The sequence below is a fragment of the Chryseobacterium camelliae genome (assembly GCF_002770595.1).
GTDB classification, from domain to species: Bacteria; Bacteroidota; Bacteroidia; order Flavobacteriales; family Weeksellaceae; genus Chryseobacterium; species Chryseobacterium camelliae.
The window spans coordinates 1,614,802-1,672,472 of the sequence record NZ_CP022986.1; the positions used below are offsets into that span (position 1 = coordinate 1,614,802).

The 57,671-nt window shown below is 38.4% G+C and carries 46 protein-coding genes, 2 tRNA genes, 1 pseudogene and 1 riboswitch (2 of these 50 only partly in view); of the genes and pseudogenes, 13 read left to right on the top strand and 36 right to left on the bottom strand.

Going from position 1 to position 57,671, the window contains the following annotated elements; all coding sequences use genetic code 11:
- From CGB83_RS07400 to CGB83_RS07530, 28 genes and pseudogenes are all read right to left on the bottom strand, one after another.
- Positions 1-117, bottom strand: partial view of an EamA family transporter gene (locus CGB83_RS07400; RefSeq protein ID WP_027374786.1) — the 5' portion only. Its footprint begins 300 nt before the window's first position; only the first 117 of its 417 coding nucleotides appear in the window; it begins with the start codon at positions 115-117; the stop codon falls past the left edge of the window.
- Positions 118-120: 3 nt separating this feature from the next.
- Positions 121-693 carry a phosphatase PAP2 family protein gene (locus tag CGB83_RS07405; protein ID WP_034722844.1) on the bottom strand — a complete coding sequence of 191 codons (573 nt, stop codon included), beginning with the start codon at positions 691-693 and terminating at the stop codon, positions 121-123.
- A 16-nt stretch (positions 694-709) separates the two neighbouring features.
- A complete protein-coding gene (locus tag CGB83_RS07410; RefSeq protein ID WP_042723208.1) occupies positions 710-1,408 on the bottom strand; it encodes a phosphatase PAP2 family protein in 699 nt (232 codons plus the stop codon).
- A 3-nt stretch (positions 1,409-1,411) separates the two neighbouring features.
- Positions 1,412-4,525, bottom strand: a complete 3,114-nt coding sequence (locus CGB83_RS07415; protein WP_027374784.1) for an efflux RND transporter permease subunit — start codon at positions 4,523-4,525, stop codon at positions 1,412-1,414.
- Positions 4,522-5,442, bottom strand: coding sequence for an efflux RND transporter periplasmic adaptor subunit (locus CGB83_RS07420; protein ID WP_157761370.1), 921 nt, complete (start codon positions 5,440-5,442; stop codon positions 4,522-4,524). Before CGB83_RS07420 ends, CGB83_RS07415 begins: the two co-directional genes overlap by 4 nt.
- A 7-nt stretch (positions 5,443-5,449) precedes the next feature.
- The gene (locus CGB83_RS07425) at positions 5,450-6,736 is read right to left on the bottom strand and encodes a TolC family protein (RefSeq protein WP_027374782.1); all 1,287 of its coding nucleotides are present in this window, start codon (positions 6,734-6,736) and stop codon (positions 5,450-5,452) included.
- Between the two features lie 53 nt (positions 6,737-6,789).
- Positions 6,790-7,215: a PepSY-like domain-containing protein gene (locus CGB83_RS07430; RefSeq protein WP_050009682.1), complete on the bottom strand. Its 426-nt coding sequence runs from the start codon at positions 7,213-7,215 to the stop codon at positions 6,790-6,792.
- Between the two features lie 63 nt (positions 7,216-7,278).
- Complete coding sequence (locus CGB83_RS07435; RefSeq protein WP_042723207.1) at positions 7,279-8,031, bottom strand: COG4705 family protein; 753 nt, start codon at positions 8,029-8,031, stop codon at positions 7,279-7,281.
- Positions 8,032-8,086: 55 nt separating this feature from the next.
- The gene (locus tag CGB83_RS20535; RefSeq protein ID WP_250645029.1) at positions 8,087-8,578 is read right to left on the bottom strand and encodes a sulfatase-like hydrolase/transferase; all 492 of its coding nucleotides are present in this window, start codon (positions 8,576-8,578) and stop codon (positions 8,087-8,089) included.
- Positions 8,550-9,911, bottom strand: coding sequence for an LTA synthase family protein (locus CGB83_RS20540; protein ID WP_250645030.1), 1,362 nt, complete (start codon positions 9,909-9,911; stop codon positions 8,550-8,552). The genes CGB83_RS20535 and CGB83_RS20540 overlap by 29 nt, the downstream gene beginning before the upstream one ends.
- Positions 9,912-10,109: 198 nt before the next feature.
- Positions 10,110-11,387, bottom strand: coding sequence for a sensor histidine kinase (locus CGB83_RS07445; protein WP_042723206.1), 1,278 nt, complete (start codon positions 11,385-11,387; stop codon positions 10,110-10,112).
- Positions 11,375-12,049 carry a response regulator transcription factor gene (locus tag CGB83_RS07450; protein ID WP_027374778.1) on the bottom strand — a complete coding sequence of 225 codons (675 nt, stop codon included), beginning with the start codon at positions 12,047-12,049 and terminating at the stop codon, positions 11,375-11,377. The genes CGB83_RS07445 and CGB83_RS07450 overlap by 13 nt, the downstream gene beginning before the upstream one ends.
- A gap of 95 nt (positions 12,050-12,144) precedes the next feature.
- Entirely contained in the window at positions 12,145-12,495 is a 351-nt protein-coding gene (locus CGB83_RS07455; RefSeq protein WP_157761371.1) for a DUF190 domain-containing protein, read from the bottom strand.
- Between the two features lie 10 nt (positions 12,496-12,505).
- Complete coding sequence (locus CGB83_RS07460) at positions 12,506-13,810, bottom strand: voltage-gated chloride channel family protein (protein ID WP_027374776.1); 1,305 nt, start codon at positions 13,808-13,810, stop codon at positions 12,506-12,508.
- 32 nt (positions 13,811-13,842) lie between these two features.
- Positions 13,843-13,908, bottom strand: a riboswitch (Fluoride riboswitch).
- A 20-nt stretch (positions 13,909-13,928) separates the two neighbouring features.
- Positions 13,929-14,393, bottom strand: coding sequence for a hypothetical protein (locus CGB83_RS07465; protein WP_100075239.1), 465 nt, complete (start codon positions 14,391-14,393; stop codon positions 13,929-13,931).
- Positions 14,394-14,422: 29 nt separating this feature from the next.
- Positions 14,423-15,388, bottom strand: a complete 966-nt coding sequence (locus tag CGB83_RS07470; protein ID WP_027374774.1) for a YncE family protein — start codon at positions 15,386-15,388, stop codon at positions 14,423-14,425.
- 61 nt (positions 15,389-15,449) lie between these two features.
- Positions 15,450-16,436 (bottom strand): YeiH family protein, encoded by a 987-nt coding sequence (locus tag CGB83_RS07475; RefSeq protein WP_027374773.1) that lies wholly within the window; start codon positions 16,434-16,436, stop codon positions 15,450-15,452.
- A gap of 75 nt (positions 16,437-16,511) precedes the next feature.
- The gene (locus tag CGB83_RS07480; protein ID WP_042723205.1) at positions 16,512-17,405 is read right to left on the bottom strand and encodes a LysR family transcriptional regulator; all 894 of its coding nucleotides are present in this window, start codon (positions 17,403-17,405) and stop codon (positions 16,512-16,514) included.
- An 8-nt stretch (positions 17,406-17,413) separates the two neighbouring features.
- Positions 17,414-18,037, bottom strand: a complete 624-nt coding sequence (locus CGB83_RS07485) for a class I SAM-dependent methyltransferase (RefSeq protein WP_027374771.1) — start codon at positions 18,035-18,037, stop codon at positions 17,414-17,416.
- Between the two features lie 6 nt (positions 18,038-18,043).
- A complete protein-coding gene (locus CGB83_RS07490) occupies positions 18,044-18,742 on the bottom strand; it encodes a VIT1/CCC1 transporter family protein (protein WP_027374770.1) in 699 nt (232 codons plus the stop codon).
- 5 nt (positions 18,743-18,747) lie between these two features.
- Positions 18,748-19,221: a DUF305 domain-containing protein gene (locus tag CGB83_RS07495; protein WP_051585158.1), complete on the bottom strand. Its 474-nt coding sequence runs from the start codon at positions 19,219-19,221 to the stop codon at positions 18,748-18,750.
- Between the two features lie 128 nt (positions 19,222-19,349).
- The gene (locus CGB83_RS07500; RefSeq protein ID WP_027374768.1) at positions 19,350-21,638 is read right to left on the bottom strand and encodes a multicopper oxidase domain-containing protein; all 2,289 of its coding nucleotides are present in this window, start codon (positions 21,636-21,638) and stop codon (positions 19,350-19,352) included.
- A 14-nt stretch (positions 21,639-21,652) separates the two neighbouring features.
- Complete coding sequence (locus CGB83_RS07505) at positions 21,653-22,108, bottom strand: heme-binding domain-containing protein (protein WP_027374767.1); 456 nt, start codon at positions 22,106-22,108, stop codon at positions 21,653-21,655.
- Between the two features lies 1 nt (position 22,109).
- Positions 22,110-22,763, bottom strand: coding sequence for a DUF3347 domain-containing protein (locus tag CGB83_RS07510; protein ID WP_027374766.1), 654 nt, complete (start codon positions 22,761-22,763; stop codon positions 22,110-22,112).
- Positions 22,764-22,769: 6 nt separating this feature from the next.
- On the bottom strand, positions 22,770-24,890 hold the full coding sequence (locus CGB83_RS07515) for a heavy metal translocating P-type ATPase (RefSeq protein ID WP_027374765.1): 2,121 nt from the start codon (positions 24,888-24,890) through the stop codon (positions 22,770-22,772).
- Between the two features lie 17 nt (positions 24,891-24,907).
- Positions 24,908-25,786 carry a DUF3347 domain-containing protein gene (locus CGB83_RS07520; protein WP_027374764.1) on the bottom strand — a complete coding sequence of 293 codons (879 nt, stop codon included), beginning with the start codon at positions 25,784-25,786 and terminating at the stop codon, positions 24,908-24,910.
- Between the two features lie 137 nt (positions 25,787-25,923).
- Positions 25,924-26,316: a hypothetical protein gene (locus CGB83_RS20135; protein WP_034722840.1), complete on the bottom strand. Its 393-nt coding sequence runs from the start codon at positions 26,314-26,316 to the stop codon at positions 25,924-25,926.
- A 130-nt stretch (positions 26,317-26,446) separates the two neighbouring features.
- Positions 26,447-26,836, bottom strand: a pseudogene (locus CGB83_RS07530) (arsenic resistance protein); the annotation flags it as partial.
- Between the two features lie 1,166 nt (positions 26,837-28,002).
- On the opposite strand from CGB83_RS07530, the gene CGB83_RS07535 reads away from it, so the two are divergent.
- The 7 genes from CGB83_RS07535 (at position 28,003) to CGB83_RS07565 (ending at position 33,928) form a co-directional block, all read left to right on the top strand.
- A complete protein-coding gene (locus CGB83_RS07535) occupies positions 28,003-28,659 on the top strand; it encodes a FadR/GntR family transcriptional regulator (RefSeq protein ID WP_100075240.1) in 657 nt (218 codons plus the stop codon).
- Positions 28,660-28,710: 51 nt separating this feature from the next.
- Positions 28,711-29,943 (top strand): MFS transporter, encoded by a 1,233-nt coding sequence (locus CGB83_RS07540; RefSeq protein WP_100075241.1) that lies wholly within the window; start codon positions 28,711-28,713, stop codon positions 29,941-29,943.
- Positions 29,944-29,994: 51 nt separating this feature from the next.
- Positions 29,995-30,387: a nuclear transport factor 2 family protein gene (locus CGB83_RS07545; protein WP_100075242.1), complete on the top strand. Its 393-nt coding sequence runs from the start codon at positions 29,995-29,997 to the stop codon at positions 30,385-30,387.
- Between the two features lie 90 nt (positions 30,388-30,477).
- On the top strand, positions 30,478-30,879 hold the full coding sequence (locus tag CGB83_RS07550; protein ID WP_100075243.1) for a VOC family protein: 402 nt from the start codon (positions 30,478-30,480) through the stop codon (positions 30,877-30,879).
- Between the two features lie 72 nt (positions 30,880-30,951).
- A complete protein-coding gene (locus CGB83_RS07555) occupies positions 30,952-31,950 on the top strand; it encodes an OmpA family protein (protein WP_100075244.1) in 999 nt (332 codons plus the stop codon).
- Positions 31,951-32,190: 240 nt separating this feature from the next.
- The gene (locus CGB83_RS07560; RefSeq protein ID WP_100075245.1) at positions 32,191-33,261 is read left to right on the top strand and encodes a sensor histidine kinase; all 1,071 of its coding nucleotides are present in this window, start codon (positions 32,191-32,193) and stop codon (positions 33,259-33,261) included.
- Positions 33,239-33,928, top strand: a complete 690-nt coding sequence (locus CGB83_RS07565) for a LytR/AlgR family response regulator transcription factor (protein WP_100075246.1) — start codon at positions 33,239-33,241, stop codon at positions 33,926-33,928. The genes CGB83_RS07560 and CGB83_RS07565 overlap by 23 nt, the downstream gene beginning before the upstream one ends.
- Before the next feature lie 63 nt (positions 33,929-33,991).
- Here the strand turns inward: CGB83_RS07565 and CGB83_RS07570 are convergent, their stop codons facing one another.
- Positions 33,992-34,528: a P-loop NTPase family protein gene (locus tag CGB83_RS07570; RefSeq protein WP_100075247.1), complete on the bottom strand. Its 537-nt coding sequence runs from the start codon at positions 34,526-34,528 to the stop codon at positions 33,992-33,994.
- A gap of 324 nt (positions 34,529-34,852) precedes the next feature.
- On the opposite strand from CGB83_RS07570, the gene CGB83_RS07575 reads away from it, so the two are divergent.
- The gene (locus CGB83_RS07575; protein ID WP_100075248.1) at positions 34,853-35,857 is read left to right on the top strand and encodes an SDR family oxidoreductase; all 1,005 of its coding nucleotides are present in this window, start codon (positions 34,853-34,855) and stop codon (positions 35,855-35,857) included.
- Between the two features lie 488 nt (positions 35,858-36,345).
- Here the strand turns inward: CGB83_RS07575 and CGB83_RS07580 are convergent, their stop codons facing one another.
- From CGB83_RS07580 to CGB83_RS07585, 3 genes are read right to left on the bottom strand one after another with little or no spacing between them, the layout of a single operon-like run.
- The gene (locus CGB83_RS07580; RefSeq protein WP_100075249.1) at positions 36,346-46,500 is read right to left on the bottom strand and encodes a SpvB/TcaC N-terminal domain-containing protein; all 10,155 of its coding nucleotides are present in this window, start codon (positions 46,498-46,500) and stop codon (positions 36,346-36,348) included.
- A 12-nt stretch (positions 46,501-46,512) separates the two neighbouring features.
- Complete coding sequence (locus CGB83_RS20140; RefSeq protein ID WP_157761372.1) at positions 46,513-46,683, bottom strand: hypothetical protein; 171 nt, start codon at positions 46,681-46,683, stop codon at positions 46,513-46,515.
- A gap of 9 nt (positions 46,684-46,692) precedes the next feature.
- Positions 46,693-48,048: a T9SS type A sorting domain-containing protein gene (locus CGB83_RS07585; RefSeq protein WP_157761373.1), complete on the bottom strand. Its 1,356-nt coding sequence runs from the start codon at positions 48,046-48,048 to the stop codon at positions 46,693-46,695.
- Between the two features lie 475 nt (positions 48,049-48,523).
- Between CGB83_RS07585 and CGB83_RS07590 the strand changes: the two genes are divergently transcribed.
- From CGB83_RS07590 to CGB83_RS07615, 5 genes are all read left to right on the top strand, one after another.
- A tRNA-Pro gene (locus CGB83_RS07590) sits at positions 48,524-48,598 on the top strand.
- A gap of 18 nt (positions 48,599-48,616) precedes the next feature.
- Positions 48,617-48,690: transfer RNA gene (locus CGB83_RS07595), tRNA-Arg, on the top strand.
- Between the two features lie 243 nt (positions 48,691-48,933).
- Positions 48,934-50,022, top strand: a complete 1,089-nt coding sequence (locus CGB83_RS07600; protein WP_100075251.1) for a helix-turn-helix domain-containing protein — start codon at positions 48,934-48,936, stop codon at positions 50,020-50,022.
- A gap of 118 nt (positions 50,023-50,140) precedes the next feature.
- On the top strand, positions 50,141-51,799 hold the full coding sequence (locus CGB83_RS07605; RefSeq protein ID WP_100075252.1) for a serine hydrolase domain-containing protein: 1,659 nt from the start codon (positions 50,141-50,143) through the stop codon (positions 51,797-51,799).
- Positions 51,800-52,549: 750 nt separating this feature from the next.
- The gene (locus tag CGB83_RS07615) at positions 52,550-53,710 is read left to right on the top strand and encodes a M23 family metallopeptidase (RefSeq protein ID WP_100075253.1); all 1,161 of its coding nucleotides are present in this window, start codon (positions 52,550-52,552) and stop codon (positions 53,708-53,710) included.
- Between the two features lie 89 nt (positions 53,711-53,799).
- Here the strand turns inward: CGB83_RS07615 and CGB83_RS07620 are convergent, their stop codons facing one another.
- From CGB83_RS07620 to CGB83_RS07635, 4 genes are all read right to left on the bottom strand, one after another.
- Entirely contained in the window at positions 53,800-54,642 is an 843-nt protein-coding gene (locus CGB83_RS07620) for an SH3 domain-containing protein (RefSeq protein ID WP_100075254.1), read from the bottom strand.
- A gap of 19 nt (positions 54,643-54,661) precedes the next feature.
- A complete protein-coding gene (gene prmA, locus CGB83_RS07625) occupies positions 54,662-55,489 on the bottom strand; it encodes a 50S ribosomal protein L11 methyltransferase (RefSeq protein ID WP_100075255.1) in 828 nt (275 codons plus the stop codon).
- A 201-nt stretch (positions 55,490-55,690) separates the two neighbouring features.
- A complete protein-coding gene (locus tag CGB83_RS07630) occupies positions 55,691-56,404 on the bottom strand; it encodes a 3-ketoacyl-ACP reductase (protein WP_100075256.1) in 714 nt (237 codons plus the stop codon).
- Between the two features lie 246 nt (positions 56,405-56,650).
- Positions 56,651-57,671: the 3' portion of a calcineurin-like phosphoesterase C-terminal domain-containing protein gene (locus CGB83_RS07635; protein WP_228420130.1), read on the bottom strand. 563 nt of this gene lie beyond the right edge of the window; 1,021 of the gene's 1,584 nt are visible here — the last part of the coding sequence; the start codon falls outside the window, past its right edge; its stop codon occupies positions 56,651-56,653.

Sequence of the window (57,671 nt, forward strand, 5' to 3'; positions counted from 1 at the left end):
AATAACAGTTCGGATAGCAGTCGCAAGGTTAGAGTTAACACCTGTAATACCGATTTTTGCAAATATTGCTGTAAGCGATGCAAACAAGGCAGAAAGCAATGCATATATCCACCACATAATTTAATTTTTTAAAAAGGTCGGTTTAAAGCTTCTATATATCCAAAAGAATAATGTTCCATTCAAGAGCCCAAGCATTATGGGCACAACAACATCTGTGGGATAATGGACTCCAAGATATATTCTGCTATAGGAAACAAAAAATGCCCACGGAAATAATATATAAGGCATCCAACTTATATTTTTATAAGTCGCTTTGCTAAGGTAAGTCGCAAGCGAAAAAACATTTAATGTGTGAGCAGATACAAAACCATATTGCCCTCCTGTATAACCATTAACGTAATGCAAAAGATTTTGCAATCCTTCTGTATGACTGGGTCTTAAGCGTTCAAATAGTGGACGAATAATAGATGCTGCCAATTGGTCGCTTAACGTAATTAATGGGAGAATAAGGAAAATAATCCACCAGCTTTGCTTTTTATATTTTAAAATCAATATAATTAAAATAGCAAGATAAAACGGAATCCAGCTCAACTTTTCGCTGGCAAACCACATTATCTGATCCATAAAATCTGTGTGATGACCGTTGATCCACAGTAATATTTGTTTATCTTTTTCTAATATCCAATCAATCATTCTCTTTATATTTTAGTTAGTCTTTATAATCAGAAACTCTTTTAGGTTTGCCCCACTTGTACCGATGTGTCCAATAGGCTATTTTAGTAGAAAGAATGCCAATACCTGCCGCAACCAATACATCACTTATGTAATGCTTGTTATTTGCCATTCTTAATGCACCAACTCCTGATGCTAAACCGTATGAAACATAGGGTACCCATTTATACCGATAACCATATTCTTCAGATAATAAAGTTGCAGCTGCAAATGCCTGGGCAGTATGACCGGAAGGAAAAGAATTGTAAGCACTTCCATCGGGTCTTAAGGTTTTTGTTGTGTTTTTCAGAAGTTCAACCGATGCAAACATAATCAGTTCGCTTTTTAGTAAAATGACCGAGCGATTAGCAATATCTGTTTTGGGTTTCATTCCGATGGCTTCAAATCCATAAGTTAGTGCTATGGGTGAAAATTGAAGGTAGTCATCCAATCTTGTTCTGAATTTTGGTATAGCTTCATTTCGTTCTTCAACAAATTCATTTTTTACAGATTCGCGACCGCTGCCATTAAATGCTATCCCTGTTAGGATAAGTCCTGATGGAATGATAAGTTGTTTAGGTTGAAAGCGAAGTGGTTTGTACGAGTAAATACTATCCATTTTCTGGGCATCTACATTTGCTGTAAATAAAATGGAGCATATCAATGTAAAACATAATCTTGACAAAATATTTTTCATAAATCAGTCTCTTTTATTTGTTCTGTATATTAATCTGATAAAACTTGGGAAAACAAAAAGCAATAAAGGGATTCCTGCCACAAAACCACCAATTACGGCGATTGCCAATGGCTGTTGCATCTGAGCTCCAAGACCAATTCCTAAAGCGAGCGGCATTAATGCCAGGATGGCACCGATAGCCGTCATTAGTTTTGGTCGGATGCGTAAAGCAATCGCATATTGAATGGACTGGTCAACACTGGCACCCGATTTTAAGTTGGCGAAAAACTGGTTTACCGTGAAAATGGCATTCTCTGCAATGATGCCTACAATCATAATAATGCCAGTATAACTTCCCACATTCAAAGGGATACCCGTAACATACAACGCCATCAGGCAGCCTGAAATTCCTAATACAGAAACCAGTAGAATCGATAATGAAATGAGCCAGTGACGGAACAAAAACAGCAATACGGCAAAGACCAATAAAGATGCTGTAATCAGGATTAACAGTAATTCTTTGAAAGAAGACTGCTGTTCTGAATAAGCTCCTCCATACTCTATGGTATATCCTTGGGGCAACGATAGTTCTTTTGCAAATGTTTGCTGTATTTCTTGAATGGTACTACCAAGATCCCTGTTGTTCAATCTTGCGGTGAGTACTACATTGGATTTCAGGTTTTCCCGGCGCAGTTCAGTTTCACCATCAATCATTCGTACTTCACAGAAAAATGATAATGGTTTAGTCGTACCATCGGGAAGAAATATCAGGTCATTTTTTATCTTTTCCAGGCTGTTGTCCTTAAAATCAGTAAACCGCATCAATATTCTCCGCATTTGTTCTCCATCCTGAATACTGCCGGACTGTACGTCACCTGCCATCGCCAGCTGAGCAGGGTTTAGCGTTGGCCCATTGGCATTAATCCCTAACGGAACCCCACCCGTATATGCCGTAAGCTGCGTTTGAAAATCGGTAAGTGATATATTAAACTGTGCCAGCTTTTCCACATTGGGAGTAAATACCATTGAGGGGCCTGCCTGTACCAGACCATTCTCTATATCTGCAATGCCATTGATATGAGTAAGGATATTTCCTGCCTGAGCGGCTAATTGTTCCAGCTTCTTCTGGTCATCACCAAAGATTTTAATTTCTACAGGGCTTGGCGTACTCATCAGGTCACCTAGTAAATCAGAAATTCTTTGCCCGAACGATACGTGCAATGAAGGTTGCGTGGCTTCGATTTTCTTTCTTAGGTCATCAATCACATCCACCGTTGTATGCTGATGATTGGGTTTTAGCTGAATAGAATAATCGCCGAAATTTTGTGGAACGGTTCTGAATGCCATTCGCATCCCTGTTCTTCGGCTGTAGGTTTCTATTTCTGGGTGATGAATAAGTAGTTGCTCTACTTCACGCAGCATACGGTCGGTTTCTTCAAGGCTGGTACCACTTGGTGAGTAATAATCCATCACAATGGTACCTTCATCCAGGTCGGGAAGAAATCCTGTTTCCAGTTTGCCTGAAACCAGCCACGCACCGCCAGCCAATACAAGCACAAAAACAATAGCATAAACGGGGCGATGAAATAAATTGGTCAGCCATTTTAATTGATGGGTATTGACACTATGCGGGTGTTGCGTTTTTGAAGAATGTTTAAACCCAATAGCCAGGTGCAATACTGGCAACACAAACCAGGTAACAAGGAAGGAGCAAACCAATACAATCTGCATTGTATCTGATAACTCTTTGAAGAAACTGCCTGCCAAACCGCTCATCATCCGGAACGGAATAAAAATAACAATGGTTGATAAGGAAGAACCCACCATCGCCGGAAACAGATCTTTGATGGCTTGTTTTACAATGCTGTAATTATCTTTCTCGGGATGTTCTTCGTGGGTGCGGTAAATCTGTTCAATGATAACAATCGCATCGTCTATAATTAGACCAATGGCAGCGGCGATTCCTCCAAGCGACATTACATTGATGGTAAGTCCCGATGAGTATAAAAACAGCAGCGATGTAGCTATCGTAACTGGGATGGTAAGCAACACCACCAAGCTTGCACGCCAGGAACGAAGGAATACAATCATTACTAAAATAGCAAGGAGTAAACCTTCGTATATCGTCTTTACCACGCTGTGTATACTATCTCCCACAAAAGCAGACTGATCGTAATAGGTTTTCAGTTCCACACCCGGAGGTAATATTTTTCTGATTTCATCCGCTTTAGCTTGCACATTTTTTGAAAAGTCCAGCAGGTTGATGCCTTGCTGTTTTACAAGGTCTATTAATACAGCATCGTTTCCATTCGCATTGACAATCACAAACTCTTGCTGTTGTTGCAATTCAATTGCAGCAATGTCTTTCAGCTTGATAATCCTGTTGCTGTCGGACCTGACGATGACGTTCTCCAACGCTTCGATATCATTGACACGTGTTTCGGTAAGGCTGAGATACAATCTTCTAAAATCAGAGAGGTTGCCGTTCGATTCTATAAAATTTGTATTGTTGAATACCGTAATTAAAGTACTGGGGGTAATACCCAAGGAAGACATTTTAACTGCATCTGGCTTTACCACATATTCTTTCACTTTGCCTCCTCTAACAATGGCGTTTGAAATACCAGGTACTTGTGAAAATAGCGGCCGTACATGCAAGTTAGCATAGTCTTTCAACGTAACCAGATCAGTACTCTTACTTTCAAGGGTATAGCCATATACAGGAAAAAGCGATTGGTTCATTGCTTCGGCAGAAATAACAACACCCGGCGGAAGCATAGCTTTGATTTCGTTGATACGGCTTTCTATCTGTGTCTTGGCGGCATAGATATCCACATCCCAGTTGAAATAAACCTCAATTACAGAACTCCCTCTGCTGGTACTGCTTTTCACAGTCGTTACTCCCTTTACCCTTTTTACCGCACTTTCTATAGGTTTGGTTACGGTTATCATCATCCTGTCAATAGGCTGCTGCCCGTTATCTACAATCAGGTTGATCTTGGGGAAGGTAACTTCCGGGAAAAGCGCTGTTTGCATCTTTGTATAAGAATAAACACCAGCAACCAACAATATCAACGCGATAAAAATGATGGGTTTTGAAAACTGGCGGAAATAGTTCTGATACTCCATATTGTTCATCGTTTTTTTATTTTGACTAAAGCCGTATCCGACAATCCGTAGTTTCCTTCGGTCAGTATCCTATCAGTTGAAGAAAAAGCAGGTGAAATAATTTCTACATTATCTTTGTTTCTCATTCCGATCATAACCGGTAATTTTATGGCTGTAGTATCGTTTGCCAGTTTCATCACCCAAAAGTGTTGCAGTAAAGCATCGCTTAAAACGGCTGTTTTTGGTAACACCTGTGCGTGCTGTCTGCTGTTGGTAGTAAGCAATACAGAAGCGACCAATCCTTCGGGCAGGAATATGTTTTTTGAGGGTTTTAGCAAGTATGCCTGTGTTTGATCAATTGCATTTAGCGTAGTAAGCGGCTTTACAATAGTGGCATTTAACTTAGAACCATCGGGTAAAACCAGCAAACAGTTCCTGTTTCTTTCTGCGGAATTATGAAACTCATAAGGCATATTGAGTTGAAAGGCAAGATCATTATTCTGTACAATTGTGCATAAAGGATTTCCTTCCATCACATATTCCCCGATTTGTTGACGGTCTATTATAGTAACCATACCTGAAGTGGGCGCTTTGATGCTTATTTTTCCAAAATTGTTTAACATATTATCACCACTCAAACCATCATTACCAATGGCAGACCTTTCTTTGGTTTCTATTTCAAAGAGTACCTGTCCTTTTTGGACAGCATCTCCATATTTGGTATACACGTGTGTAATAAATCCCGCAATAGGCGCAATAACCTGACTGCGTTTTAAGTAAACTGATGTAGCGGTGAGTTTTGTCTGTTCTTCCATCGGTCTGGTAGCTATTGTTGTATAATCTACTGTAGCAACGGGTTTTATGTCGGCTGGATTTTGCTCCGCTGTATGATGACAGGATGTAATAATTAATCCTGAGAACAATAGGATTAGAGTGGTATATTTCATTGTTTTTCTATTTATTCCAGTAGTTGTAAGCATTGATCAGTAACTGACGGTTGGTCTGCATCGTGATGAAATCTTTTTCCAAACCAATAGCGTTCTTTATCGTATTGACATAATTGATAACAGAAATTTGCCCTCTTATCAGTTCCTGTTTATAGTATCCTAACAGCTTATCATATTCTTTTACCTGGGTTTCGGTCAGCCTGATTCTTTCTTCGATAGCATTTATTTGCTGTAAGAAATTGTTTTTCCGTACCGAATTTTGATTAAGGAAATTTTCTTTATACGCTTGCGTAGTTTGAAGTAAAAAGTTTGTTCTGGTACGATTAATCGCTTTCTGCCTGCCATCAAATAAGGTCATCGTAAAGGAAACCCCTGCACTGATACCGATACGCCTGTAAATGAGCGAAGCATCTGTTGTATTAAACCCACCGTTTGCAAACAAATTCCATTGTGGTTTATATTTAAGTTCAAATATTTTTTGCTGTGCAACAAGTCTGGAGCTATCTAGATTGTATTTTTCGGTAAATGAAGATTCCGTATTATCATTGTTTAAAAACAAATCTAAAGGTGTTATTTTCTTTGATGAATTACTATCTGGTATACCTGCAAGTACATTCATATCCAATATATTCTTGCTGTAAGATGCCTGCATTGTTTGCTGCGCAATAAGTTGAGTTTGAAGTTCTATATCGAGCAATGACAGGTCTGAAAGCTTGATTACGCTACTGTTTACCAACTTCGTTGTGAGCTCTTTCTGATCTTTTAGAATGTTGATGTATTTCGTTAAGAAATCAATCTGGTGCATATCCTGCAGACAAAGGATGTACTGGTCGGTAATTATTTTTTCCAATTCAAAATTGGTCAGGCGTATATTATTTTGGTTTATTTTTATGCCAATACCGGCTTCATCTGCAATAGCAGAAAACCTGGACTTCATAAATAATGGTTGGTTTACTTGTACCAATCCTTGGTATAAGCCTCCATTCGTAAGCCCTGCATCCTGACCATAATAGCTATCAGCATTTCCCGGGCTTAACTGAAGCGAAGTTTTACCATTATTATTGGCTACAACCGGTGCCATAAGATAATTGGCTACGATACCTACCTGTGGTTTGGTATACACGGACTTTAGCCTTTCTAATTCGAGACGTGCAGCTTCTGATTGAAACTGGTTGTCCTTTATTAGCGGGCTATTGCTTTTCGCAGTTTGTATATAGTAATCAAGGGTTTGCTGAGCATAACTCATTGCAGGAAATAGGAATGCTATACCTAACAGAAATCTAAGAACAATCATTATCAGGATACATTTTTATTCAAGTTTAAAAGATTTGAAAAAAGCAGTTCTGGCTACTGAGCAACCTTTATAAAGTGGCCTTTAGAATCGAAAATCAGGTCTTTTTTGCCTACCTCGGCTTCATAGGTAAGATTACCTTTAGCATCAGTAATTTTTGCGGACTCCGCTATTTTCTTACTGGGATAGTTTTGATGGATATACGCTCTGGCTTTTTCAGGAAGCATATTAACGGGAATAGCCTTTTCAGTTTCCAAAATATTGCCTGAAGGGTTGATGAGAACAGAATAGTCTTTATGGTCTTGTATAAAGCCTGCTTCAAAATTGTCTTTTTCCTTTTCCCACCTAATGGTTTTGATAGTTGGAAACTCTTTTTGCAATGCCGATTTTACAACGGCAGGAACTTCCTTTTCTGAAACTTTTTGCGCATAAGTAAAGCTTATGCTTGCAGTAGCTGCCAATAGAAATGCTAACTTTTTCATTGTACTATTTTTTAAAATTTTATAGTACAAAGCTCATAAGTGATTTAGCAATATTTCTGAATTTTAGACGGTAGAAGATTTTTTTCTGAAAGAATTCAGATGAGAAAATATTACCATCATCGATAATAAAATCAGAGACACGATAGAAGCATTTGCTGTTCCGAGATTTAATCCTCCATTTGAAAGGGGTTTGGTAAGAAAATCTCCAAAAGTGGCTCCGAAGGGACGGGTAAAAATGAAGGCGATCCAAAACAATAATACGTGATTGAGCCTTGTAAAATAATGCAGCAGGACAACTACTATAATAATGCAGCCTGTAATCAATGCTCCATTTAAATAACTCAACCCGAGATTATCACTTAAAAAATCTCCGAAAGCAGTTCCTAAACTGTTAGAAAACAATATTGCAATCCAGTATAAAACTTCTTTTCTTTTTTGGAAAATTGGATACACCTCAAGATTATGATACGATTTGTACCAAATAAAGAGCGTGAGAAAAAGAAAAGTTATAAGCATTACGCTTCCTAAAAAATATCCTGCGCCCAAGGTTCGGTCAGTAAAATCAGAAATTTCTGTACCCAATGTGGTTGTGGCAATGATGACCATCCAAAATACAACCGGAATATACTTTTTTAAGGTTAGCTGTATCGACAATATAATGGTGAAAAATATAGCAGTAATTAGCATGCCGGTTCCGTATCCTAATTGCAAAGTCATAGATATAAAATCACCCAAAGTTTCTCCCAAAGTGGTAGCGACAATTTTCATCAGCCAGAAAAGAACCGTTACAGACGCAACTTTATTTAAAGTTTTCATTTTTCCTGTAAAGCTCGCACAGGATTTAGCAGATTTTCTGAATTTTTAGAAGAATTTATTTTTGAATTTCTTTCATTTTCCCTTCTTTAAACCTTTCGCTTGCAGTTTGATAGTAGGAAATGGTTTCATTAGTAAGTTCACTATTTTTAAATTGATCCTCTCTCATCTCCCCGGATTTTTGATCAAAGTTATATTGAACTGTTTTTTTACGGTCGTTAATTTGGGTAAAAATATCTCCTTTTAGCAAACCAAGTGTACGATAATTACCTATGAAAGCACGTTCTTCCCCAATCTTCGTTTGGTTAATATCTTTACCATATAAAGCAGTATTGTAATCCCACCCTAAATAACCGAATAGTGTTGGCATTAAATCAATTTGAGACATCAATCTATCAATTTTCTCAGGCTTTTGATTTAAATTATAAATAATTGCAGGTATGTGATGCTTGTTTATGTTGATTTCCCATTTTCCTGCGCTACTGGCACAATGGTCCGCTACTATGACAAAAACTGTATTTTTAAACCAAGCTTTTGTTTTTGCAAGCAATAAATTTTCCTAAAGCATAATCAGTGTATTTAACGGCAGCGTCACGCTCTCCCTGAGGAAGATTTATTTTTCCATTTGGAAAAGTATAGGGCTTATGATTAGATGTTGTCATCACAAATTGAAAGAAAGGTTTTTTTTCTTCAAAGTTGATATCTGCATATTTTATGGACTGTTTGTAAAGATCTTCATCACAAACGCCCCAAGCATTTTCAAAACTTACTTCACTGTCTGGAATACGGTACCGTTTGGTAGCTATATCTTCTGAAAGTGTGTTGCCACGATCCCTGTCAACAATATCAAAACCCTGACCCCCGAAAAAATTGTTCATATTGTCGAAATAACCATCACCACCATAAATGAAATATGGATGATAATTTTTGTTTCTTACAATTGTGGCCACAGAAAAAAGATGTTGATTATCGGGACGCCTTACAATACTGTTTCCAGGAGTGGGCGGAATGGATAAGGTGAGTGCTTCCATTCCCCTCACAGTACGTGTACCAGTCGCAAACAAATTGGTAAAAAATATGCTTTCTGCGGATAGTGCATCATAGTTTGGCGTAAGATTTTGGGTATTACCGAATGATTTTAAAAATTCAGCACTAAAACTCTCAATGGTTAATAAAATAATATTAGGCCTAATAAGTGTTTCGCCTTCGGTTTCTCGTAAAATTTCTGTGTTGCTTTTTGACAAATAGTGCTGGTTGTTTTGCAAAAGTTTTTTTCTTAGAACCAGATAGGCTTGCCTTTGATTTATTGTTGGATAAAAAGTTCCATAATCAAGCTCATTCGATCTGAATGCAGCAAAAAATGAAAACACCCCATTTTTACCTAATTCATTTACCGTAAGATTATTTCCGTTATCAGCCCAATTATTTTTTAAAAAGAAGCCAAGGCTAAAGGTTAATATTAATAGGCTTACACTCATTATCAATCTTTTTAGAAATGGCATTTTATTCGTAAAACTATAAAGGAAAAATTTTTTTTCTTGAAATAAATAGAAACTTAGAACAATCAGAATTAATAATATCCCTATAATCAGCGGAAGTGGATAGGATTGATTGATATTAGTAATAACTTCATAAGTGTATATAAGATAGTCGACAGCAATGAAATTGAATCTTACCCCAAATTCATCCCAAAATGGGATTTCTGCCATCAAACTGAAATACATCAATAACAAAACAATAAAGCAATAACAATAGGTGAATGTTTTATCCAGCAAACTACCAATCCATTTTTTGGGAAGAGCAAGAAGAAAAATGTTATATGTTGTTATGAAAAACAGACCCGTTGTGATATCGAATGAAAATCCTAAAAAAAGTATTTTCATAATATTGGCAACAGTAAAATCAATATTGTGTACCGAATATAAAAGCAACCCTACTCTTAAAAGCAGCGATAAGGTAATGTATAGCGTGAACAGGGAAAAGAGTATAGAAAACCGGCTTTTGAATATTTTTAACAAATACATACTTTTTCATTTTATGCGAACAAAGTATATATATGATTTTGTAGATTTTCTGAATTTTTAGAAAAGCACTGTAAAACAATGCAGATTATTTTTAAACTCGTATTTGATATCCCATTTGTATTGTTCCACAATCTCCTTCACGATAGCCAAACCTAAGCCTGAACTTCGTGTATCGGTGGTTGCCTTGCCAAATCTTTTAAAAAGAATAGCATTGTCAAGTTCTTTATAAATTCCTGTGTTGATTATACTGAATTTGGCATCTTCAATTAGAATGGTAATATTTCCATTTTCTAAATTATGCCGTATAGCATTTAGTATAAGGTTATTTATTAATATCTCTGTTAAAACCCTGTTGGCGTTAATTTCAATGATAGCATTTTCTTCGATTTCTATCCGTAAATTTTTATTTTCTGCCTGTTCCTCAAAATAGCCAATAACATCATTGACCAATTCGTTTACCGTAAATGTTGAAACCTCTGCATATTGCCTGTTTTCAATTTTGGTGAGGAGCAATAGGTTTTTATTGATACGGGATAGACGCAGCGAGGCTTCGTACAAAGACTGCAAAACAACGGATTGTTGCTGGGTAAGTGAAGTATCCTGTAAAAGTAAATCGAGTTTGGATTGAAAAATTGCCAAAGGAGTCTGCAACTCGTGTGAAGCATTTTGGGTAAAGGATTTCTGGGAGTTATATGATTTTACATTAGAAACAATCATTTTTTCAATTCCTGTGTTCAGTTGGTCAAATTCTTTTGTTCCGGTTTTATTGAATGATGGAAGCGATTGTTGTTCAATATTAAATTTATCAATCAGTTGTAATGTTTCGTAAAATGGTTTCCACAAACGGTTTGCAATAAAACGGGTTATGAAAAATATAACCAGCAGCATTCCTCCGAGAATGACCAGATAGACATAAATAATGGCTTTAATCAAATCTTCGGATTCTACCAGGTTGAGCTGAATTTTTAATACATAAGGCTTTCCTTCAATCTTCACATCCGAATATAGTACCCGATAAGGTTCCCATTCCGGTACTACTTCATCGAATATAGTTTCCTGAATAATCTTATTTTTGCGGTTTCCAGAAATGGTATCCGGTATAATTCTTACATCCCTGTTGAAGCGGTTCCATATATGAATATCAGAAGAACGAATCGTTTTAAGATGGTCAATTTCAAATTCTTTTTTTCGCAGGTATATCGCTTCATCCACGTCGTCCGTATATAGCTTTTCCATTACAAGATAGAAAAAAGGAGCACTCAACAACAGAACGAATGTTGCCAAAAAAGTATAATAGAGTAATGTTTTGTTTAGTAAGCCATTCACACGTCCCATTTGTAGCCCATTTTATAAACTGTTTTGATATAATCATCGCAACCAGCATCTGCCAGCTTCTTTTTCAAGTTTTTTACGTGTGCATACACAAAATCTACATTATCCAACATATCTGCCATATCTCCTGATAGATGCTCTGCTAAAGCTACTTTAGATACAATACGATTTTTGTTGCCAATTAAAAAAATAAGCAAATCATATTCTTTTTTTGTAAGTGTAATCACTTGATTGTTTACACGTACTTCTTTCGCAAGCAAATCAATTGAAAGTTCATTGATTTCTAAATGATTGGTACTGGAAAACTGTCTTCTTCGTATTACCGAATATATTCTGGCACTCAGTTCTGAAAGATGAAAAGGTTTTGGGAGGTAATCATCCGCACCTAATTTGAGCCCTATAATTTTATCATCTACAGCATCCCTTGCCGAAATAATAATGACACCATCCTGTTTACTTTCTTTTTTTAACGCTTCCAGAATTTCCAGACCTTCGCCATCAGGAAGATTCAAATCTAACAAAATGCAATCATATTCGTAAACGCCTGTTTTTTCAATAGCTTCATCAAAAGTAGAAGCAAATTCACAATTATATTGTTCCTGTTTTAAGTAAGTGGCAATACTTTCAGCCAATAACTTTTCATCTTCTATAATTAATATTTTCATCTGTTCATTCTATTAATTTTAACGATTTAATAAACAAAGTAAGCGATGGATTTTGAAGTATTTCTGAATGGATAAATAGCTTTTCAAAATGAGATTTATGCTAATTCAATAATCATGTCATTCAGTAATATCAAAGATACTTTCTGTAATTCTTCTTTATTCTCGTTCAAAAAAGCCTTTATCTTACTGGATTCATCTACTAACTCTAAACAAACAGGATTTTCAGATGACGGAATTTCAGAAATATTGTATTGGATAGAACCGTTATTTAAATATCCGCTTTTAGCAGTAAAAATATTGGCTTGATGGATAGCGTTTTGTTTCGCCTTTTTCAAAAGATATTCTCCAAGATTATTATTCCAAAGTTTCCTCCAAAAGTTCTGCCCAACTACTGATTGTCCGTATCTAAAGTATATTTTTGCAATGGCTAAATTTTCTGCGTTCATAATTTTAAAATTATAGTTCATTTAGTCTTTTTCCGGTGTAGTTTCCAAACCTGTTGTGTTTAGGCTCACCGATCATCTGTCTGCCATAAATACTGCTATGACCTGAGAATAAATAAGCAACAACGCACGCAATGGCTACATAAACCCCACAATCACTCCCGAAAAGTTCAATTGCCATAATACTACAAGCCAGAGGTGTATTGGTAGCGCCTGCAAAAACTGCTACAAAGCCCATTCCTGCCAAAAGCCCTGTTGGTAAAGGAATAAAATAGCCCAGCGAATTTCCCAATGCAGCTCCGATAAAAAATAAAGGTGTCACCTCACCACCTTTAAATCCTGCGGCTAATGTAACAATGGTAAAAATCATTTTTAATGCAAAATCGTAGGCTGGTAATTGCTGTTCAAAAGACGAAACAATGGTAGGAATTCCTAAACCGATATATTTTGTCGTTCCTAAAGCCCAAACTGCGGTTGCAACTAAAATACCTCCAACCAAAGGACGTAAAGGTGGGTAAGAAATTTTTGCTTTGAAAATTTTACCCACACGATGAATGGTTTTGCTGAAAATTGCAGCACATAGCCCGAAAGCTATTCCGGCAAGAATGGCGTATAAACCATTTAAAAATGAAAAATCAGGAATGGTCGGAATATGATAATGGGTATGTCCGGTTTTCCAAAGTTTGGTGACTAAGTCTGCGATGATTGCCGATGCAAATGCCGGAAAAATCGAATCATATTTTAGTCTGCCAATCAGAAAAACTTCCAGACCGAAAATGGCTCCGGCTAGCGGCGTTCCGAATACAGAACCAAAACCGGCAGCAATGGCGGCAATAATTAAAACTTTTCTTTCATTTAGATTGAGTTTTAGTGGCTTGGTAAATTGGTCGGCAATAGAACCTGCCATTTGTATCGCTGTTCCTTCTCTTCCCGCAGAACCTCCAAAGAGGTGGGTAGCCAAAGTTCCGAGATAAACAAAAGGCGCCATCCGAAAAGGAATGATTTCTTTAGGGTCGTGAATAGTATCAATCAGCAGATTATTTCCTGCTTCAACTTCTTTACCAAATTGATGGTAAATATATCCGATTACGAACCCTGCAACCGGAAGTAAGGCAATCAACCAAAGGTGATTTTCCCTGAAATCTGTAACCCAGCCTAATGTTTTTAAAAATAATGCGGACGCAGTTCCGATACAAGCACCTATTACAAGGCTAATGAATAACCATTTGATGATATAGGGAAGTGATGGATAAGCTCTAAAAAAAGCTTTTGTTCTGATAAAGGATTTTTGCCCTTTCGATTTTTGATGATAATGCATAATATATCCTGACTAAATGATTGAACATTCAATTTTAATCAGGCGCCATCAGCTTTTTAGGGCGGTTGGGTAAGGGAGACACCATTCCCTTTTTTTGAATAATCAAAGGTAATAAAAATCAATGACCTACGACATAATCTTTAAGAATTTTTGCTATTCCAAGCTCACAATTGATGCTGTTTTTTTCACTCATTGCTGGGAATGGAACACTTTTAATAAATAAATCTTCTGGTAAATTTGCTCTTTCTACCGCCATTAAAACAAAGTTTTCAATATCCTTCATTATAATGATAATACATTTGGGACGGTATATTCTTAATCTTTTCGAAAGCGAGTCAACACTTTCAGAACGTTGTTTTTGTCTGATTTTTTTATCCTTTCGGTCAATTACTTCAGTCACCAAATATTCAATTTTGCATTTCATTTCCTTAAAAAATGCTAAAAAATCAATATCGGTTTCAAAGTTTCCAAATTGCATTTCAAAGGCAGACTTTACACTCCTATACAAAGGTGTATTACATTTGTAAAAAGATTTTGTATCAGAAGCTTTTGCTTCTGTGATCAGTAAGATTTCTGTTGGCATTTCAAAAAGTAATATTTATTATCACCTGATCATTTCATTGACTGAACGATTTTATAGTTAGCCATGCTGACTTTATCCACACTTAAATCGTTGTTCAAAACATAAAGGAACTTTCCGTATTTCGAAAAAACGATGGCTTGTCTTGGTTCTTTAAAACCTTTGATGGTTTGGATATTCTTATTGGTTTTAACGTCAACTACTGAAATAGTATTATCAATTTTGTTACCGCTTAACACAAATTTTCCATCTGGAGACAAACTTGCTCCGTAATTATCTTTCCCAACAGGAATGCGATAAGCAATCTTTTTACTGGCGATGTCTACTATAAGCAGTTCATTTGTTCCGCTGTTCGCTGCATATAAGGTTTTACCGTCCTTACTAATCGAGATGGCCCGGATTTTATTGAAACCCTCCACTTCTCCTTCTATTTTTAGCGTTTTAACATCAACAACGGTGATATGGTCGTTTCCAAAATTGGTCACATAGAGCTTTGTATTATCAGGATTAAATTTCACCCCTTGCCTGGGCTGATGAAAGCCAGTAATGATATTCTTGACCTCAGATGTTTCTGGATTGACCAAGGTTACCGTATTAGTCGCTTCATTGTTGATAAACAGCTGTTTCCCATCTTTTGAGATAGCAGTCCCAAATGCACCATAGCCAACCGGGTATTTTTTAATCAGCTGATAATTGTCAGAATTATAAACCATCAGATATCCAAGACTACTATCGGTAATGTAAATTAGCTTTCCATCCGGAGAGAAAAGGATATTTCTGGGGTTGACAAAACCTTTGATTGTAGTTTTTAACTCGGCTTTGGATAGGTCATAAATTTTAATTTCTGTAGAATCACTGTAAGAAGCCGCCGCTATTTTTTCATCAGGGCTAACTGCAAGTGAATTATTTTTAATATCCCCATCGAATGGAACTTGTGCGAACGCTTTTATTGTAAAGCTTAAAAGTATCAGTGAAATTTTAAATGGTAGTGATTTCATATTATTTCTTGTTTAGTGAAGTATGATATTAATTTGTTCAAATACATTAAGCAATAGATTCTTAACTGGCAAAAGAAGTTACCGCCCATAATGCAGCAGCAGAAATGATGCCCCAAAGTACAACGCCCTGAATCAAAGGTCTAAAACCAACGCTCATCAGTAATTTTCTATTCAGACCGCAGCCAATTAAAAATAAAGTTAAGGTTAGCCCTGCTTTGGCAATACCGGTAAGGTAATGACTGAAATTCTGAACAAAAGGAATATAGGTATTGACAATCATAGCCAAAACAAATAAGCCTATAAAGTAGGGGATTTTCACTTTACTGCCTTTGTTTTTGAAAAGGAATGTAGATAGAAATGCTATAGGAATAATCCATAAAGCACGCGCCAACTTAACAGTAGTTGCTACTTCCAAAGCCTGAGTTCCGTATTTGCTTGCTGCTCCCACTACTGAACTGGTGTCGTGAATGGCAATGGCACTCCATAAACCAAACTGGGTCTGAGACAAATTCAGGGCGTGACCAATTATTGGGAAAATGAATAAAGCAATTGAATTAAGAATGAAAACCGTACCTAATGCCACTGATATTTGTTTTTCCTCAGCTTTAATGACAGGAGAAACAGCAGCAATAGCACTTCCTCCGCAAATAGCGGTTCCTGCAGAGATCAGATAGGAACTCTTTTTGTCAATTTTGAGGAATTTTCCCATCAAATATCCTATAACCAAGGTTCCAATAATAGAAACTATAGTGAAAAGGATTCCTTCTTTACCAGCCTTCATTGCACTGGTCACGTTCATTCCAAATCCTAAACCAACCACTGAAACCTGTAGTAGAATGTGCGTCGCCTTATGATTGAGATGAAGGTAAGGATGGCCAATGAACTGTGCGATGACAAGCCCCATCAACAATGCAATAGGCGGAGATATTAAAGGAGATAGGCAGAATACGACTGCTAACAAAAAAATAACTTCACGAGTTGTAATACTTCGATCTAGAAGACTTTTGAATCGATTAAGCTTATTGGGCTTTTGAGTGTCTTGTTCCATAATGACTTTATATTTTAATGATACAAATGTCATCATTTGGAAAGTCTGGCAGAAATTGCTATTCGTTATCTGTCATTACCTAAAGTTATAACTTATCGCAAATCTCATAAACAAATCAGAAAGATTTTCGCTGTCACCCTGATTTTGAATAAAGTTAAATTCTCGTTCTATACTTAGTCCTTTTACTTCTACAACAGTACATTCATTGTTTTTTAGTTCTTTGAAAATGGAATATATGGAAAGAAAAGCCAAGGCTTCTGAATTGAGCAGGTACATTTTGATGCTTTCCGAACTGTCCAACTGCATTTCTAAATTGAGATTACTTATTTTTATACCAGACTGTTTGAGAGCGTGTGCAATGACTTCAAGTGTCCCAGAACCCGGTTCACGTAAAAGAAAACTATACTTTATTAGATCTTCTACTTTTACAGATGATTTTTTTGAGATCGAATGTCCATTTTTTGCAACCAATACGAGTTCATCCTTTATAAAGGCGGAGTATTTGAATAAGGTGCTTCTCGATTTTCCTTCTATAATTCCTAAATCAATATTTTTATTCTGCAAAGCAATCTCTATTTGCTCTGTGTTTCCTGTAACCAACTGAACTTTTACCTTGTCGAACTTACGGTGAAATGCTGCCAATATAGGAGGCAGCAGGTATTGTGCTGCGGTAGTACTTGCGCCAATTCGCAGCGTTCCTGATTTGTTTTGAGTAAAAGCATTGAGATCAAATTCCATATTCTGATAGATTGAAAACAACTGTTCCGAATACTGTAATAAAGTTTCGCCTGCGGGTGTAAGTTTAATTTTTGTTCCGTTCCGGTCAAACAGTTTTACCTTGAAATAATTTTCAATCTCCTTAATGTGCTTGGTAACTGCAGGCTGTGTGATATACAGTTCTTCCGAAGCTTTGGTAAAGTTGAGCCTTTTGGCAACGGTAAAAAATACTTTCAATCTGAAATCAAACATCTGCTATTTTATTTTCTTTGAAATGTACAAAATAAAAAATTCTGAATTGTATTAAAAGGTGTAGAATGGTCGAGATATTTGAAACTCTTTAGCTCAAAAGATCTCTCAAAAACTTTTTTCAGTGATTCCTCGGTAAATTGTTTGGTATCGAGACCACTGCATTTGGTTGGACCATTATCGGAGAATGTTCCCATAATCAAAAATCCATCTTGAGTGATAGTCCTTTCAGCAATTGAAACATATTTTTTGACATTTTCTTCAGCCGTTAAAAAATGAAAAGCCGCTCTGTCATGCCACAGGTCATATTTTTGTCTTGGTATAAATTCAGTAATATCAGTTGCAATCCAATTTACCAGCTTACTTTTTTCTCCCAATCTGTTTTGGTTTTTTTGAAGTGCAGTTTCAGAAATATCTAGGACAGAAATATTCGTATAGCCCATCTCCAGAAGAACATCTACCAAATGGCTTTCTCCACCACCAATATCGATGATATGTGCTGAAAGAGGTAAGTTTAATTCCTTTATCAACTCAATGGAAGCTTTCGGATATTCTTGATACCAGCTTACTTCATTCTCGTTTTTGCTTTGGTAAATGGTATTCCAGTGTTGTGTTGAAGTTTTATCTGTATTCATTCTTATTTAAATATTTTTTATCCCAAATAAATGTCCGACTAAAGCTGTTGCAGCCATTGCTATTGTTCCCCAAAAGCACATTCTGAGAACCGCAACTATGATTTTTGAACCTCCTGTTTTTGCAGTAACTGCACCCAGCAACATCAAAAACACGATAGACAAAGTATATTGATAATAAACCATTGTTTTTAATGGAGCAAATATAGAAACTATAAAAGGCAAAATCCCCCCCGCTGTAAAAGACGCAAAGGATGCTAAAGCTGCCTGTAAGGGTTTTGCCTGTGTAATTTCGTTAATGCCCAGTTCATCTTTGGCGTGGGCCTCCAATGCATTGTGATTGGTCAATTCTTTTGCTACCTGCAAAGCTGTTTGCATACTTACGCCTCTACTTTCATATATTTTTGCTAGTTCTGCTAATTCCATTTCGGGCATTTCTTTTAACTCTTTCTCTTCTCTCAACAAGTCGGCCTTTTCGGTGTCTGCCTGCGAACTGACAGAAACATATTCTCCTGCGGCCATAGACATTGCCCCGGAAACCAAGCCCGCCAATGCGGCAAGAATAATCGTATTTCTTTCTGAACTGGCTGCTGCAACACCAATAGCAATACTTGTTACAGATAAGATGCCGTCATTTGCTCCAAGAACTGAAGCTCGTAGCCAACCTACACGATTGGTATAATGTTTTTCTAAGAAATTTGTATGCATTAGTATTACTGTAGTTCTTTAATTTTTTCCTTCATTTTTTTTATCTCTTCTTCTTGAGATTTTATGATATTTTCTGATAATATCTTCACTTCTGGATCTTTGATCTCAGCATGTTTGCTTGTCATAATAGCAGAAGAATGATGTGGAATCATTGCTTTCATATATTGAATATCGCTGACGAAAGTTTGATTTCGCAGAAAAATAAATGCAACGATAAATACAGTAATTCCACTACCAATGATAATGGAATTAAGTTTTTTATTATGATACATATTGCCCATCATCAATATCATTAACACGGCCATCGGAGACACCATTAGCAATGTCATGTACGTTCGGGTTAAACTTATATAAACATGAGCAATTTCGTCAACATTTAAAAACATGACGAGATACATGATGATAAATGAAATTATCAGTGTAAAAAAAAGCTTTCTATAAACAGTATTATCTTGTTTTTTGTGATTCATATTTTCCATTTTATTCTATTTTAAAGTTGTAATTGATTAAATGGAACAGCTAATTGTTATATTTTCAGTGGAAACAATTGCAGTTCCATTTATTTATAGTAAATCAAATAATTATCCAAAAACTTATAATATTATTATTAATACACAAGTGACAATCCGGCTCCCCATCCCATATCACTATCATAATGAGCCCGGATTCCGATGTTTTTATTGATAATGTATTTGAGTTCTCCCATATATTCTTTGTCGGTATTCACCATAAATCCTCCTCTCAATCTCTTAGAAATCGGAATGTCCTCACGCATCAATGCCAATCTTACAATACCGTCGTGATAAACCTCTGCCTGAAAATTGACCAGCATTGGTAAAGTGTACATTACACCTAAACTAAAGGCCCTTCGGGTATCTTTCTCATTGGTTTGGCCAAACAGGTTTTTTTCCTGCTGGTCAATTCCCATTTTACGGTATCGCCAGTCATAACCAATAAAAGGCATCAGCCACTGCATTTTTCCGATGTATCTGCCAAGATGAGTTTCCACTTCATAACCGTGCATACTGTTGTAGCCTAATCGCCATTCTGTACCCAAACTCCATCGGGCATTCTGCAACATAGCCTGACCGTCGTTTCCATTGGTCGCAAAATCATTTTCTGCCATAAAGTGAGGCATATTGCTTTCTCTTTGCAACATATTATAGGCTTGTTTCTTGTCTGGCAAATTTGGATTTTGATAATCACCGACCGAAAAAACACGGTTCATACCCGACATCATATGATAAAGGATATGGCAATGGAAAAACCAGTCTCCTTCTTCATTTGCGAGGAATTCAATGGTATCGGTCTCCATCGGCATAATATCGAGTACGTTTTTTAGCGGCGATTTTTCTCCTTTTCCATTTATTACCCTGAAGTCAAACCCGTGAAGGTGCATCGGATGGCGCATCATCGAATTATTATAAATGGTAATGCGTAAAACCTCACCTTTTTTTACGGGTATCTTGTCCGTTTCGGAAAGGATTTTATTATCCATACTCCAAACATAGCGGTTCATATTTCCGGTTAGTGTAAATTTCAATTCTTTTACAGGAGCCTCCTTTGGCAATGTAGTATTATATGGAGATTGCAACATTGAATAATTTAGAGTTGTAATATCTCCCAGGGCATTTGCATTGTATCTATTCGGGTCGGTGTCCATTTTCATTCCAGATTCCATATCCATATTATGCTGGCTGTGATCTTCTTTCTTTCCGGCTGGTCCCGTAATTTCGGGATACATCACTACGTTCATGTCCATTTTGTTCAGGCTCATCTTCATGCCCATATCATCCAGATCTCCGTTCATTTTCATCATACCGTTCATCATTTTCATTCCTTCAAAATATTTAAGACGGGGAAGAGGGGAAATCAACTGTTTAACACCATTTCCAACAAAATAACTTGCAGACTGTGTTCGGTCTTCGGTTGTTGCCAAAAATTCATAAGCCACGCCATCGGCAGGAATCGTAACCACAACATCGTAAGTTTCTGAAACACCAATAATCAACCGGTCAACATCTACAGGTTCTACATCATTGCCGTCATTAGCGACTACTGTAATCTTTCCACCTGCGTAACGCAACCAGAAATAAGAAGAAGCTCCACCGTTGGATATTCTTAACCTCACTTTATCGCCTGCTTTCAATGATTTGCCATCGATGGTTTTTAAATCTGTGGTATTGTTTCCATTCATTAGTACTTTGTCATAGTAAACATCGCTTACATCCATTGCCAGCATACGTTTCCATTCGTTTTTTAGCTTGGTTTTAAAATAACCCTCACGAATGGCTTCTGCATAAGACTGTGTTGAATTCTTCTTAATCGCCGCCCAGTCGTTGGCATTATGCAGCATTCTGTTGATATTTTTTGGATTGAGGTTGGTCCATTCGCTTAAAACAATGGGAACTTCAGGTAAATCATCTATTCCTTTTCTAAACGTCTTATCGTCCTTTCTTTTCTTCATTACAAAGTTTCCGTACATCCCAATCTGTTCCTGTAATCCAGAATGCGAATGGTACCAGTGCGTTCCGCTTTGTATAATAGGAAAACGATAGGTATAGGTAGCCCCGGGAGCTATCGGTTTTTGGGTAAGCCAGGGAACTCCGTCTTCTTTGTTGGGGAGAAATACACCGTGCCAATGCAGCGATGTGCTTTCTTTCAATTGATTATGAACAACAATTTCGGCTGTATCACCCTCGGTGAAAGTGAGCGTAGGCATCGGGATTTGACCGTTTACGGCAATCGCTCTTTTTTGCTTACCTGCATAATTGACAAGCGTATCTTTTACATACAATTCGTAATGCACCACTTTCTGTGCAAACAGGGTTTGTGCGCAAAGCAGTAGCAATACCGTTTGCAGCATTTTTATGGGTATATTCTTATATCTGTTCATTGATTTTAAAAATTTTATTTAATACTGTCTTCCATTACGCCAAACCATTTCACCAAAACTTGCTTATCCTCTTGCGACAATACTGCATTGCGATGAATTAGTGTATATGACGATAAGGGCATTTCTCCGTCCTTGACCTGTCCCGCCATAGCCCTGAACTTATTTCGCTGCTTGCGGGGGGAATACTCCCCAAAGTTGCTGAAGTTGAGTTCCTCCTTACCTTTTTTGATATGCTGCGCCATATACCATGACCCCGGCTGGATGCGGCTATACCACGGATAATGGGTATTGTTGCTATGACAGTCGTAGCAGGATTGGACAAGGACAGCCTTTACATTTTGGGGTACGGCATACACCTTTTCAATATGAGAGGCTGTCACTTCATCCGACTTGTTCTGTAACGGTTGAAAAAACTGTATGCCGATTAAGATAATAGTCAACCCCAATATGATTTTCTTCGTTAAGGACATATTAATTAAAGGTTTTTTCCACCATACCGCAGGTAATCATTTTTGAACCGTAATAAGGATTTTTGATTGCTTTGCTTTCGCTTAACCAAATAGCTCCTTTGCCATCATTGAACATTGGGCAATGATCCTGATAGAGTGCCTGCGGAGAACCGAACAGCGTAATAAGATCACTGATATCTTCACTTAATGATGCCAGATGCTCTCTCTGATGATCAATTTTACCTGCATTGTCGCCAATATGCTCTGCGTTTTCCTTTATATCATCTGTTATGTCCATGTATTTTTTGTGATTATCGGCAGGGACGGTTTTCATGTCCACTTTATTCAGGGTGGCAAACAGCTTTTTACCTGCATCGGCAGCAGCATTAGCATCGTCTGAAACAAGAGCGTTCTTCAGTGACAGATAATCAGCCACTATGGGCGCAATAGAAAAACCACCAGTTGCTGTTTCTCCTGCATTCTTACCGATGGATGTATCAGGCGTAGCTGGTAAGGGCACTGTGTCATTCACTTTTGACTGAGAAGGTGCCTGCTCGCCCGAAGTGGCAGTTGTATTATTTTCGGACAGCTCGTTGTTCTTAGTTGACGACTGATTACATGAAGCTGCTATAAATACTGTGATAACAGCGAAGATTGATATTGTTATATTTTTCATTTTTATTTACTTTTTGATTTTTAATAAACTTGCATTAATAGCCACTACAATGGTACTTATGCTCATCAGTACAGCACCCATTGCCGGGCTTAAAATAAATTTCGGATAGAGTACACCTGCGGCAAGAGGGATTGCTACCACGTTGTAGCCAACCGCCCATATCAGGTTTTGTACCATCTTTTTATAAGTAAGTTTGCCGAAGTCAATCAGTTTGACCACATCTCTGGGGTCACTGTCCACCAATATAATGTCCGCAGTTTCGGCTGCCACGTCTGTACCGGAACCTACGGCAATGCCAACATCTGCCTGTGCCAACGCAGGAGCATCATTTACGCCATCGCCTGTCATTGCCACAACTTCACCTTTGTTTTGAAATTCCTTTACTTTTTCCTGCTTATTGTGCGGAAGTACATTTGCCAAATACCCATCCATTCTCAATTTTCCAGCTACCGCAGCAGCAATCTTTTCATTGTCGCCTGTAAGCAAAAAGGATTTGATATTCAATCGTTTGAGGTCGTCAATAGCTTGCTTTGAACCCTCACGGATACTGTCTGCCAAAGTGATGATACCTGCTACTTTATTTTCGATTAAAACAAAGTTTACCGTTTCGGCTTCCTGATTGATTTCAGTTGGGATTTCGGGCAGTGAAAGGTGCTTTTCGGCGAAATAATTCGGTCCCGCCGCTACGACATTTTTCCCGTTTACAACACCTTTTACACCTATGCCCTGCATATAGCTAAAGTTTTCAGACTTCCATAGGGTGAGGCTCCTTTCTTTCAATGCAGCCATAATACCTTTTGCGATATGGTGTTCTGAATTTTGCTGTACTGCGGCAGCATACTGGATAACCTCATCGGCATTATATTCATCTGTTAAAGGGAAAACCTTTTCTACTGCGTGGGAACCTTTGGTAAGCGTTCCGGTCTTATCAAAAATGATGGTAGATAGCTTCCGGGTCGTTTCAAATGCCGTGCGGTTGCGGATAAGCAGCCCATTGGTCGCCGATAGCGTTGTGGAAATAGCGACCACCAAAGGGATAGCTACGCCCAATGCGTGGGGGCAAGCTGTTACCATTACAGTAACCATTCGTTCTAATGCAAAAGCAATATCCCCATTGCTGGCATACCAATAAATGAATGTGCCTATGCCTACGGCAATAGCAATAAAGGTGAGCCATTTTGCTACTTTGTCCGCAAGGTTTTGTGTATTGGACTTGGTAGCCTGTGCCTCTTGTACAAGATTGATAACCCTGTTTAAGTAACTGTCTTTTCCGACCGCTGTTACCTTAACTTTTACCGCACCATCGCCATTGATAGAGCCTGCAATAACCTTACTGTTGGCTTCTTTTTTTACCGGAACACTTTCTCCAGTAAGCATACTTTCATTGATGTACGAAAGCCCCTCCAGTACCAATCCATCGGCAGGAATTTTTTCTCCCGGTTTTATGATAACCGTTTCACCGCTTTGCAGGTCTTCGAGCTTTATCTTTACAGCTTCTCCGTTCCGCTCCACGGTAACATCATTAGGCAGTAAAGCCACCAACGACTGTAATGCCCTCGATGCAGCCATTTGAGAACGCATTTCGAGCCAATGCCCCAATAGCATAATGTCAATAAGCGTGGCTAACTCCCAAAAGAAATCCATCCCCTGCAAACCAAACACAACGGCTACCGAATAGATATAGGCTACCGATATGGCGATGGCAACAAGGGTCATCATGCCTATGGCTTTGGCTTTTATCTCGCCAATCATTCCTTTTAGGAATGGCAAGCCTCCATAGATATACATAACCGTACCCAACGCAAGCAGCACATACTTATCGCCACTGAAAGTAAAGCTAAAGCCTAACCACTGCTGTATCATGTGCGACAGCAGCAGGATAGGAATTGTAATGATGAGGCTTACCCAAAAACGTGCGAGGAAATCGCCCGTATGATGCCCCTCATGTTTATCAAAACTTTCTTTAGCATGGTCAGGGTGAGCATGTCCCGAATGCCCATGTCCTGATGTGTGTTCATGAGAGGCTGACGTACCGCCTATGGGAACCAATGCCATGCTGCAAAGGGGGCATTTTCCCGGTTCGTCTTTTAGCACCTGCGGGTGCATAGGACAAGTGTACTTGTTCATAATTGTAAGTTTAGGATTTACTTGCCAAGAATTTCAACTGTACTACCACAGGTAAGCATTTGTGAACCGTAATACGGATTTTTAACCGCATTCTCTTTGCTTAACCAGTTTGCTCCGCCATTATACATTGGGCAATGTTGATAATAAACGGGTACATCCTGTTTAGATACTTTAGCCAATGTGTAAATATTGCCCGAGAGTTTGGCAAAAGCATTTCTCTGTTTTGCAACATCTTTTGATTTTGATATACTTTCTGTATTGGCTGCTAAGTCTTTCATTATTTTCATCCAAACAGCATGCTCTTCTACCGATAGCTTACTCATATCAACTGGTTTAATGGATGCCGACAATTCAGCAGCTTTGGCGGATGCGGTCGCCGCATCTGTTTTTATCAAAGCATCTTTAACTGAAAAATAGTTGTCAAATACAGGTTTTAGTTGTGATTGATTTTGAGTAGCATTCTTGTTACCCTGTGCTGTCATTTCACTATGATTGTGATTGCCATGCCCGGCGTTCATATCCATTCCTGCCTCTTTGTTTTTGGCAGTTGGCTTCAACGCTCTATCATACTGGCAACAACCGGGTAATTTTGCATATACATCATCTGGCGCCAAGAACTTCTCGCTATCATAACCTGCTAAGGCGATACGTTTCAGGATTTCATCCTGATTTGTTTTGTCGCCGTCATAGGTGAGCGTAGCCATCTTGGTATCTTTGTTCCAGTCCACACTGGCTACCTTTTTTACGTTACCTGCTTTTTCGATGGTGGTTTTGCACATACCACAATTTCCGTAAATCTTTACGGTTTCTGTTTTCGCATTCTTGATTTGTGCGAAGCCGTTTATTGATGATAGTAATACAGCGATTACCATCACTATTTTTGATAATGATTTCATAATAATTACATTTTAAGAAATGGGGCATTAGCAAACCCATTTCTGTTTGAAATTTTAAATAAATGATACAAATTAGGGATTAAAAAAAGCCGGAACAGCTTTTGACAAGACGTACCTATGGCTGTCAAGTCATAATTTTAGCTTATTTTAGGGGGAAGCCAAATGGAGAAAAAGCCTGAAGAATAATAGGCTTCTTTGAAACCGAATTTTTGCTTTTTGGTTTCAGCAAAATAGTTCTTTGCTTTTAATTCTATTGCGATTGGTACACTTAAAGAATTTGGTGAAGAAACGCCGCACTTACACGAGTTATGCTTACAATTACCACCGCAGCCATTTCCATCTTTACATTTTTTACAGGATTTGGTTTTGCAACAATCCTTTTTTTCTGCTTTCTCGTGATGATTTTTTGAAAATTTCTGTTGTTCCGTTTTAATTGGAGCTTTTGAACAGGCATAGCTTATGTTGGGAGCCAATAGAAATCCCCAAAATAGCCATAGAACTATGGTGATATGTTTGTTCCAATTTTTCACTTAGACAAATTTATGAATTTATTTTTTTGTGATTATTAAATATAAACTGTAAAGTTTATACAAAGTTAAAATTGAATTTAGAAAAATTTCTGAATTTTATAACTTTGTGCTGATTTCTTTTTAAATCAATCTAATTATTGCAATATCTCTTCTTTAGCCACAAGCTGGCTTTTACCAATAAAATAAGCACGGGAACTTCTATTAATGGACCAATTACGCCTACAAATGCCTGCGGAGAGTGAATGCCAAAAACAGCTATTGCTACTGCTATCGCCAATTCAAAATTGTTGCCTGTAGCTGTAAAGGCTATTGAGGCATTTTTGTCGTAAGGAACTTTCAGCGTTTTATTGATATAGAAGCTAACAAAAAACATTAGTACAAAATAGATGATTAAGGGTATGGCAACTTTTATCACATCCATTGGCAATTCTAATATTTTATCGCCTTTCAGACTGAACATTAATACGATTGTAAACAATAAAGCATACATTGTAATGGGTGATATTCGGGGTATAAACTTATTAATTCCTTGATTACATCTTTGTACTTGGCCAATTTATCAGAACCCTTACTCAAATATGCTTTTGTCTTTAAAATTCTAAATTATTAGTTTTTATTGAAAGTCTTCGTCTTGTTCCAATCTCAGGCAAATATTTATCATCAATTGCTTCACCCAATAAACTTATTTCTCAAGTGCCTTACATAGCGTACTTCTCATTAAAAAATATAGCCAGCCCAACTAGGGGTAGCATCCTTACTCATTATTATAATGAATAGCTGGATCAAAAACAGCTTCATCATAAAGTTCAAATATGGTTTCCCGTAAACAAAAATAAAGGTAAAATTGAGTAAAGTTCAATAATTCCTTTATTAGTCTCAAAAATGAGAAAATGAAAACATAGTAGGGCTTTTCATCCAAATAATAATCATACAATGTTGCAAAAGTTACTGTTAAGGATAAACGCACTAAGAAAGTTTTATGGAAATTTTTAGCTAAATTTATAAAAGTACATTATTTCTTATAAACGAGCTTGGAGTTGATAATAAATCAACTCCAAGCTGAAAATTACCTATTTTTACTATTATAATAGTCAAAATAACTTAATAAAATCATTATGGCAAGAGGATTCGAACTTGAATTACAAATCATAAAGTATTAAAAACCAATATATTGAAAATTAGAGCTCTTAAAATATTAGGACAAAAGTTCGAAAAATTGCTCCCGTCAACATATCGCAAAAGGATTCGAACTCTCCGAAAACCTACACAAACAACTCATAATCAAATATTTAATTTCAAAATCCAATTCAAATCTTGTATCAGACGGTTCGAAGATAATCCTTCCAAGTTCACTTAAACTCACAATTTTTATTGTGAGTTTTTTATTTTTTGGGTATTAATACTTAAGGAATTAGAGCATTCATATGATAATCAGGACGGTCAAAGGTTTGAAATCGGAGATTCGAAGAAATCAATCTTTTTGCGCTGACAAAATCTTGCAATCTCGCTTAAGATTTCTTGTTTAATTCTTTCTGATACTTAAACTATCATATTCTTTATTCCAAACCCTTATGTCAATATTGTGACGGTCTTTCTTAATTTGGTAAAATTTACATCAAACCAAGATTTTCTTATCCAAAAAATTACTACCTTTGCATTCATCAGATGATATGATGATATTCAATTATGCAGATCCTCAGAAAAACATTAGCACAGGAAGTAGCCGACCGATTAACAGAAGAAATTGTTAACGGCGATTATGCAGTGGGTGAGAAACTGCCGATTGAACCTGAACTTATGAAAATCTATGGTGTAGGCCGATCAAGCATCCGGGAAGCGATAAAAATACTGTCCATACAGGGAATTTTACAGGTACAGCAAGGGGTGGGAACATTTATTGTTTCCAAAAATGCCGAAGAATCATTGGATTCCCAGATGAATAAATCCAATGCCGAAGAAATTCAGGAGGTGCGTTCTATACTGGATGCAAAAATAGCTGCAAAGGCCGCCTTACATCGCAGTGAGAAAGATTTGAAAACCATTAAGCATTACCTGGATGAGCGAGGCAGGCTTGCAGATGAAGACAATGCATCCGAATGCTATCAGGCTGATATTAATTTTCATACGGCTATTGCTGAATCTTGTGGTAATATGCTTTTAAAAGAAATCTACACCGTAGCATGCAGGCATCTGATGAAATTTTTTGAAGAGAGCCATAAGAATGAGGTAACATTTTTTAAGCTTTCCCAGAAGATCCATACAGAACTTTATGAGGCGATCGAAAAGAAAGACCCTGAAACAGCAGCCCGCATTGCGCAATCTATTGTTGACAGGATCTATTAAAAAAATTTAATCCAATTCATCAGATGATATGATGAATTTAATATCGATATTATGGAACATTCACAATCTAACACCGCACAAACTACAGTAATAGTTTATCCTATCCTGTTCATGATCAGTTTCTCCCATTTTCTGAATGACCTTATTCAGTCAACGATCCCTTCTTTATATCCTATCCTGAAGGGCGAGTTCCGCTTATCATTTGCCCAGATTGGAATCATTACACTGGTATTCCAGCTTACTGCTTCCATTTTTCAACCCTTTGTCGGTTATTATACGGACAAAAAGCCCAATCCGAGATCACTGGCAATCGGCATGGGTCTTTCCATGGCGGGATTACTGCTGCTGGCGGCGGCACATCAGTATTATGTCATTCTTATTTCGGTTGCACTTATCGGCATGGGCTCATCCATATTCCATCCGGAAGCATCGAGGGTTGCCCAGCTGGCATCAGGCGGACAGAAAGGGCTTGCACAATCGATTTTCCAGGTGGGCGGAAATTCCGGAAGTGCCATAGGGCCTTTACTGGTCGCTTTGATCGTACTTCCTTTAGGCCAGGGTTATGTAGGCCTGTTTGCTGTCGCTGCGCTTATTGGCATGATCGTTTTATGGAGGATCGGAAACTGGTATGCTGAAAAGCTGGCATTAAAAAAAGCAGTTCCCCATCCAGAAACGGTCATTACCGTTCAGCTGCCGCGCAGAAAGATCCTATTCGCAATCAGCATCCTTCTGGCCCTTGTATTTTCGAAATACATTTACCTGGCTTCCATGACGAACTATTTCACGTTCTTTCTTATTGACAAGTTCCATATTTCTGTACAGGATTCCCAGTTATACCTGTTCATGTTCCTGGCAGCAGTGGCGGTAGGAACATTATTGGGAGGAAGACTGGGCGACCGCTACGGAAGAAAGAAAATCATCTGGATTTCCATATTGGGAGCAGCTCCTTTTACGCTTTGCCTGCCTTACCTGAGTTTGGTATGGACGATCGTTTTTGCAGTTCTGATCGGGCTTATTATTGCTTCCGCGTTTTCAGCCATTCTGGTGTTTGCTACTGATCTCCTGCCTAACAAAATCGGATTGGTTGCGGGACTTTTCTTCGGATTCATGTTCGGTATGGGCGGTATAGGTTCTGCCGTACTGGGGGCAATTGCAGATGACACCAGCATTGAGTATGTCTTTAAAATCTGTGCTTTCTTGCCGCTGATGGGCATTATCACCGCATTCCTTCCCAATTTGAAAGGGGCAAAAATAACTGCCGGAATCCATAATCAGGACAAATAAACCTGCTGCTACCAATATAACAGATATATTTTAATCCTTAAATTTAATACAATGACTGATTACAAAAACTTAATTAGAGACAGCTTTAAAGCTGTGGTTGAAGATTTAAATTACGACCAGGCTAAGGTTGATCATTATTTCAGCCAAAATTACAAACAGTATGTAGATGGAAAAGAACTGGATTATGAAGGATTCTGCCGGCACATGAAAATTCAGAAGCAGTCACTTAAAAGCATTTCGATAGATTTTAAAACCATTGTCCAGGAAAATCATATTGTCTTTACCCGTCATATCGTCAGTATCACTACGCTTGAGGGCAGAAGTGCAATGATTCAGGTGATCGCGGAATTCCACATCCAGAATGATAAGATTGCATACTGCAATGAACTGACCCATCTCATCAGCGGGGACCAGCGGGAACGTGACCTGGGCTCACGACAGTAATCGTATAAGTATACCGGTAACGGCTGATGAAATTTAATTCAGAAACAATCCTAAAAATATTATATTTGTTATATCAAATCCAATTCAAATATGAAAGCAAAATTGTCTGATGTGATCCTTTATGTAAGGGACGTCGATAATTTGAAAAAATTCTATGCCGAGCATTTCGGCCTTCAGGTAATCGAAGAAGACTCTGTATGGGCATTGCTTGATGTAGGAAATAGTTCTCTCGGCCTGCACAGGATGGGTGACCAATACCTGCAGCAATCAGATTTTAACCATCCGTCTGATAATAATACCAAAATTGTTTTTGAAATAGATCAGGATATCCGGACAGCAAGAGCAGGAATGATTTCGAGAGGGATAAAAATGAAGGAAATCAAGACTTTTGAATCTTATGATTTCTGGCTGTGCGACGGTAGGGATCCGGAAGGGAATGTTTTCCAGCTTAAAAGCAGAAAAGCAAACAGCTCTGATCATGACCCATATTAATATCGTCAGTATGTATTCCAACAATTATTTCACTTGTTATATTTTCATTAAAACCAATCAAATTTATACATCATGAAAAACACAGCATTTGTATTAGTTCTGGCCGCGACGGTCCTTTCTTGTAATCAGAAGTCAAAGGAAAAAGCAGATGCAACCGGCAACACAGAAATGCAGGCATCCGAACAAAAGCCGCAAAGTGACAGCACAGCTGCATTTGATATTGAAAAAATCCCCTACTCCAATGCTGACCTGGGCACATTCCCTTTTTTCACACTGCCTAAAGGGCTGAAAGAAATGAACAAACCTTTACAAAAAGATTTCGACGTATGTTTTTTTCCAATTAATGGCGTCATGAAGCCTTTTGAAGGAAAACTGTATAAAACCTTTGTGCAGGGAGATCAGGGTACTGAATTTTCTCAGCGCTATTTTGAGAAAAGCATGGAAGACTACCTGAAGTCTATAGGGGCGGTAAAAATTTTCGACGGAACCATTACCAAAGAAGAATATGACCGATATCACGAACAGGATCCTAATAAAGGGGGTGAGGGAGATATTGGCTATGATGGCGAGCAAATCAAAGTATATGTGATCCGCAGCAAAGACCAGGGCAATATCTTTGTCCAGTATTCTGCTACCAACGCATCAGGAAAGCTTAATATCTTACAGGAAAAAGGATTTAAGCAGACCATGAGTAAAATTACAGCCGATGACATTGTTAAAGACCTTGCTGAAAAAGGGAAATCCATCCTGTACATCAATTTCGATACGGACCAATCAAGCATTACGGCAGATGGTAAAGAAGTAGTCAACCAGATTGCAGAAGCGCTGAAGAAAGACAGCAATTTAAAAATTTCCATTGAAGGCCATACGGACAATACCGGAGATGCGGCGCATAATAAAAAGCTGTCGAATGACCGTGCTAATGCTGTGATGACTGCCCTGATCAGTCAAGGCATATCAAAATCACGTTTATCGGCCAAAGGTTTTGGTGCTGAACGTCCGTTGGTAGCTAATGACTCCGAAGACAATAAGGCAAAAAACCGACGTGTTGAGCTGGTTAAAGTTAAATAATCCATTATTAAAGACAATAAAAGGCAGTTCCGCTTTGAAAAGCGGAACTGCCTTTTATTTAAGATCATATTCTTTACTGCTAATTTTATATCGTACTGCTCCTCTATTTCCGAAATTTTTTATCAGATATGGATGTTATTAAAAGCCTTCTGCATGAAAAATAATGTTGTTCATCCTTAATCCTTGCTTTCTGTATTATTCACCGGGATTTATCCCGTCATAATCTGTAGTTTTGCACTTATGGAAAAGGTACAAAAAGATCATTCACTTTCGGTTATAAGCTACCAGGCGGTATTCTGGACGGCTCTTTTCCTGTTCGGACTTGCCCAGGCCTACAGCCATAACGATGATGAAAATTTAAAGGAAATCATCATTTATAACCTGTGTCATCTGCTGTTTCAGATCATCACGGCCAATATCATATACTATTTTCTTATCCCTGGCTTTTTCGACCGTAAACGATACGCATTGTTTACCATTAGTACAACCATGGCCATTTACCTATTCTCTGTCCTCAACCGCATGTTCATCGTTTATGCTGCCGAACCTTTTTTCTCATCCGAGCCTCAGGACAGTCTGAGAATGATTCTGACTGATTTCAATTACCTGTTGACTCATTATGCTTTGCCGATGATCACCGCATCATTTATTTTCATCTGTTTCATGCATATCCTGCGATACAAAAATGAAAAACAGGACCGCATCCGGCTGCAGAAAGAAAAAACGGAACTTGAGCTCAAAGTGCTGAAATCGAGCCTGAATCCACACTTTCTGTTCAACACCCTGAATAATATCTATTCCCTTTCTATTAATCATCCTGAAGAGACCCCTGAATCAATTGCAGGTCTTGCCGATATTTTTGACTATGTGATTTACAAAGGACCGCAAAAAATGATCTGGATTACGGATGAACTGGCAGTCATTGACCGTTATATGGAACTGGAGAAGCTCCGGTACGGCAACAATCTTCACATTGAAAAGTCTGTTGATATCACCACTGAAAACATGATCCCTCCTCTCCTATACCTTTCGCTGGTTGAAAATGCATTCAAACATGGTGGTAACGCAAATGGCGGCCTTACTATCTCGCTGAAGCTGCAGGCAGATGAGATGAAATCTGTATTCAGGATTCAAAACAGCTGTTTCGGAGAAAAACGGGATACGGAAGCGGGAATCGGGCTGAAAAATATGGAAGAGCAGCTGAAGCTGTATTATCAGGATCATTTTGAACTTAACATCCATGCAGACGAAGAGCGTTTCAGTGTGGAAATAATAACCCCTGCGAAATATGATTACATGCATCATCGTTGATGACGAGCCGCTGGCTATCGAGCTATTGGAAAGCCATCTGAAAAAAATTGATACGCTCCAGCTGGTCGGGAAAGCCAGGAATGCCATAGAAGCGCGTGCAATTCTCCGGGAACAGCCTGTAGACCTTATATTCCTGGATATCCAGATGCCTCATTTAAGCGGGATCGACCTGATGAAATCGCTGGCTGTGAAACCGAAGGTAATTTTCACCACTGCTTTCAGGGAATTTGCTGTTGAAGGTTTCGAGCTTGAAGCCGTAGATTATATTCTTAAACCGATTACTTTTGAACGGTTTTTCAGGGCTGTTGACAAAGTAGTAAGAAATACCACCATTGAAAAGCCTGAAAGTGCGATCATGATCAGATCTGAGGGAATTAACAGAAAGATCAGAACGGATGATATTATATTCATTGAAAGCCAGGGTAATGATGTAAAATTATACCTGACCCATACAGCTTACCTGACTAAAAATACAATTACGGATTTGGCAGAACGGCTTTCTGTCGAAGGTTTTATAAGGATCCACCGTTCGTTCCTGTTTAACCCGAGGTATGTTACCGGCTATACCAATGCTGACATTGTTATGGGTAATTATACGATCCCTGTAGGAAGGAATTACAGAGCAGAATTTAACGCATTTGTTGACACTTATTCTAAAACAAAATAAAAAATAGCGTTGAAAACGATATGCCTGAGGATTTTCCGGTAACGGAATTCTACGATCTGATCGTTATCTTTTTAATTTCCAGAAACGGTAATAGTCCTTCAGTTCCCGGAACGAATTTAAATACAGCAACCGGACGTTGCTGCTTGTTATCAGCTCTCTGTATTTCCCTCGATTTTTAGGCGCCCTGAACATGATATACCGGATCAGCGACCAGCTGAACTGCCGGGTTGCCCCTTCAAGGTTTCCCGGCCGCGAATGAGAATTTTTCAATGAACGTATAATATACCGTACTACAGAACCGGTCACTTTAAAATCCAGCCATATAACCGCTGTGGCAGCAGCCAAACGCTCCTGCATCAAAAAACTGTAATTTCCTTCCATGATCCATGCATCATTTTCTGACAGAAACCGGTTATGATCTTTCCTGAACAGATCCCGGTCCCTGGGCTTCCAATCCGTTCCCGGCAGATGCGCCAGCTGATCGAGATGGCAGACCTCAATCTGTAATTTTTCTCCCAGTGCTCTTGCCAGGGTAGATTTTCCCCCTGAACTGGGCCCGATAATACAGATTCTTGTTCCTAAATGCTCTAACGGTATCATTTAAATAGGTTTCAGATAAGATAAATAAGCTGATCATACATATATCTTGTGCAAAGATACCTAAGTTATGCTAGGCCGATATTGCATTTAAATCAAAATTTAAATGCAATAATGTTGATTTACTCACTACAAAAGCTTTCATTCAACTGAACATATCTTCATTTTTTCAACATCAATGTAATTATTTTACCTCTTACATCATAAAACAGAATCTGATGCTAAAACTACTTTAAATTGATGCAAATCATACATTGGAATGCTGCTTGCTACTATCTTCGGGGTTATTATTACCAAACAACACCAAACACCAAATTATTTATACATATGGAAAAGCAGATTACCAGAAGAAATGCCATTGGCAAATTAGCCACTACCCTGGCCTTTGCAGCAGTTGCTCCGGCAGCGATGGCCCAATCGAGTAAAACCACCCCTAAAAACGGTTCAGGACCGGGACTTACCGATCCTACCACCAAATATCCGAGACCCCCGTTTAAGAAGCAGCCTCAGCCGTTTCCGGGCCTCGGGAGCAAAATGACGCCTGTGCCCGATCACGGTGAAGAAAGCTATGTAGGTTCAGGAAGGCTTATGGGAAGGAAAGCCCTGGTTACCGGAGGCGACTCAGGAATCGGAAGAGCTGCCGCCATAGCATATGCCCGCGAAGGCGCCGATGTTGCGATCAACTATCTTCCGGAAGAAGAATCCGATGCAAGAGAAGTGATTGCATTAATTCAGAAAGCCGGACGTAAGGCGGTTGCAATACCTGGAGACATCCGTAATGAAGCTTTCTGCGCACAGCTGATTGCCCAGACTGTTCAACAGCTCGGAGGACTTGATATCCTTGTTAACAACGCGGGTTACCAGCAAAGCCATGATTCGATTCTTGACATCAGCACTGAGGAATTCGACAGGACCATTAAGACAAATATTTATGCTCCATTCTGGATTACCAAAGCTGCGTTACCTCATCTGAAACCGGGTTCTTGCATCATCGGGACTTCGTCTGTCCAGGCGTATGACCCGTCAGAAAACCTCTACGATTATGCACAAACCAAAGCAGCAACCACCAGCTACGTAAAGTCTCTGGCCAAGCAGCTCGGACCAAAAGGTATCCGTGTCAACGGTGTAGCACCCGGACCGGTATGGACTCCGCTTCAGGTCTGCGGCGGTCAAACCCAGGACAATGTACAGGTTTTCGGGAAAGACACTCCTCTCGGCAGACCCGGACAGCCTGCTGAATTAGCCTCTATATTTGTCCAGCTTGCTGCTTCGGATGCGAGTTATGCTACGGGACAGGTGTATGGCGCTGCGGGGGGAAGTGGGCAGCCTTAGTGGTGAGTAATATACATAAACAGGCGACTATAAAAGTCGCCTGTTTATTTGTTTTATAAATAAATAAAATATTATCAATTTACTTATATATCAAAAATATTATTATTTGAGTATCACTAAATTGCTAGTTATCAATACAGTTTACCAAAATACATTCAAATCGTAATAAACGTTTCTAAGTGAATTTTAGAAATTATTATTTTAAAAGTCATGCAAAAATTATTATCGATTTCTATTATTTTTAAATAACATACTTAACAACCAATATAAAATGCTTACCAAAAAAGATATTCCTAAAATAAGTATCCACCAGTATGGTAAAACCCAAAAAACAAAATACTTTATGGAATTAATTATATAAGATAGAAAGTTTTTAGATATATAAACCTTCTGAAATGCACTATCAGTGAGTCCCAAAAAATATGCAATTACTGACAGTGTTATAATGCTTATGATGAATATTTTAAGAACATTATTTTTCATATAATTTATTTTGCAGCTTTTCCTGATTGAACACTTCCATCTTGAGGATTTAATTTTTGAAATTGTGAATTCCACTGATTTAGAGTATAATTTTTCCCTCTATAATTAACTCCCTTAAATGTGTCATTTGAGTTTAATAAGACTTTGAATTTAAAACTAGACATGGGTCTATAATTATCTCCTGCCAATGAAGTAAATGGAGAACCATCTGCACCAGATACGCCTAAAAATATAGAATTTCCATTTAAATCTGTAATAAACGTTTCATTTGAGGGGAATTTATCTCCAAATACCTGTCCTTCAATATCAAAACTTTGCCCTTTAACAATTTTTGAAACATTGAAACTTACACTTGCATCAATATCTGGAGATACAAGTCCCCATAGCAATGCTTTATTTTTTCCAAACATATGCACATAAAATGATTGTTTGTTTCCACTATAAGCATTACTTCCTTCAACATTTGTAGGCGATGTAGCACTGCTAAATTTGGTTCCCAGCCAATCTGAATGAGTTGTATGAGGAGTAATGGTCATATTTTTATTATCCAAATTAACCTTAGCAGTTGCAGCAATTCTGTATGTATTGGATAGGTTTGTTGAAAATTTTCTATTATCACCATCTCCTTCAAACCCACCTCCAAATGTATTAAATGGAGCAAAACTTCTGGTTTGCATGAAAAATGTTTGCTTCCCATTTGGATCAATATATTTAATAGGATTTTGATATGTATAAATATAAGGATTAAGATTTCCACAATAAAATACCCCGCCATTATGTTGACCATCCCCATAAAACTGCGTTTCCATTACAGGGTTATACACCGCTAGCGGATCCACCGCATACCAGATACTCAACCTCGGATTATAATACCTCGCGCCATAGTAATACAGCCCTGTCTCCATATCGAGTTCTTTGGCATTAAACTTATAAGGATTGTCATAAGCTCCGGTCATCTGCTCCGCCATAGTTTCTCCGAATGGTAAATTTAAGAAAAACTGGGTGGTTTCTGCATTGGAATTGGTAACATAGGTTGCGGTACCCAGATGGTCTCCGTGGAGATAATACACGTCCGACTGTGAACCCGGACCTTTTGCCAGTTCTAACGCTACCTGACTGCTATCCAATCCTGCTTTCTTAAGATAGGATTTAAAATCTGTCTCCGGATTTACCTGTTCTTTATCTTTATCCTGCTGAGTGCGGTAAGGTGTTGCCCCCATCACAAAAATACTGGTCCCGTTCATTACCCTGCTGGCTACCCGTTGTTCACCTGCATAATAATGCTTGGTATACCGGTCATCTGAAGTTACAGAGATGTAAGCATTAGGATAAAGTTTATACGCATCAACAGCAAGCCCTGAACTGATCAGCGATCCGTTTTGATAAAGGTCAGATTTTTCTTTCAGGTTGTACTTGATAATCCTGTCGCTTTTATCATCATAGGTATGGTACTGGAACACACCCTGCTCCGGAGCATAATACGCCTTCAGCCTATCCTGTTCATCCCAGAACATGGTGTTACCACCTTCGGTTTTAGTATTGTGAAACACAGGATTTCCGTTGAAATCATACGTAAAAGCTTCTGAACTCCCGTTCTGCTGATTGGTAACTGTTTCCACCATATGCGTTCCTTTGATATACTGATATGAATGATCATACGTATTGGAAGCATTGTTCATCCCATCCTGATAATGGCTCTGACGTTTGGATAAAATCCCACCTGACAGGTTATAGTCTAATCTCAAACCGAAATCGGACTGGCTAACTGAATAGGGAGAACCATCCTTTTCACCAAATGTACCTTCAGCCCTGTTAAGCCTATTGAGTTGATCGTACGAATACCGGTGACTGTATAAACCACCCATTTCATTTGGTGACTTTGGCGCTTTATTATAAATATCAGTGATATTTCCTACAAAATCATATTGGTATCCATTAGCTAGAAGATCATTTCCTGCATTATTCTTTAATATATGGGAATCAAGTCTTCTGTTCGTCGGCAGGTACTGGAATTCAGATCGGGTATCATTTCCGAAATCTATGGACAGGCGCTGGCCGTAATGATCATAGGTTATATTTTTGACATATTCATAACCACCGGCATTGAAGAATTTTCTGAGATTCCCTCCAAGATCGTATTCATAGCTTACATTTTCTCCGTCAGGATACATAATATTCCTGATACGGCTCCAGCTGTCATAAGTATACTGCGTTACAAAGCCCATTGCCGGCGCGTTATACGGATATACGGATCTGTTTTCTTCAACCACTTCGCCCAGTCTTCCATATTTGAACTGTGTGTCTCCGGAACTGTCATACTTTCTTATGACTCTTGCCGTACCATTTCCTGTACCCGCAGCACCGTATACATACTTTACGTTAGAAGGGTTTCCACTGCCGTTGGCAAGATCGGGGTACCGTATGGATGCAAGCCTGTTGTAGGAATAATTGTATTTAACATAGGGTGTTGAAATAGAAGGGTCCCCCAGGAGATTCGACGTAAAATATCGGATTAAGTTACTCGCTTTATCATATTCAAGCCTCGTTGCTCCATGATCCGGATGGATATTCCTTGTTCTCCTTCCTGCTAAATCATATTCATAATTAATTTGAATACTCTGTGGATCTATTACTCCCGTAAGCTGTCCCAACAGGTCATATCTGTAGAAAGTATCCTGTGCCTGGGCATTCAGATAATTAGTATTCTGTACTGTTTGTCCTTCAGCATTCTTATACGTCTCGGATTTAAGCTGAACGAGAGAGTTCTGCATTTCCTTTACTGTGGTTTTCAGTAAAGACCCTATCATCCCGTACTCAAAGTCTATAGCATGATTGTCTTCATCGATCTGCTGAACAGCCCTGTTCCTCACATCATACACGGTAGAAGTATAATATCCCGCAACGCCTGTGTTGAATTTAATATTATAGTTAGTACCACTGCTGATTGCTGAAGGGTCCTTACCTTCATATGTAGGGTGATACTGCTTCACAGCCCTTCCATACAGGTCGTACAAAGTAGTTCCTGAAATGCTCATCCTTTCTTCCGCATCAACTTCTATATCCTTTTTAGACTGCACTACCCTTCCCAGACCGTCTGCAATATTTATTGTTTCAATAGGGTTTTGCGGATGCTGCGGATCATAATTTCTTGTGATGGCGCCAAACAGATATCTTTGGGTATTATTGGCTGCGCTGAAAGGAGACATGAAATACTCATAATTTACAGTATAAGGAAGTCCGTCCGCGGCCTCATTAGGAGCCAGGATCGAGGTAATTCTTCCTCTTGTATCATACTGATACGTCATGATGTTACCTGTAATATCTTTAGACTGTGTCAGTACATCAAACCAAGGATCATAGATTGAACTGGATTTCACATTAAAACTGTCCGTTACCTGAACAACATATTTATTCTGTGTAGCATCATACTGATAGGTCAGCACATAGTTCTGATTATTTTCATTCGGAGGATAGGTAACCTGAGCAATATTGCCATATGCATCATATTTTATCTTGGTATCCGCATTTTCGCCTGCATTAAGTTTTACGGTGACCCTTTCAATATTCCCCGTATTGGCGTCAGCCTGTGTTTCCCTGTGCCTTAGCAATATAGTTCCGGAGGTTCCGTTGTATACATCGATCGACTTGGGTACATCAATAATATTATTTAATAAGGTAGTATGATACGTAATTTTAGTATTATAAGCGGTGGACGGACTCTGATATATATATCCCGTAACCTGGCCTTTGGCATTATAAGCCATTCTTGTTGTGGTGAGGATACTGCCTCCGTTTTCGTATACCCAGTTTTTAGAAGTGTCCAGTAAGACCGTTGCCATTTTCCGGCCCTCTTTTCCTCCGGTATCAAATGAATCGGTGATAGGAGAAGTCTGGGTGATATCAATCTGAGTATTGTTATTTTTAAACTTGTAGAATTTATAGGTATCTTCCTTCATGGACAGCAAACTGGATGTCCCTCCGAAAATTTCGGTTTTTCTTAATATACCATTGGAAAAATAACTGTTGTTATAGAAAGTTTGCTTTGAAGACCGGTACACATTATTGCTTCCATCTATTTCCTTCGTCGTTACCGTATCAAATCCAAAGTAATCTCTTTCTCTTCTGTCATATCTAGATGTTCCGTATTCAAACTGCGTTTGCATGTCCTTACCCGGTGTAGACACAAGATAGTTTCCGGAATTTACATCAGGATTAATCACCGTAACTTTACTCATCACCATTTTTCCATGGGGATTGCTGTAATTTGCTTTTTTGAATTCATAATCAATCATGAATTTGTTCAGCGGCATACGGTTATAAATACTGGTTGCACTTTTCAGCTTATTGGTTTTTCCGATATTGGAATAGTTAACCGTTAAACCGTCTGCTTTGGAAATTACAAGATCGGCAAATCCGTCACCATTCATATCTTTGAATGTCTTATCCACTTCTGAAATAGAGATACCGGCATTGGTGCTGACATCGAATCCTATTTTAAAATAAATCAGCGGAAGAATGATAAAAGGTGGAATGAATAACCATACAATAGGTATATTTTTATAAAAATGTACACCCAGGTTAGCAGATCCGTTGTATGTTTTAGACTCATTGTTGAAATCTACTCCTCCTCCGTTTTTAGAGAGGGTAACCTCCTGTGAAAATTTATTTCCCAGATTATATCTTACTCTGGTTGAATTGCTTCCTATAATTAGTACATCCAGCAACCCATCTCCGTTGATATCTTCAAATGTAGTATTGGATGATCCGAAAGAGGCTGAAGCACTGGCTCCCACACTTACCGGGAAGCTTGATACGGATGAGGTATCAAACCCTATGGATGCTGATCCAACCGGATGGGAGGCAAAAGTGCTGAAGTTAGCGAAGGTCTCTGCATTGGCACTGATTCCATTACCGGTATTCAGGAAATATTTCATGTTGGAATCTGCTGCAGTAATACGGTCTGCAAGGCCATCCCCATTAAGATCCATCCAATAAGCCTCATTGGCATCTTTGGCATCATAACTTGCCGTAACACCTGTAGACCATGGTGAAGAAACATCTGTAGTCGCAGTTCCCGGCACATTGATGACAATACCTGAAAATCCCGTCACTCCGGGAATATTCATAATTCCGCCCCTGTACATGGCTCCCACAGTTTTATGGCTTACCGGAGAGTACTGTGCAGAAACGCTGTTCTGATAGCTCTTGGTATTGGTTAGGTATCCATTAACATAAGAATTAACAAGTCCTCCGAGTCCTCCCGTAGAGTTGGTTACCTGCATTTTGTCTGTATACACTATATCAGGATAACCGTCGCCGTTCATATCCATATAGTCCTGAAGGTCTACACTTCCCATTCCAACCAGTTTGGATTTGGAATTGCTTACGGTAACAAATAAACTTCCGCTTAGGGTTGAAGTAAGAGATTTGCTGTAATGCTTCTTGTTGATCGCATACATTTTGGTATCAACATTCCCCTGAACCACTGTATCCGAAAGATCGGGGTCTACGGTCTGAGGATTGTAGAAATCACTTACAGTTTCATCATCCTTAAAGGAATCTGCCATAGAATACTGTTCCGGCCCGTAACCTACCCATTTCTCCACATTGCCTACCTTAATAGGATCCATGGATTTTATCGGCTGCATCTGTACTGTGTTTGAAGACTGGTAGAAATTACTGTTATTAATCTGATCCGCCATACACTGGGCCACCACATTCTGATAGTCGGCAGTATTGGTAGGAATATTATTGCATGTGGAATAATTGAGATTAACGGGCAGGTTAACTTCTGAAAATTTATCAATATTGATCAATCTTCCGTAATTATCATAAGGGGTGTTCAGATTGTAGTTGTAACCATCTTCTCCTTCTTTTACCTGAATAACATCCGCACCTTCATTATACAGGAACTGCGTCCAGTTGTTGTAAAACTGGCCTACCTGATTTAATGATGTAGAATTGAGTGAGGTATGGTTAACTCCGGCTAGTACGGTATTGTTTGAACCGTAATATATTTTAAATGTATTGTAAGGCAGATAAGCTTTGTAGAGGTCATAATCCTGTTTCCTGTTATAATATACCTGAATGGTGATTCTCTGATCCACAGGAATCGTATTGTTCTGCAGATCTCCGGTGTAAACTGGAATGGGTACAATCCCGGAAACCGTCTGGTTATTGGTCATGTCAGTTTCAATGACATTTACGCCATTATTTACAGTAATGGCTATTCGCCTTTTACCGAGTACGGTATTTCCTTTCTTAATAATATAATAGAACGTTCCCGGGTTGATCCCTGAAGTTCCGATCGGAATACTCTTATTAAAAGAGATTCCATAGGTAACATTGCCTGCAGGGAAAGAGGTTGCAAGATCTTTTATATTGACTTTCTTACCCATTTCCTTAATGTGGAAAGACGGGTATTCTGCAATACCTTTATAGTTTTTAACAGGTCCGCCGGCTTGCGGCGTAAACGTAACATCAATATTGTTCCAGTTGCTGTTTTTAAAAACCATATGAGAATCCGTAACTACCTTAAACTGCAATACTTCATCTGCACTGATATTCACATTATTTAAGGTTACAGCCGGAGTTACAAATGGAATGTTAGACTGAACATATGTATTGGATGTGTATAAAGGAGTTTCTGCATCGGTAACGGTGTTCAGTTTGGATATTTTGAAAACCATATCGTCCGTAGACTTCGGGAAAGATACCGTTGGTACAGCAATATTTACAGTTCCGTTTTCACTGAATGTAAGCGGCTTAGAGTTATTATTCAGAAGGAAGTTATCTGAATAGGTCCCGTTATTCATGTAAAATCCGCTTTGCTCTTCTTCTTCGTTGTTCGGTATAACGGTTCCGGTTATATTATCTACATATTCGACTTTAGGATTGGTAAAAACCCTGAAGTTTTTATCTTCTCTTTTATGAAGCCTTACAAAAACCTTATCACCGGATTTTACAAACAGACGTCCGGTATTATCGCTACCCAGGTGATTGGTAGTAGCCGGCGGCATCATCTGAATTTGGCTGAAGAAGGTGTTATAATTCGTAATGACGATATTTTGATGTACTCCGGTAGTCAGCTCAGTTAAATACATCCTGCTGTTTTTACCGGGAATTGATGGGGAAAGCATCTCTATGGAATATACAGCTTTTGCTCCGGTCACATTTTCAACTTCAATCTCATCTGTGATTTTAATATTCCCATCTTTTGGGGCTACCCACATCTTCACCACATCATTTTTCGAAATGGTGTGCCATCCTTCCATAGGGGAAGCATGCTCCACAGCAGCATCGGCAACCACAACCATATTTTCGGTCTGATCACTGAATTTGGTCATCTGATTGACGCCTCCGCTAAGTTTATTGAACCAGACTTCCCCGTCTTTCACCACATCCATTAAGCCGTCGGAATTAGCATCCGTAAGATAAACAGGGGTATTGCTTTTACTGGTAGACCACATTTGTGAAAAATTAAACCCTATTCCAAATACCTTCATTCCCACATCGTATCCTATATTATCGGTTTTTGTCGATGTCTGGGAAAAGTTACTTTGAAGATTGGATATCTGTTTTGGGCTTCCAAAGATGAGTGACCCGGAATCAAGAGATCCGGAACTTACAAAAAGACCTGTATTGGGTTTTCTGTAAATGATATCCTGAATTCCGTCTCCGTCAAAATCAACAAGCTGCTGGGCTTTTTTGGCATCAGCATTAGACATCCCGAGATTGAATGATCCCTGCGCATGTCCGAAGGGATTCTGGGTAGGCCACAGAATACTGATTCCTATACCCGGAACCCTACCGTGAACACCCCATTCAAAAGTATAATTGGCACTGATCTTTGACGGGGAAAGCGATGCGGGTAATACCGGAAATGCATTGGCTACACTGGCATTTACACTGCTGTCGGCCGAAAAATTACTCCCATTGCTCAATATATCATTGTAATATTCCAGGTCATAGCGGGATGCCTGGCTTCCGTTCTTATCCAATTCATAAATGCTTTGGAGAAGCGTTTTGAAAAACTCTCCTGTAGCATAATTCAACTGGTAACTTCTGATCGTCTGCCCGTTATATTTTACATAAATCTTATTCAGTTTGTATGGCTCAATCCTTTTCACTCCCTGCTTGGCATTGATGCTGATATCCTGCCTGGTTACCGATGCTTCCCTTTCAAATTCTACAGAATAAAGTCCATCTGCCCCATCTTTTCCTGTATATACAATACGCTGGATATGAAAAACATTTCCGTTATTAAGGTTGGCATTGTCTCCGCTGAAACCATTCTGATTTGCATTTTCATAATAATAAATAATATTATTCTTATGGGTATCCTCTACCTTCCAGATAGCCCACTGTACAATATCTCCTGCAGGTGTTGTTACGACAGACTGGGAGTTCACACTGCTTTCATCACCTCCATAGTAGGTTTTTGTACCATCTGTGGAAGTTATCACCCAACGGTATTCTTTTGTCGTGGCTCCATAACGTTCGATTTTTATAAAATTGTGATTTCTCCTCAGGAAAAACACTTTCTTGTTGTTTGCAAAAAGTTCGTTTCTCTTTTGTTTATTGGTCGTATAGACACCACTTGTTTCATCAATATCATTATGCCTGTGAGGAAGGTAGCTGCCATCGTATACCAGCATTTCGCCATTCAAAGAATAAAGTTCAGTTTCATTGGCTGAATCAAATGTTGGGCTCCCCCATCTTGTATCAATATTGATTGAGGAAAGGCCGCTTACATCCCATCCTTCTCCCATCCATCCGTTTCCGCTGCTGCTGCTGTAGGCAATAGACAAGCCGGGCTGCATTCCTTTTCTTCCGGAAGGAATTACGATCGGGTAGGAAACATTGGCATCTCCTTTCTGGTTTGCCGTAGGCGGAGATATAAACTGTGTTGCAGCGGTTGGATCTCCTGCTTTTAATCCGCTCATGCTTGTGGGTGAAAAAGCATTGGTCTGAGGGGATTCAGGTACTGAAATAATACCATTGATGTAATCATTATCCCCTTTGGTTTCCAAAGTAACCGTTTTTGATTTCTCATCAACGACTGCAGATTTTTCTATTACCCATTGTCTTTTACTATAATCAAAATAAAACACCCTGATATCCTTTGGGGATATTAACCCTAACCTTTTCTGATCATAAGGAATTGTTATTTTGATCTTCTTATCAAGTTTTCCGGCCACTACGGATACCCTGTAAGCTGCCTGATCTGCACTAATATTTTTTATACCGCCGGACACCACCGGAAAGTCTTTTTCTCTTAACTTAGAAAATTCAACAGACGCCGATGAAGATGTTTCTTTTTCGATGGTGGCTTTTATATCACCATAACTTACAGCATACTCTTTATCTTTTGAAATTTCCACAGTTCTTGAAACCGGATATTCAGAATGGATAACCTTGAAAGCATCCTTTTTCTCAGGAATTTTGTAAACATTTACAGCGCCCCCTGAAGTAACGGTGTATGCTCCCGACAACTGGTCATTACCAGTCATCTCAAAAGTTTTTTCAAACTCTCCGTTTTTTACAAAAACCGTTTCGTTGTTCACTATGACTGAAGCTGACAAAACATTACTCCCTTTTACATAGAGCGTCTGACCGGATGCGGCAGAACTGATATTCATACCTGTCGCTTTTTTGTCTTTTTCAAAAACAAGCCTGAGGTTCTTAACTTTGTATTTTACCCCTGCTGCCGGTGATGTAAAAAGGATCGTATTACTACCATGTTTAATAAACTCTGCACCAATTTTCTCTCTCTGATGCGTCCATACAGTATTGGCTACCACAATACTGCCTCCGATGGCAATATTATGATTAATGGATCTGGGAACAGACTCATGGGAAGCCAGACCAAAAAGATCATATTCCAAATAAACAGCCGTATTTCCCGATTTTGCAGGAACATTAACCGTAAAAAAATTATCTGAAATCTGATCTTCTTCCTGATCTGAAAATGTTCCGATAATCCCTTGCTTTTCTGCTGAATCGTAGGCTATACTATTCCCAGAGAAGAAAGTATTATAGGAAGTTTTATTACTTTCGTTAGCTGAGTCCTGCAGATTTGAAGCTAAGCTATCTTTTATTCCTGAGGAAACTTCTTTTTTCTTAACATCTGAATCCTCCGCAGAAGCCTTTTCTTCCACAGTGTTTTCCGATTAGCTGATGTCTTTTTCATCCTTCCACTCGTCTATCAGCTCTTTTTTAAATTCCCTGACTTTTAGTTTATCCTGCCTTGTAAAGCTTGCAAACACAAACATACAGGCAAAGAAACACACAAGGAGGCATGACTTCTTGGTAAAAGGAAACCGAATATCTTTTATTTTCATGGTTATGTTTTAATCTACGATTAGTTTAAATGTTTTAAGGATTTTTCCGTTCTGGGTAAGGATAATCAGATAAGAGCTCTGAATTCCGAGATGGTTTACATAAGACCTGGCATTCCTGTCTACCTTATCCAGAACCACCAGCCTGCCGCCACCGTCATATACTGATACGGATAGGTTTTCCATAGGAGGGAATACAATGGTAAAGTTCTGGTCTTTCTTAACAGGATTAGGATACAGGTTTATTTTGCTGATATCCAGAGACAGCTGATCAGCCGAGATTTCTGAATTTATTACGGAGCCAGAATTTCCACCTTCCTTATTGTTTAACGGACTTACCGCGAAAGTAAAATGAGCTGTCTGTATGGAATTTAATGCCTTCTTAAAGTCAACTTTACTGAATGTTACAAACCCTTCGTTCTCCGCACCCTGGATTCTCACCCATTCACCATTATCTTTCTTGAAAAGCATCCAGTAATTCAGCGGCAATGATCTTGGATTAACAGTATTTTTATTAACTCTTACTGTATAATTGTCCTTTGGGATATTGTTTCCTGTGAAACTGATCTCCCAATTTCTCTCAAGAATATCCAATCCCCTATCTACTGTAAATGACATTCCTTTATTGTCATCCGACCACATCACAAAATTATGATCGTCTATCGCTGATGCATTATCGGCATTTGTCCGGTTGATGTCATTCATACCAATAGTCAGGAACAAATCTGCCTGGTTAGAAGACTGTTTCTGATAAAGCTCGTTACCGTCATCCCTGCCTAATCCGGTCGCCCTGTAAAGGTAGTCTTTGTGCTTTTCGGGGTCCCAGATGACCTTTTCGTCACTGGAATAGTATATGCCCTTATCTAAAGAAATTCCATATTTGATGGCCAGGTAGGAGTGAATTTTATTCAGTTCCATTTTCTTAGCTTTCCTGGGAATGAAAATCATTTCGTAAAGATTCTGATCGGACAGCTTAATCATCAGGCTGTCAGTCTTGCCTTTTTTTGGATCTGCATGAGCTGCAAATGAAAAAAAACTCGGCCTTTTACGCAGCTCAATATTTTTGTCTTTATAAGAATCCCGGAAAACAGTATTGGATAGAACTATCTTCTGACCCTCATTATTCCAGATCAATTCATCCTCTTTGGAGGAATGTACAACTGCAAGAGTATAACTTTTATTCTTGTCATATTTAATCTTGCCATTGACCAGCTGGTGCTCAATGCCACAATGGAAATTAAGCAGTTTTTCATCTTTACACTGATGGGAAGCCCGGGAATCTGTCTTTACTTTTTCCCAAAGCTGAATATCGGATTGTACAAGCTGGCAGGATGCAGAAATGCCATAAAAGAAAAACAGGCCAATCAAAAATTTGTTTTTTATACAGGTATCAGTCATAAAACTCAGGATTTAAGATCATGGATATTAAAATATTTTAAAGCAACAATTACTATTAAATAAAACCTAATAAAAAACCTGAAAAAAGATGGATAAAATAATGATAAGAACTTTTAATCATAAGAGTTTTATGGATTAGTTTTATTTTTCGTAAAAGTAATAAAAAAAATTACTCACACAACATTTATTTATTAACAAAAGCTTAACGATGATTAAATTAACATTAATACTAATTTAAAACATTGATAATCAACACTATATTTTACTTATTTTTTGCAAAAAACAAATTTTTAATTCACAAATTATAGAACAAGACACATTGCTAAATATCACTCAGGAAGGAAAAAATCAATTTTTATTCTTTTTATTTTTTTTAATTCCAAAAAATCTCTATATTTGCACCCACAAAAAACAAGGTAATTCTTGTTACAATGATGACCTCAATCGGGGCGTAGCGTAGTCCGGTCATCGCGCCTGGTTTGGGACCAGGAGGTCGCAGGTTCGAATCCTGCCGCCCCGACTTTTCAACAACTTTTTAGGGTGCGTAGCTCAGCTGGATAGAGCATCTGCCTTCTAAGCAGACGGTCAAAGGTTCGAATCCTTTCGCGCTCACAAACAGCCAAATGGCACCAAACTAAAGACAGTTGGCGCCATTTTTTTATTACCGTATATCGAAAATTATTATCATTAAGGTCATAAAGTGAATTTAAAAGATATGAAAAAAGAACTTTCAGCTAGTACGGCTTGTAAACATTCAGCTAGAATAAGTGAATACATCTAAGAATTTGCTACGAAATAAACTCAGCCTATCATTTTTAGCTTTACATTTGTCTATTCATTTTTTAAAATAGTCAGTTGGGAAAAAACATTGAATTGATCAGCAGTTTAGGAAAAATAGTCGTTTTTCTTATGCTAATGTTTTCTGTCTTTCTTTTAACGGTCAAAAGTAATAAGAAACTTTCCAATCAATTATTCGCATTATTCCTTTTGCTCACCGCATTTGACTTTACCGGTTTTTTTATGGGTAATTTGCTTGCCACTCATCCTGATATTAAAATATTAAAGATTTCCTCTTCGTTATTGCAGATGCCTGCATTTTATCTGTATGTTCTGGCCATATGCTATTATAATTTTAAACTTAAACCAAAACATCTTATCCATACCCTACTATTTCTTGGATTTTTCATTTTTTTCAAGTTAACTTCTATTTCCGATCAAAGTTTTTTAGTATTTACAATTATAGCAGAAATACAGTATTATGTATATATTATCATCATTTTCCTAAGTCTGAAAAAATACAAAGCAGTCCATCGTGAGAACTATTCGAACTATGATAATGACAATTATAAATGGTTGCTTCAGATTACTCTATTTTTCTTTTTTGCCCATCTGTTTGTACTTGCAAAATTAGGACTCCAATATTTTGGACAGGATCAAAGTTTTCTACAAAACATTTACTTAATCATCAGCACGATTGCTTTAATTACAATATGTTGGTTCGTATTAAAAGCTTTATATAATCCCCAACATTTTACAGGCATTGGATCATATTTGGAGCCTATTGACACTTTAATTAAAAAAAACAAATACATATCCGATAAAAAGATAATTCCTAACCACAGCTCGATAAGGCTCAAAGCTTATATGGAGCAGAACAAACCTTATCTGGATGATGAATTGACATTACAAAAGCTGGCTGCACAGGTCGATATGCCCGAGAAAGAACTTTCTATCCTCATCAATCAACAAATTGGAAAACATTTTTTTGATTTTATAAATGCATATAGGATTAGGGATGCAAAGTTACTTTTGAAAGAAAACCCCCATTTGACAGTCCTCGAAATCTTATATCAGGTGGGATTCAGTTCCAAATCATCTTTTTACACAGCCTTTAAAAAAGAAACAAACTTCACACCCTCAGATTACAGAAAATCAAAAAGTTAGACAATGTCCGATTTTTATCCGGACCCATTAATCAGTATAATTAGGTTCGATTATCGAAACTCGGACTTTTATGATGGATAGAAATTACAAATTTGTTTCAAATTAAATTTTGAATCAAATGAAACGATCATTTAAAGTTTTAATAATTCTTGCATTCACCTTATTATTTTACAATGCAAGTCTTGCTCAAAATCAAAATAGAACACAACAATTAAAAAAAGTAGATTCTTTATTGGATCATTCCTATCAAAAGAACAGCCCCGGCGTTACATTAGCGATCATAGAGCAGGGAAAAACCATTTACAGCAGTCAAAGAGGTATCTCCAATATGGAATATAAAATACCCATTACGGATTCTACCGTTTTCCACATAGCATCGGTTTCAAAACAATTCACAGCATTTCTTGCAGTATCATTAGAAAAAGAAGGTAAACTTTCGTTAGATGACGATATCCGAAAGTATTTACCAGAATTGAAAGATCTACCTTACAAAATAAGTCTTCGACAACTGGCGAATCATACCCACGGTTTACCCAACCTTTATGAGTTGGCTCAACTGAAAGGCATAGAACTTGGTGATAGAATTACACATAAAGAGATTGTGGCAATGCTGCTTCGCATCAAACAGATCAATTTTAAACCTGGTGAAAAATTTGAATATAACAACACAGGTTTTGTCTTGCTTGCCGAGATCATCGAACGTGTCTGTGGGAAATCCTTTCAGGAAATATTAAAAGATAAAATCTTTTTTCCGCTACGAATGTCCAATAGCTTAGCTGTTAGCTCACCATCTCTGATTGTTAAAAATAAAGCATATTCCTATCGCTTAAAAAACGAAAAATATGAAAATTTCGCTTTTAATCTGATGGCCAATGGATCATCCGGGGTTAGTACAACCATTAAAGATCTAAGCAAATGGATTATCAAGATGCAATATCCGTCCTTAGAAGACAAAAATATCTTTGATGAAATGATAAAACCTTCCACGCTCAATTCCGGAGAAACCATACAGTATGGATTGGGGTTAGAAACCAAAACTTATAAAGGGTTGGAACTTATTTTTCACGGTGGTGGCGATGCTGGCTATCGTTCTTATATATTGAACGTTCCGAAACATCACTTTTCCGTGGTAATTTTAGGAAATAACAATGATTTTAAGCCGTTCCAATTGGTTTATGAGGTTGTCGATCTATTTTTAAAAGAAAATGAAAAAGAAATACCATCACCCATAAAGACAATTTATACGACGCAAGAACTGAAACCGTTTACAGGGACTTATGAAATGTTTCCAGGATCATTATTCAACATCATAGCTGAAAACAATGAACTTTATTATCAGGCTTTCGGTAGTAACAAGAAAATGCAGTTGCCTATCATTGGAGATGGCATTTTTGCCAATCCAAACCTGCCGATCAGCTACTTTTCATTTGATAAAAACACTTGTATCTTCCATATTGCAGATTTTAAATATTCCAGTAAAAAAGTAACAGTGATTTCGCCAACTCTCAATAAGAATGATCTGATAAAATTGGCAGGCATTTATAAAAATAAAGAATTCAATACACAATATGAATTGGTCGTCGAAAATAATGAATTGATCGCACGACACAGCTCGAATGACGACATCACTTTACATTCGTTTGCCAATAACAGCTTTTATTCGGATGAAGGATTTTTCGGAAAACTTGTCTTTCGGAAAAATATAAAAGAAGAAATCACTGGATTTTCCCTATCAGGGCAAAATTTAAATAATATTTTATTTGTAAAGATCAAATAAGCAATTAACAAGATGATCATAAACTTAAATTTATCAAAATTCATCTTTATATAAATCCTATTAACTACATACAAATTAAATATTCTATCACATTCTTTGTAAAAATATTTAAACGAAAGTAGAAGACATCGAAGTAAAATAATTATTAATACGCTTTGAAACTTCTGTAATGAATTGGATAGCTTTGCATTACATTGCTTTCTCTATTTTATTCCTCAGAAAAATAAAAGTTTAAACAGGTTAGTTAATAATACTAAACTGAAAAATATTGATAGGAGAATTTTTAATTTCATTATTGATTTTGTTTTAATTGGCTATTAACAACAATAGAATTTACAATTCGCTATTCATAGCTACCGAAAAAATACAAAAAGAAAACCAATATTCAATGCATTTCCTTAAATCACTTTACCCTATTGGTAATTCATATAATCTATTAAAAAAGCTAATTTCACCACATCTGCAATAAAATAGTTCGAAGATAATCCTGTTGGGTTCACTTAAACTCACAATTTTTATTGTGAGTTTTTTATTTTTTGGGTATTAATACTTAAGGAATTAGAGCATTCATATGATAATCGGGACGGCCAAAAGTTCGAATCCGAAATCCAATGAAGCCAATGATTCCCTGTTTACTTAATCCTGCCATTACATTATGGATCGTTGTTTCTAACGGCAGACCAAACTGATTGGGATTTTTCATGTAATGAAATCACCATAACAGTTGTCTTACAGATAAATAATTATCATATGAAGAATATCGGTCAAAAAATACCCTTCCTGGTTTTCATGATATTCAGCCTTATTTCTTTGAACAGATTAAGCGCGCAGAATTTATCTGTAAAAACAAACCCAACAAAACCTTTTTCATTTCCCCTTCATCTGGAAATGCGCGTCCCATTTGATCCTACTGCGTTTCAGAACAGAGAAAAGACGTTCCTGATCTATGAACTTTACCTGACGAACTTCAGCTCTTCACCCATCCGCCTCCAGCGCATTGAGCTGCTCGACGAAAACAAAAAAAACGGCAATCCTTTAGTCTCTTTTGACTCGATTCAACTCAAAACCATGGTGAAAACCTTCGGTGAAGACCTTCAGGATGGCTACCTGAGTATTCGGGGCGGCCAAAGTGCTGTGGTATATGTAGAGGCAAAAATGGATAAAGGCATGGTTTTTCCAGACAAAATAGCACACAGGGTTGTGACGGAAGATAATTCTTTGGAAGGAGCAGAAATCAGGACACACGCCACAAAACTACAGGTTTTTACACCTCCGGTAGGAGGCTCCGACTGGATTGCTGCTGATGGTCCCGGAAATAGCGTTGATAACCATCACCGAAGGGGAAATATAATTCTTGGAGGCCGGGCAGTGAATTCAAGGCGTTTTGCCATTGACTGGAAAAAGGTTAAAGACAGCATATCCTTTTCAGGCGACCCAAAAAACGTCCGTTCCTATTTTTGCTATGGCGAAAAGATCTTTGCTGTTGCTGACGGTACCATCATCAGCGCCACAGACGGGTTACCGGATAATATCCCCGGTCACGGAAAAGAATTCCATCCGGCGGTTCCGCTGACCTTTGAAAATCTTCCCGGCAACCACATCGTGATTGATCTGGGAAACGGACATTACGCATATTATATGCATATGAAACCAGGCAGCTTACGGGTTAAAACAGGAGATCATGTCCGTAAAGGTCAGTTATTAGGCAACATCGGTAACTCCGGAGATGCCCGGGAACCGCATCTGCATTTTGAGGTGACTAATTCTCCGCAGCTTCTTCTGGGAGAAGGCGTCCCTTATATTATTGATTATTACCGCTTGGGATACCAGAAAGGATTTGATGATGTTCGCACCCATGAATTACCTAAAGAAAAGGAAATTGTTGATTTTGAAAAGCCGGATAAAAAATAAAGCCTCCATACTAACATTGCGTTCACCTATTCCATAAAAAATCCCCTGAAAAGCATGCTGCCTTTCAGGGGATTTTATGTAGAGTATATTTATTTCAGCGTAAAGCCATTGCCATCCCAAACGTAGGTCTTCGAAGATCTTTTCTTCTTTTCCCGGTCCTGGTCATCCCGCTCCATTTCTTCCATTTTCAGGATAAAAGCATTGGGGATACCGCCTTTATCATTGGGAAAAATAAATTTCTCATCGTGATAATACACATCGGCATCGCCTACATTCATCAGCTGTGGAAGCGCAATGAGCTTCTGATCCTTGAAGAGTATATACTGGTCATACCCCGGAATCCCGCACGCTTCCCCGGAAACAGAAGCTTTCAGGGTAAACAGCACCTCTTTGAGTTTGTGATTGCTTTCAATAGTGAAAGTCGCATAACTCAGGCTTTCAGCAGAACCGGTATCAAAAGTTACCTCACTGACCAGACGGTTCCCCTGTATGGCCCTGATTGCAGCAATATTCTGTTTATACACCTGATTAAACTGTTTATCCGTTCTGTCAATGGTTTTGGAAATCCCGAACAGAAAATCATATCCGTCTTTATTTCGGTATCCTATGGCCAGGTTTCCGCCCCAGATATACCCATCTTTCGTTTCACCATTTTTCTGATAAGATACTTTATACCAGTTTGCAGCCCTTTCTCCCAGTTGGAGAGCAACAGGTTCTTTTTGAAGAACTAAAACCTGCTGATTGGATGGCAGGGAATCTGACACCGGTGCCTTGACATCCGGCGATTGACGCACACGCGCCCAGTCGGTAAAGACCTTTTGCGGTTTATGGTCTTCAAAATTAAAGACTCCGTTGGAATAGGTATATTCCTGTTCCTGAGCGGAAACCACCCGGACCAGGCCTATCAGCAGAAAAGTGAATAAAGATTTCATACGGTTATCTTTTAAGCGTTTATTTTTTAAGCAGCAGGCTTACCCATTCTTCCCGCTGAAGCTGCTTCAGCAGCTCAAGTCCGTTTTCTTTGCACACTTCCATAATATCAGCCACATCAAAGAAGCACAACCCTGAAAGCAACAGCAACCCGCCTTCATTGAGCACATTGACATAGGTAGGGATATCGGAAATCAGGATATTACGGTTGATATTGGCCAGAATGATATCAAAGTGCTCTTTACCCAGATTGTCGGCCGTACCGAGTTCAATATCCAGCTCCACTCCATTCCGAACTGCATTTTCTTTTGAATTTTCTACCGACCACTCATCGATGTCAATGGCTTTTGTATCGCCGGCTCCGATCTGTTTGGCATAGATAGCCAGCACAGAAGTCCCACAGCCCATATCAAGCACTTTCTTTCCCTTAAAATCCATGTCCATCATCTGCTGGATCATCAGATGGGTCGTAGGGTGATGCCCGGTTCCGAAAGACATTTTCGGCTGGATGATGATTTCATGCATGCCCGGAACGGATTCATGGAATTCTGCACGGATCAATACTTTATCATCGATATTGATGGGCTCAAAATTCTTTTCCCATTCTTCATTCCAATTGATGTTCGGCATTTCCTGAAAAGTATATTCTATCTGTACATTTTCATTTTCAAAAAGCGGCAGGGCCTTTAAATCTTCTTCATTGAACGCCTCTTTCTGGATGTATCCCAAAATTCCGTCGATCTCTTCCGTAAAGCTGTCGAAACCTATTTCAATAAGTTCTGCCATGAGGATTTCATTCCAGGGCTGAAGCGGGGAAATCTTGAAACTGAATTCTAAATAATTTTGCATGTGAGTAATTTACTGCAAAAATAAAACTAGTTTTTTGATTTACGGTTTTAATTGTATAGAACAGAAGTTTTTTGTCTCAATATAAGGAATTGACAATTTGATAGGTGATGAATGATGATTGATAATTGATATGTGGTGGTATTTAGGAAAGCATAAAAAAACAGCGAACCGGGGCCCGCTGTTTTTATTCTGAGCTTTGTTTTATGGATTGGTTGAGAAAATGGAGCCATTGGCAATCAGCGCTCTTCTGTTCATTTTCAGGATATCCCTCACCCATTCTGCAAAATCTTCCGGCTGAAGCACTTTTTCCGGATTCCCGTCCGTAAGGCCGCCCTGGATGCTCATATCCGATGCAATGGTACTCGGCGTAAGGGTAATGACACGGATGTTCCGCTTTCTCCATTCTGCCATCATCGACTGGGACAATGATACTACGGCAGCTTTGGAAGCAGCATATGCAGACATATTCGGGCCACCCTTCAGTCCGGCCGTTGAAGCTACGTTCACAATATCGCCCTGCCCTTTTTCCTTCATGAAAGGATACACGGCTTTCGCAGCATAATACACGCCGAACAGGTTGGTTTTGATAACCTGCTCCCAGGTTTCGGAAGACATTTCTTCAATACTGCCGAAATCTCCGATCCCTGCATTGTTTACCAGAATATCGACGCTTCCAAGGGTTTCAGCCAGTGTAGCAATTCCTTTACGGACAGCCTGCTCATCATCAATGCTGAAAACAGCATAGGTAGCATGTACACCCAGCCTGGTAAGCTCCTCCACCGTATTTTTAAGATTATCTTCATTTCTTCCGGTAATCGCTATATTGACTCCTTCATGAGCCAGTGCCAGTGCAACGGCTTTTCCAAGCCCTCTTCCGCCACCGGTAACAATGGCATTTTTTCCTTTTAAGTTCATTGTATTCCTAATTTTTACATGTTTACACAAATTTACGAAAGGGATTTGTGTAAATACAGATTAGCGATGATGTTTTTCAACACACTACTACATTATGCTGATTTCCAGCAACAAACCTTATTAAGACTGAGCAACTATCAGACTATTTCGCTCAACTGCAGGCTTTTGTATTGTAATCTAACAAACAACAAAACCGGTCTTTTTCACGACCGGTTTCACTTGAAAGTATAGTAAAAAATGAAAAAATTAAGGAATAAGGATCGGGTTCTGAACCTCGAATTCTTCTGAAGCAGTAAACGGGTTGCCGAACATATCTGTTGCCCTGATCTCAACTTTATGTTTCCCTAAAGCCAGTTTCTTAGGAAAGTCTCCTGTCCAGATATGTTTTGACATTTCCGGATTGGACGGCCTTCTTCCAGGAAAAATAGTTGTAGTCGTATCCCATTTGAAAACCGACATGGCAAAATTTGGATCCACGGTTTCGTCGTACTGCATGGCTTCCCATTGGCCTCCGTCTATCCTGTATTCCACTTTGTCCTTCCTGCTTCCCATGAAGAAATTGGCCAGGATTTTTGCCGATGTTCTTGAAGGAAACGGAATCACTTTAGGAACATACAGATTAACCTGGTAATCTTCCGGTTTTCCTGCCGTTTTATACTTGATCGTATAATCATTATCATTAAAGCTGATGAATGAATATCCCTTCGCCGTACCATCCCTCATGGTGGATGTTGGCAACCCCAGGTCATCAGAAGTTCCGGACCACCAGTCGCCGCAGGTGGTTCCAGCATTATATTCATGAAGGTCTTTAGCCCCGTTCCATCCGGTTTCCTTTCCATAGAAAAGCTGCTTCTGGATGTGGGTATGTGCAGAAAGCAATAAAGCATTTTTAAACGGAGCCAGGTAGTCAAACAACTTCTGACGGTCAGCATTCCTGAAATTCTCTTCTTTGGTCTTTTCCAGAGGAATATGGAACGAAACGACGATCAGTTTGTTCTTATCCACCAGTTTCAGGTCGTTCTCAATAAATTTAACCTGGTCTTCGCGGAACCCTCCCCAATATCCTTTTCCGTCTCTCGGGTCCGGATACAGGATGTTATCCAGCACAATGAAGTGGACGTTTCCGTAATTGAAGGAATAGTTGGCCGGACCGAAATTAGATTCAAACGTTTCATCCGAAAGCGAATCTTCTTTGGCCTCATAATTCATATCGTGGTTGCCCATCACATTATACCACGGAAGCCCGATTTCTTTCATGACATCCGCA

Bases quoted from the DNA above. Each gene is read 5' to 3' on its own strand.
- CGB83_RS07515 (WP_027374765.1), bottom strand. From the start codon at position 24,890: ATGAACAAGTACACTTGTCCTATGCACCCGCAGGTGCTAAAAGACGAA.
- CGB83_RS07410 (WP_042723208.1), bottom strand. From the start codon at position 1,408: ATGAAAAATATTTTGTCAAGATTATGTTTTACATTGATATGCTCCATT.
- CGB83_RS07605 (WP_100075252.1), top strand. From the start codon at position 50,141: ATGAAACGATCATTTAAAGTTTTAATAATTCTTGCATTCACCTTATTA.
- CGB83_RS07570 (WP_100075247.1), bottom strand. From the start codon at position 34,528: ATGATACCGTTAGAGCATTTAGGAACAAGAATCTGTATTATCGGGCCC.
- CGB83_RS07540 (WP_100075241.1), top strand. From the start codon at position 28,711: ATGGAACATTCACAATCTAACACCGCACAAACTACAGTAATAGTTTAT.
- CGB83_RS07465 (WP_100075239.1), bottom strand. From the start codon at position 14,393: ATGCCAACAGAAATCTTACTGATCACAGAAGCAAAAGCTTCTGATACA.
- CGB83_RS07420 (WP_157761370.1), bottom strand. From the start codon at position 5,442: ATGAAATATACCACTCTAATCCTATTGTTCTCAGGATTAATTATTACA.
- CGB83_RS07490 (WP_027374770.1), bottom strand. From the start codon at position 18,742: ATGCATACAAATTTCTTAGAAAAACATTATACCAATCGTGTAGGTTGG.
- CGB83_RS07460 (WP_027374776.1), bottom strand. From the start codon at position 13,810: ATGCATTATCATCAAAAATCGAAAGGGCAAAAATCCTTTATCAGAACA.
- CGB83_RS07555 (WP_100075244.1), top strand. From the start codon at position 30,952: ATGAAAAACACAGCATTTGTATTAGTTCTGGCCGCGACGGTCCTTTCT.
- CGB83_RS07445 (WP_042723206.1), bottom strand. From the start codon at position 11,387: ATGGGACGTGTGAATGGCTTACTAAACAAAACATTACTCTATTATACT.
- CGB83_RS07495 (WP_051585158.1), bottom strand. From the start codon at position 19,221: ATGGAAAATATGAATCACAAAAAACAAGATAATACTGTTTATAGAAAG.
- CGB83_RS07485 (WP_027374771.1), bottom strand. From the start codon at position 18,037: ATGAATACAGATAAAACTTCAACACAACACTGGAATACCATTTACCAA.
- CGB83_RS07500 (WP_027374768.1), bottom strand. From the start codon at position 21,638: ATGAACAGATATAAGAATATACCCATAAAAATGCTGCAAACGGTATTG.
- CGB83_RS07430 (WP_050009682.1), bottom strand. From the start codon at position 7,215: ATGAAAAAGTTAGCATTTCTATTGGCAGCTACTGCAAGCATAAGCTTT.
- CGB83_RS07425 (WP_027374782.1), bottom strand. From the start codon at position 6,736: ATGATTGTTCTTAGATTTCTGTTAGGTATAGCATTCCTATTTCCTGCA.
- CGB83_RS07480 (WP_042723205.1), bottom strand. From the start codon at position 17,405: ATGTTTGATTTCAGATTGAAAGTATTTTTTACCGTTGCCAAAAGGCTC.
- CGB83_RS07415 (WP_027374784.1), bottom strand. From the start codon at position 4,525: ATGAACAATATGGAGTATCAGAACTATTTCCGCCAGTTTTCAAAACCC.
- CGB83_RS07535 (WP_100075240.1), top strand. From the start codon at position 28,003: ATGCAGATCCTCAGAAAAACATTAGCACAGGAAGTAGCCGACCGATTA.
- CGB83_RS07615 (WP_100075253.1), top strand. From the start codon at position 52,550: ATGAAGAATATCGGTCAAAAAATACCCTTCCTGGTTTTCATGATATTC.
- CGB83_RS07470 (WP_027374774.1), bottom strand. From the start codon at position 15,388: ATGAAATCACTACCATTTAAAATTTCACTGATACTTTTAAGCTTTACA.
- CGB83_RS07405 (WP_034722844.1), bottom strand. From the start codon at position 693: ATGATTGATTGGATATTAGAAAAAGATAAACAAATATTACTGTGGATC.
- CGB83_RS07620 (WP_100075254.1), bottom strand. From the start codon at position 54,642: ATGAAATCTTTATTCACTTTTCTGCTGATAGGCCTGGTCCGGGTGGTT.
- CGB83_RS07475 (WP_027374773.1), bottom strand. From the start codon at position 16,436: ATGGAACAAGACACTCAAAAGCCCAATAAGCTTAATCGATTCAAAAGT.
- CGB83_RS07505 (WP_027374767.1), bottom strand. From the start codon at position 22,108: ATGTCCTTAACGAAGAAAATCATATTGGGGTTGACTATTATCTTAATC.
- CGB83_RS07630 (WP_100075256.1), bottom strand. From the start codon at position 56,404: ATGAACTTAAAAGGAAAAAATGCCATTGTTACCGGTGGCGGAAGAGGG.
- prmA (WP_100075255.1), bottom strand. From the start codon at position 55,489: ATGCAAAATTATTTAGAATTCAGTTTCAAGATTTCCCCGCTTCAGCCC.
- CGB83_RS07545 (WP_100075242.1), top strand. From the start codon at position 29,995: ATGACTGATTACAAAAACTTAATTAGAGACAGCTTTAAAGCTGTGGTT.
- CGB83_RS07450 (WP_027374778.1), bottom strand. From the start codon at position 12,049: ATGAAAATATTAATTATAGAAGATGAAAAGTTATTGGCTGAAAGTATT.
- CGB83_RS07510 (WP_027374766.1), bottom strand. From the start codon at position 22,763: ATGAAAAATATAACAATATCAATCTTCGCTGTTATCACAGTATTTATA.
- CGB83_RS07455 (WP_157761371.1), bottom strand. From the start codon at position 12,495: ATGAACGCAGAAAATTTAGCCATTGCAAAAATATACTTTAGATACGGA.
- CGB83_RS07575 (WP_100075248.1), top strand. From the start codon at position 34,853: ATGGAAAAGCAGATTACCAGAAGAAATGCCATTGGCAAATTAGCCACT.
- CGB83_RS07520 (WP_027374764.1), bottom strand. From the start codon at position 25,786: ATGAAATCATTATCAAAAATAGTGATGGTAATCGCTGTATTACTATCA.
- CGB83_RS20140 (WP_157761372.1), bottom strand. From the start codon at position 46,683: ATGAAAATAAAAGATATTCGGTTTCCTTTTACCAAGAAGTCATGCCTC.
- CGB83_RS07565 (WP_100075246.1), top strand. From the start codon at position 33,239: ATGATTACATGCATCATCGTTGATGACGAGCCGCTGGCTATCGAGCTA.
- CGB83_RS07560 (WP_100075245.1), top strand. From the start codon at position 32,191: ATGGAAAAGGTACAAAAAGATCATTCACTTTCGGTTATAAGCTACCAG.
- CGB83_RS07550 (WP_100075243.1), top strand. From the start codon at position 30,478: ATGAAAGCAAAATTGTCTGATGTGATCCTTTATGTAAGGGACGTCGAT.
- CGB83_RS20540 (WP_250645030.1), bottom strand. From the start codon at position 9,911: ATGAAAATACTTTTTTTAGGATTTTCATTCGATATCACAACGGGTCTG.
- CGB83_RS07435 (WP_042723207.1), bottom strand. From the start codon at position 8,031: ATGAAAACTTTAAATAAAGTTGCGTCTGTAACGGTTCTTTTCTGGCTG.